The organism is Pseudomonas danubii, from assembly GCF_042980055.1.
In the GTDB taxonomy this organism is placed as follows: Bacteria; Pseudomonadota; Gammaproteobacteria; order Pseudomonadales; family Pseudomonadaceae; genus Aquipseudomonas; species Aquipseudomonas danubii.
Genome location: NZ_CP116502.1, coordinates 5,243,599 through 5,300,483, shown reverse-complemented (window position 1 = coordinate 5,300,483; position 56,885 = coordinate 5,243,599). Strand labels below are relative to the sequence as shown.

The 56,885-nt window shown below is 61.7% G+C and carries 50 protein-coding genes (2 of these 50 only partly in view); 25 read left to right on the top strand and 25 right to left on the bottom strand.

Annotation, left to right across the window (positions count from 1 at the left end; all coding sequences use genetic code 11):
* A protein-coding gene (locus PFZ56_RS23885) for a tyrosinase family protein (protein ID WP_170003505.1) crosses the window boundary here: on the top strand, positions 1–970 show its 3' portion. The gene continues 605 nt to the left of window position 1, outside the view; only the last 970 of its 1,575 coding nucleotides appear in the window; its start codon lies beyond the left edge, outside the window; the stop codon is at positions 968–970.
* A gap of 5 nt (positions 971–975) precedes the next feature.
* Entirely contained in the window at positions 976–1,713 is a 738-nt protein-coding gene (locus PFZ56_RS23880) for a DUF2182 domain-containing protein (protein WP_146232973.1), read from the top strand.
* 74 nt (positions 1,714–1,787) lie between these two features.
* On the opposite strand, the gene PFZ56_RS23875 is transcribed toward PFZ56_RS23880, so the two are convergent.
* From PFZ56_RS23875 to PFZ56_RS23865, 3 genes are all read right to left on the bottom strand, one after another.
* On the bottom strand, positions 1,788–3,812 hold the full coding sequence (locus tag PFZ56_RS23875) for a hypothetical protein (RefSeq protein ID WP_170003503.1): 2,025 nt from the start codon (positions 3,810–3,812) through the stop codon (positions 1,788–1,790).
* A gap of 86 nt (positions 3,813–3,898) precedes the next feature.
* Complete coding sequence (locus PFZ56_RS23870; RefSeq protein ID WP_394304478.1) at positions 3,899–5,641, bottom strand: alpha-keto acid decarboxylase family protein; 1,743 nt, start codon at positions 5,639–5,641, stop codon at positions 3,899–3,901.
* Positions 5,628–7,385, bottom strand: coding sequence for an FAD-dependent oxidoreductase (locus PFZ56_RS23865; protein WP_170003501.1), 1,758 nt, complete (start codon positions 7,383–7,385; stop codon positions 5,628–5,630). Before PFZ56_RS23865 ends, PFZ56_RS23870 begins: the two co-directional genes overlap by 14 nt.
* A gap of 250 nt (positions 7,386–7,635) precedes the next feature.
* Between PFZ56_RS23865 and PFZ56_RS23860 the strand changes: the two genes are divergently transcribed.
* The 6 genes from PFZ56_RS23860 to PFZ56_RS23835 all read left to right on the top strand — a co-directional run bounded on the left by PFZ56_RS23860 (position 7,636) and on the right by PFZ56_RS23835 (position 13,981).
* Complete coding sequence (locus tag PFZ56_RS23860) at positions 7,636–8,538, top strand: LysR family transcriptional regulator (protein ID WP_170003499.1); 903 nt, start codon at positions 7,636–7,638, stop codon at positions 8,536–8,538.
* A 161-nt stretch (positions 8,539–8,699) separates the two neighbouring features.
* A complete protein-coding gene (locus tag PFZ56_RS23855; protein ID WP_170003497.1) occupies positions 8,700–9,812 on the top strand; it encodes a tartrate dehydrogenase in 1,113 nt (370 codons plus the stop codon).
* 5 nt (positions 9,813–9,817) lie between these two features.
* Positions 9,818–11,266: an aldehyde dehydrogenase family protein gene (locus PFZ56_RS23850; RefSeq protein WP_170003537.1), complete on the top strand. Its 1,449-nt coding sequence runs from the start codon at positions 9,818–9,820 to the stop codon at positions 11,264–11,266.
* A gap of 48 nt (positions 11,267–11,314) precedes the next feature.
* On the top strand, positions 11,315–12,073 hold the full coding sequence (locus PFZ56_RS23845) for an SDR family oxidoreductase (RefSeq protein ID WP_102881537.1): 759 nt from the start codon (positions 11,315–11,317) through the stop codon (positions 12,071–12,073).
* A gap of 339 nt (positions 12,074–12,412) precedes the next feature.
* The gene (locus PFZ56_RS23840; RefSeq protein WP_110653276.1) at positions 12,413–13,387 is read left to right on the top strand and encodes a cyclase family protein; all 975 of its coding nucleotides are present in this window, start codon (positions 12,413–12,415) and stop codon (positions 13,385–13,387) included.
* A gap of 81 nt (positions 13,388–13,468) precedes the next feature.
* Positions 13,469–13,981: a hypothetical protein gene (locus tag PFZ56_RS23835; RefSeq protein ID WP_170004075.1), complete on the top strand. Its 513-nt coding sequence runs from the start codon at positions 13,469–13,471 to the stop codon at positions 13,979–13,981.
* Between the two features lie 24 nt (positions 13,982–14,005).
* Here PFZ56_RS23835 and PFZ56_RS23830 read toward each other — a convergent pair whose 3' ends face one another.
* Positions 14,006–14,578: a LuxR C-terminal-related transcriptional regulator gene (locus PFZ56_RS23830; RefSeq protein WP_102881534.1), complete on the bottom strand. Its 573-nt coding sequence runs from the start codon at positions 14,576–14,578 to the stop codon at positions 14,006–14,008.
* A 145-nt stretch (positions 14,579–14,723) separates the two neighbouring features.
* Between PFZ56_RS23830 and PFZ56_RS23825 the strand changes: the two genes are divergently transcribed.
* From PFZ56_RS23825 to PFZ56_RS23815, 3 genes are read left to right on the top strand one after another with little or no spacing between them, the layout of a single operon-like run.
* Positions 14,724–15,902 (top strand): acetyl-CoA acetyltransferase, encoded by a 1,179-nt coding sequence (locus PFZ56_RS23825; protein ID WP_102881533.1) that lies wholly within the window; start codon positions 14,724–14,726, stop codon positions 15,900–15,902.
* A gap of 2 nt (positions 15,903–15,904) precedes the next feature.
* Positions 15,905–17,446 (top strand): class I adenylate-forming enzyme family protein, encoded by a 1,542-nt coding sequence (locus PFZ56_RS23820; protein ID WP_170004077.1) that lies wholly within the window; start codon positions 15,905–15,907, stop codon positions 17,444–17,446.
* A gap of 43 nt (positions 17,447–17,489) precedes the next feature.
* Positions 17,490–18,830, top strand: coding sequence for an MFS transporter (locus tag PFZ56_RS23815; RefSeq protein ID WP_110653279.1), 1,341 nt, complete (start codon positions 17,490–17,492; stop codon positions 18,828–18,830).
* A gap of 44 nt (positions 18,831–18,874) precedes the next feature.
* Here the strand turns inward: PFZ56_RS23815 and PFZ56_RS23810 are convergent, their stop codons facing one another.
* From PFZ56_RS23810 to PFZ56_RS23795, 4 genes are all read right to left on the bottom strand, one after another.
* Positions 18,875–20,044, bottom strand: coding sequence for a hypothetical protein (locus PFZ56_RS23810; protein ID WP_170004079.1), 1,170 nt, complete (start codon positions 20,042–20,044; stop codon positions 18,875–18,877).
* A gap of 130 nt (positions 20,045–20,174) precedes the next feature.
* Positions 20,175–21,590, bottom strand: coding sequence for an amino acid permease (locus PFZ56_RS23805; protein ID WP_110596709.1), 1,416 nt, complete (start codon positions 21,588–21,590; stop codon positions 20,175–20,177).
* A 156-nt stretch (positions 21,591–21,746) separates the two neighbouring features.
* Positions 21,747–22,808 (bottom strand): ornithine cyclodeaminase, encoded by a 1,062-nt coding sequence (locus PFZ56_RS23800; RefSeq protein WP_102881528.1) that lies wholly within the window; start codon positions 22,806–22,808, stop codon positions 21,747–21,749.
* A 57-nt stretch (positions 22,809–22,865) separates the two neighbouring features.
* Entirely contained in the window at positions 22,866–23,894 is a 1,029-nt protein-coding gene (locus tag PFZ56_RS23795; RefSeq protein WP_170004081.1) for a histone deacetylase family protein, read from the bottom strand.
* Between the two features lie 133 nt (positions 23,895–24,027).
* On the opposite strand from PFZ56_RS23795, the gene PFZ56_RS23790 reads away from it, so the two are divergent.
* Complete coding sequence (locus PFZ56_RS23790; RefSeq protein WP_170004083.1) at positions 24,028–24,516, top strand: Lrp/AsnC family transcriptional regulator; 489 nt, start codon at positions 24,028–24,030, stop codon at positions 24,514–24,516.
* A 57-nt stretch (positions 24,517–24,573) separates the two neighbouring features.
* Here the strand turns inward: PFZ56_RS23790 and PFZ56_RS23785 are convergent, their stop codons facing one another.
* From PFZ56_RS23785 to PFZ56_RS23730, 12 genes are all read right to left on the bottom strand, one after another.
* Positions 24,574–24,846, bottom strand: coding sequence for a hypothetical protein (locus PFZ56_RS23785; RefSeq protein WP_262379832.1), 273 nt, complete (start codon positions 24,844–24,846; stop codon positions 24,574–24,576).
* On the bottom strand, positions 24,818–25,117 hold the full coding sequence (locus PFZ56_RS23780) for an ATP-grasp domain-containing protein (protein ID WP_394304476.1): 300 nt from the start codon (positions 25,115–25,117) through the stop codon (positions 24,818–24,820). Before PFZ56_RS23780 ends, PFZ56_RS23785 begins: the two co-directional genes overlap by 29 nt.
* A gap of 5 nt (positions 25,118–25,122) precedes the next feature.
* A complete protein-coding gene (locus PFZ56_RS23775; protein WP_170004087.1) occupies positions 25,123–25,572 on the bottom strand; it encodes a PTS sugar transporter subunit IIA in 450 nt (149 codons plus the stop codon).
* 366 nt (positions 25,573–25,938) lie between these two features.
* The gene (locus tag PFZ56_RS23770) at positions 25,939–26,082 is read right to left on the bottom strand and encodes a hypothetical protein (protein WP_170004089.1); all 144 of its coding nucleotides are present in this window, start codon (positions 26,080–26,082) and stop codon (positions 25,939–25,941) included.
* 335 nt (positions 26,083–26,417) lie between these two features.
* Positions 26,418–26,867: a hypothetical protein gene (locus tag PFZ56_RS23765; RefSeq protein WP_170004091.1), complete on the bottom strand. Its 450-nt coding sequence runs from the start codon at positions 26,865–26,867 to the stop codon at positions 26,418–26,420.
* A 183-nt stretch (positions 26,868–27,050) separates the two neighbouring features.
* Positions 27,051–27,389 carry a hypothetical protein gene (locus PFZ56_RS23760; protein WP_134928953.1) on the bottom strand — a complete coding sequence of 113 codons (339 nt, stop codon included), beginning with the start codon at positions 27,387–27,389 and terminating at the stop codon, positions 27,051–27,053.
* Positions 27,389–32,338, bottom strand: a complete 4,950-nt coding sequence (locus PFZ56_RS23755) for an RHS repeat-associated core domain-containing protein (protein ID WP_170004093.1) — start codon at positions 32,336–32,338, stop codon at positions 27,389–27,391. Before PFZ56_RS23755 ends, PFZ56_RS23760 begins: the two co-directional genes overlap by 1 nt.
* 2 nt (positions 32,339–32,340) lie before the next feature.
* A complete protein-coding gene (locus PFZ56_RS23750) occupies positions 32,341–33,450 on the bottom strand; it encodes a DUF2169 domain-containing protein (protein ID WP_170004095.1) in 1,110 nt (369 codons plus the stop codon).
* A complete protein-coding gene (locus PFZ56_RS23745) occupies positions 33,450–35,645 on the bottom strand; it encodes a type VI secretion system tip protein VgrG (protein WP_170004097.1) in 2,196 nt (731 codons plus the stop codon). Before PFZ56_RS23745 ends, PFZ56_RS23750 begins: the two co-directional genes overlap by 1 nt.
* A gap of 259 nt (positions 35,646–35,904) precedes the next feature.
* A complete protein-coding gene (locus tag PFZ56_RS23740) occupies positions 35,905–36,969 on the bottom strand; it encodes an FAD-dependent oxidoreductase (RefSeq protein WP_346010625.1) in 1,065 nt (354 codons plus the stop codon).
* A 139-nt stretch (positions 36,970–37,108) separates the two neighbouring features.
* Positions 37,109–38,650: an MFS transporter gene (locus PFZ56_RS23735; protein ID WP_170004101.1), complete on the bottom strand. Its 1,542-nt coding sequence runs from the start codon at positions 38,648–38,650 to the stop codon at positions 37,109–37,111.
* Complete coding sequence (locus PFZ56_RS23730) at positions 38,647–38,907, bottom strand: hypothetical protein (protein WP_170004103.1); 261 nt, start codon at positions 38,905–38,907, stop codon at positions 38,647–38,649. The genes PFZ56_RS23735 and PFZ56_RS23730 overlap by 4 nt, the downstream gene beginning before the upstream one ends.
* Before the next feature lie 104 nt (positions 38,908–39,011).
* Between PFZ56_RS23730 and PFZ56_RS23725 the strand changes: the two genes are divergently transcribed.
* The 3 genes from PFZ56_RS23725 to PFZ56_RS23715 all read left to right on the top strand — a co-directional run bounded on the left by PFZ56_RS23725 (position 39,012) and on the right by PFZ56_RS23715 (position 42,255).
* Positions 39,012–39,893 carry a LysR family transcriptional regulator gene (locus tag PFZ56_RS23725; RefSeq protein ID WP_170004105.1) on the top strand — a complete coding sequence of 294 codons (882 nt, stop codon included), beginning with the start codon at positions 39,012–39,014 and terminating at the stop codon, positions 39,891–39,893.
* A gap of 75 nt (positions 39,894–39,968) precedes the next feature.
* The gene (locus tag PFZ56_RS23720; protein WP_110596714.1) at positions 39,969–40,346 is read left to right on the top strand and encodes a VOC family protein; all 378 of its coding nucleotides are present in this window, start codon (positions 39,969–39,971) and stop codon (positions 40,344–40,346) included.
* Positions 40,347–40,692: 346 nt separating this feature from the next.
* On the top strand, positions 40,693–42,255 hold the full coding sequence (locus PFZ56_RS23715) for a TerC family protein (RefSeq protein ID WP_110596715.1): 1,563 nt from the start codon (positions 40,693–40,695) through the stop codon (positions 42,253–42,255).
* A 76-nt stretch (positions 42,256–42,331) separates the two neighbouring features.
* Here PFZ56_RS23715 and wecB read toward each other — a convergent pair whose 3' ends face one another.
* A complete protein-coding gene (wecB, locus tag PFZ56_RS23710) occupies positions 42,332–43,483 on the bottom strand; it encodes a non-hydrolyzing UDP-N-acetylglucosamine 2-epimerase (RefSeq protein ID WP_170004107.1) in 1,152 nt (383 codons plus the stop codon).
* A 293-nt stretch (positions 43,484–43,776) separates the two neighbouring features.
* Here wecB and PFZ56_RS23705 point away from each other — a divergent pair, with 293 nt between their 5' ends.
* Positions 43,777–44,244, top strand: coding sequence for a DUF6368 family protein (locus tag PFZ56_RS23705; RefSeq protein WP_170004109.1), 468 nt, complete (start codon positions 43,777–43,779; stop codon positions 44,242–44,244).
* 118 nt (positions 44,245–44,362) lie between these two features.
* Here the strand turns inward: PFZ56_RS23705 and PFZ56_RS23700 are convergent, their stop codons facing one another.
* Positions 44,363–44,935: a type 1 glutamine amidotransferase family protein gene (locus PFZ56_RS23700; RefSeq protein ID WP_102881515.1), complete on the bottom strand. Its 573-nt coding sequence runs from the start codon at positions 44,933–44,935 to the stop codon at positions 44,363–44,365.
* A gap of 436 nt (positions 44,936–45,371) precedes the next feature.
* Here PFZ56_RS23700 and PFZ56_RS23695 point away from each other — a divergent pair, with 436 nt between their 5' ends.
* From PFZ56_RS23695 to PFZ56_RS23685, 3 genes are all read left to right on the top strand, one after another.
* Entirely contained in the window at positions 45,372–46,805 is a 1,434-nt protein-coding gene (locus PFZ56_RS23695; RefSeq protein ID WP_102881514.1) for an RtcB family protein, read from the top strand.
* A gap of 136 nt (positions 46,806–46,941) precedes the next feature.
* Positions 46,942–47,121 (top strand): hypothetical protein, encoded by a 180-nt coding sequence (locus PFZ56_RS23690; protein WP_134928841.1) that lies wholly within the window; start codon positions 46,942–46,944, stop codon positions 47,119–47,121.
* A gap of 46 nt (positions 47,122–47,167) precedes the next feature.
* A complete protein-coding gene (locus PFZ56_RS23685) occupies positions 47,168–47,713 on the top strand; it encodes a hypothetical protein (protein WP_170004111.1) in 546 nt (181 codons plus the stop codon).
* 527 nt (positions 47,714–48,240) lie between these two features.
* Here the strand turns inward: PFZ56_RS23685 and PFZ56_RS23680 are convergent.
* Positions 48,241–48,510, bottom strand: coding sequence for a hypothetical protein (locus tag PFZ56_RS23680; RefSeq protein WP_170004113.1), 270 nt, complete (start codon positions 48,508–48,510; stop codon positions 48,241–48,243).
* 438 nt (positions 48,511–48,948) lie between these two features.
* Here PFZ56_RS23680 and PFZ56_RS23675 point away from each other — a divergent pair, with 438 nt between their 5' ends.
* From PFZ56_RS23675 to PFZ56_RS23650, 6 genes are all read left to right on the top strand, one after another.
* Positions 48,949–50,151: a hypothetical protein gene (locus PFZ56_RS23675; RefSeq protein ID WP_170004115.1), complete on the top strand. Its 1,203-nt coding sequence runs from the start codon at positions 48,949–48,951 to the stop codon at positions 50,149–50,151.
* Positions 50,090–51,865: a hypothetical protein gene (locus tag PFZ56_RS23670; RefSeq protein ID WP_170004116.1), complete on the top strand. Its 1,776-nt coding sequence runs from the start codon at positions 50,090–50,092 to the stop codon at positions 51,863–51,865. The genes PFZ56_RS23675 and PFZ56_RS23670 overlap by 62 nt, the downstream gene beginning before the upstream one ends.
* Positions 51,866–52,214: 349 nt before the next feature.
* Entirely contained in the window at positions 52,215–52,604 is a 390-nt protein-coding gene (locus tag PFZ56_RS23665; RefSeq protein ID WP_102881511.1) for a RidA family protein, read from the top strand.
* A gap of 164 nt (positions 52,605–52,768) precedes the next feature.
* Positions 52,769–53,533, top strand: coding sequence for an IclR family transcriptional regulator (locus PFZ56_RS23660; protein ID WP_102881510.1), 765 nt, complete (start codon positions 52,769–52,771; stop codon positions 53,531–53,533).
* Positions 53,534–53,580: 47 nt separating this feature from the next.
* Positions 53,581–54,798, top strand: a complete 1,218-nt coding sequence (locus PFZ56_RS23655; RefSeq protein ID WP_170004118.1) for an amino acid deaminase — start codon at positions 53,581–53,583, stop codon at positions 54,796–54,798.
* 117 nt (positions 54,799–54,915) lie between these two features.
* On the top strand, positions 54,916–55,833 hold the full coding sequence (locus PFZ56_RS23650; RefSeq protein WP_123394470.1) for a sugar kinase: 918 nt from the start codon (positions 54,916–54,918) through the stop codon (positions 55,831–55,833).
* A gap of 85 nt (positions 55,834–55,918) precedes the next feature.
* Here the strand turns inward: PFZ56_RS23650 and PFZ56_RS23645 are convergent, their stop codons facing one another.
* Positions 55,919–56,194 carry a peptidylprolyl isomerase gene (locus tag PFZ56_RS23645; protein ID WP_011061856.1) on the bottom strand — a complete coding sequence of 92 codons (276 nt, stop codon included), beginning with the start codon at positions 56,192–56,194 and terminating at the stop codon, positions 55,919–55,921.
* A 51-nt stretch (positions 56,195–56,245) separates the two neighbouring features.
* Positions 56,246–56,885, bottom strand: partial view of a PAS domain-containing sensor histidine kinase gene (locus PFZ56_RS23640; protein WP_170004120.1) — the 3' end only. It continues 1,901 nt past the right edge of the window; only the last 640 of its 2,541 coding nucleotides appear in the window; its start codon lies off the right edge, out of view — the gene reads right to left on this strand; it ends in the stop codon at positions 56,246–56,248.

Sequence of the window (56,885 nt, the reverse complement as noted above, 5' to 3'; positions counted from 1 at the left end):
CACAGGCGGCCTGGAGTCGTGCCCGCACAACGTCGTGCATACCGAAGTCGGTGGCCGCGATCAGGTGCGAACCGCTCCCGACGGCTCTCGGTATACGGTTCGTGGCCTGATGAGCTATCCCAATACCGCCGCGCTGGACCCGATCTTCTGGCTGCACCATGCCAATATCGACCGCTTGTGGCAGGTCTGGCTGGACAGCCCCGGGGAGCACAGCAACCCCGACAAGTCCAACTGGTACAACGGCCCCGACAAACTGAGCCGGCCCTTTATCGTGCCCCAGGTCGATGGCGAACCATGGAAGTTCAAGGTGGCGGAGGTGCTCGATACCCTGGCGCCCAGGCTCAACTATCGATACGACACCACGGCTCCCGCCAAGAGCCAGGGCAACCGTCTGCACCAGCGCTTGCAGCGCCTGGGGCTGGCAACCGATCAATTGCAGAACTTCAGCGCCAGCGGAGCATTGATGGCCAAGGAACCGGAAACAGAAGTGATAGGGGCCAATCGTGCGCCGCTGGAAATCGTCGGGCACTCGGTGCAGACCTCAGTGCAACTGGACAAGCAGGGCGCGCAACAGGTGTTCAGCAGCCTGAAGTCGAACCTGTTCGCGGCCAGCCTTACGCCGCCGGACCGGGTATTTCTCAACCTGGAAAATATTCGCGGCAACAGCGATGCGGTGTTGCTGGAGGTTTATGTCAACCTGCCGGCCGATGCCGATCCGGCTCAGCATCCGGAGCTGCGGGCCGGGGTCTTGTCGTTGTTCGGCGTGAGCGATGCCAGTCGTACCGACCACGAGCACGGCGGGCACGGCATCACCGAGGTGTTCGAGATCACCGATATCATCGATGCCCTGCACCTGGGGGGTATCACCTCGGCGGATCAGTTGAATATCCGTCTGGTGTCCAGGGCGGCGGTGCCTGCCGAGGACCAGATCACGGTAGCGCGGGTCAGCCTTACCCGGCTGGGCGGTTGAGGGGCGTGCTACGTGGCCTGCGACCCTTGGGCCAGAACCCGCGGCCCTGGTTGCTGCTGATCAGCCTGGTGGGGTGGGGGTGGTTGCTGGGGTCGACGGCGATGCTGTCGATTCCGGCGTTCTGCGGCAGCCTGCCGTTGTCCGGTTATGCCTTGGGCTGGCGGGGCATCGAGCAGGCGTTGCTGTTCAATCCACCGCAGCAATTGTTGCAGGGCTGGTGGCTGATGCTGCTTGCCATGCTGCCACTGCTGTTGGTGCAGCCCTTGCTCTATGTCTGGCACCGTAGCTTACGGCGCAAGCGTTGGCAGGGCGTTGCCCTGTTCGTGCTGGGCTTCGGCGCGGTCTGGAGCCTGGCAGGCGTGGTGCTGATGGGGCTGGTGGTGGCGGTCCGGGTGTGGTTCGGCCTGAGTGCGTGGCAGGGTTTTTTCGCCGTGTTGCTGTTGTGCCTGGTCTGGCAGGCCTCGCCGTTCAAGCAACATTGCCTGAACCAGTGCCACCGGCAGCCGCGGATCTGTGCCTTTGGCCTGGGCTATCTGAGGGACTGCCTGGGTTTTGGCCTGTCCGCCGGGGCTTGGTGCGTAGGTTCCTGCTGGCCGCTGATGCTGTTGCCGGTGCTGCTGGAACAGGGGCATGTGGCGCTGATGCTGCTGGGCATGCTGTGGATGCTCTACGAACGCCTGTTGCGGCCTCGGGGCTTGCGCTGGTATTGGCCCTGGCCTCGTCATCCGCGGGGTTTGTCCTAGTCGTTGTCTGAGGTTGCCCAGGGGCAGGATCGCCCGCGGTTGCGATCCCGCCCCTGGTAGCCTTTGCCTCAGGCCTACAACCGCGGCGCCGGGCTCACCGTGGCATTGCGCCAGGCGGTTTGCAGTTGCTCCTCGAGCAACGCCGGGACCTGTTTGCCGGGCTGGTTTTCCAGGCTCAGCTTCAGGCCGTTGAGGGAGCGGCCGCTGAGGCGGTTGCCCGCCAGATCCTCACGAAACACCTGTTCCGCCTCGGCATAGCGTTTCTGCGCCAGCAAGGCGTAACCCAGGGACTCGCGCAGGGTGTAGTACCAGTCCGGCGGCTCGTTGTAGGCCAGGGCGTCTTGCACCTCCACCGCCTTGCGCCAGGCGGCAATCTGCTGCTGGCCGGCATCGCCGGTCAGGGCCTGCAGGTCAGCGTTGAGGCCCTCTTTGGCGTTGTTGAATACCTGGTTGCCCAGGTTTTTGAAGGCTGCGAGATCCAGTGGGCCGGCGGCACGGGTCAGGGCGCGGTCGAGCAGGGTCAGGTTGGCGATGCGCAGCAGCTGCAGCGCGGGATTGTTGCCATATTGCAGGGCGTCCTTGCCGGTCAGGGGCTGGGGCGAGGTGGCGACGGCCTGCCAGAAACCCTTGAGGGCATCACGGGCCTGGTCCTGGTTCAGGTTCTGGGCGCTCAGTTGCCGGTACGCCAGGGCATAGGCCTTCATCAGTTGGGTGTAGGGCTTGGTCAAGTCCTGCCAGGGCTTGTCCGTTCCCTGGTTGGCCTCGCGGCAGGTCTGGTTGAGGGTGGCCAGGCCGGCGTCGATCTTCGGTTCGATCCGTGCCAGGGCGTCCCAGTCCTCGAAGCGTACGGCGAAGTAGTAGGGCACCGCGTAGAAGTAGTCGCTCTTGGTCTTGAGCTCTTCGGGGTACTGCTGGCAAAGGAAGGGCACGGCCGCGTAGCGGGTGGTGTTCTCCACCAGTTCCTCGGCCATGTTCATGGATTCGTTCTGCCGGCCTTCGATGGACAGGGTCCAGGTCAGGAAGTGGATGTTGTGCCCCAGGTAGTGCAAGGCATAGGGGCTTTGCGGCTGGACCTGGTGGGCGTAGGCGCGGTCCACCGAGACCGCGGTGTAGTTGGCCACGCTGGCCAGGTTGTTGTTGCCGGTGCGCTGGTAGATGTGCGAGGCCATGTGCACCAGATGGCCGATGGCCGGGTTCTGGTCGCGGAAGCGATTGGCCATGGGCAGGCCGCTGTCGGGGAAGGGTGATTCCTCGATGGCGTGGATGTAGAAGTGATTGGCCCCGGTGTGCTGCTGGTCCTGGACCAGTACCCGGTTGAGCACTTGCAGGGCCTCGTAGGCGGCGTCGGTCGGCTTGACCTGATTGGATACGGCCTCGGTGCCGTCCCACCATTTCCACGGGTCGCGGCTGAGCAGGGCGTCGGCATACAGGGTCGCGGCATCCAGGTCGTCAAAGTAGTCTTCCGACAGTTTTTTCATGGCGTCGGCGTAGCGCTTGTTGCCCTCATCGCCAAGGCTGACCTGGCCGTCCTTTTCGCTATACAGGCTCAGCAGCGCCTTGGCGTAGTCCACCTCGCGCTGCAACTGACGCTGGCTGAAGGTGGCTTGTGCGGCGCTGTCCTTGAGCCGGGCGCTGGCGTGCTCCAGGGCGATCTGAACCGAGCGGTAGGCCAACTGGTTGCAACCGGTGGTGGCGACACTGTTGATGTTGGAGTTGGCCGACAGCGCGATGCCCCAATAGGGCATGGCCGAGCCCTCGTCGAAGCGGCTGGCCTGGTAGAAGGCGCGGATCGCCGCGGAGAAATTGAAACCGTATTGCAGGGCCATGCCCTGGCTGTAGAAGGCCTGGACCTGCTCCGGCTGCTTGAGGCTGACCAGGGGGTAACGGGTGCCGCCCAGGCCCGAGAGCAGTTGGTCGCCCTCGGTGTCCTGGGGGCTGACGCACTTGTGCAGCACTTGCAGGTAGGGCGTGTCCGGCGGCACCGGGGTGAAGCCGCCACTGTGTTCATCGCTGCCGTGGTTCATGGTGTGGGCCAGGGCGCTGGCGCTGGCCAGCAGCAGGCCGGCGGCCAGGGTCGAGCGCAGGAAGGGGACGTCCATGCTGTGTTGCTCCTTGCAGGAAACGCTGGGTTGGAGCCGGCTTGCCGAGGTGTGGGCTGGCAAGCCGGCTCCTGCAGCGCGAGGGTTCAGTCGTTGTCGTTGTCGTTGTCGTGGCTGTGACGGGCGACGAACGACGGGCCGTCCGGCTTGGCCAGGCGCTTGATCTGCGGTGCCAGGTCCTGCCGGGGAATCACCACCTGGATCAGCGCCGGGCGGTCCTTGATCTGCATCAGCTGGGGCAGCAACTGCTCCAGCCCGGCCCGGGTCGAGACCTTGAAACCCTCGGCGCCAAACCCCTTGGCCAGGGCCAGGTAGTCCCAGGTCGGCAGGGTGTCGAACGGGGCGAACTGGCCGCCGGGTTCGAAGGCATCGATATCGACGAACGCCTGTTCGATGGCGTAGACCTCGTTGCTCATGACGAACACCAGGGCGTTGATCCGGTTGCGTGCCAGGGTCGACAGCGACTGGCAGATCATCATGAAGCCGCCGTCGCCGGCCACCACGATCGGCCGCCGACCGCTGCCCATGGCCACCCCCAGGGCGCAGCCGGTTTCATGGCCCAGGGAACCCCAGATGGCATCGGCGACAAAGCTGTCCCGAGGCAGGCCGTTGATGTTGCTGGCGGCATACAGGGCCGAGCTTTCACCGAGGATCAGGCTGCTGCCCGGCCACAGGTTCTGTTGCCGGGCGAAACCGTCGAGGATCTCCAGGAACAGGTCATAACCCAGTGCATCGTCGGGTGCGCCCTGTTGCAGCAGCGGCGGGCGCGCGGGTTCCGGAACGTGGTTGCGCAGGGGGTAATCGCTGTCCAGGCCCAGGGCCCCCAGCAGCCGTTGCACGTACTCCGGCAGCGGTACGTGGGGGTAGTACTGCAGGCCGGTGCGGGCCAGTTGGCTGTTGACCAGGATGATCCGGCTGAAGTCCTGGTTCAGCAGTTGCAGGTAGTCGTCGGTGAAGATCACCCCCAGGGCGAGGATGCAGTCCACGTCCTGCATGAAGGCCTGGGTCCACAGACGCGAAGCGGTGCCGGCATAGGTGCCGATGAACTGCGGGTGACTTTCGTCGACCACGGTCTTGGCTTCCAGGCTGGTGGTGAAGGGCAGGCCGCTGGCCTCGATCAGGCGCATTACCTGCTCCTGCAGGCCGTAGCGGGCCACCTCGATGCCGAGCATGATCAGCGGCGAGCGGGCGCTGCCCAGGCGCAGCAGGCTGGCCTCGATGGCGGCGCGCATCGAGTCCTCGTCGCAGCGGGCGGGCAGCGGTTGCAGTTCGCCCTGAGGGCGCGGGCAAGGTTCGCCCCAGACGTTCTGCCAGGCTTCCAGGTAGATCGGCCGGCGCTCGCTGATGGCCTTGACCAGCGCCTCGTCGATCAGCGCCGGGGCGCGCAGGCTGTCGTCAAGAATCAGGCTGGCCACGGTCACCGGCTCGAAGACCTTGCGGCCCACGTCCAGATCACCGGTGGAGTGGTGGAACAGCACATCCTGGGACCAGATCAGGTCACGGTTCTGCGCCGACGGGCTGGCGCTGATCAGCACCAGCGGATTGCGTTCGACATAGGCGCCGGCAATGGCATTCAGGGCACTGAAAGTGCCGACGCTGTATTGCAGCGATACCGCGCCGATCCCGGTGTAACGGGCATAGCCGTCGGCCGCGTAGGCGGCGGCCATCTCGTTGACTTCGCCCACCGCGTCGATGCCGTCGAAGTCGTCCAGGGCCGACATGAAGTGCGAGACGTAGTCCCCCGGCACCTGGAACACCTTGGTCAGGCCCAGTTGCTGCAGGCGGGTCAGCAGGTAGTCGGCGACGCTGAAGGGGTCATTGCTGGCCATGGGCGATCCCCTCGTAGGCGAACTGGGTGACGCCGTCCAGGGTCTTGGCGCAGTTCTGGCAGGGCAGCGGCTGGTCGCCGGGCAGGGTGCAGCCGTCCGGGGTCGGCACCGGCAGCAGGGCATAGTCCTTGGGCAGCCAGTTGGGGCGCTTGAGGCCAAAGAAATCCTGCAGGGTCGACTCGGCTACGGTCAGCGCGCCTTCCACCCAGCCCTGGCCCATGGAGTAGGCCTCGCCGACGATATGGATCTGCTGGTCGGCCACCGGTTTGCGCATGCGGCACAGGATCTGGTCGATCCGGTAGTTGGCCTTCCATTCGTGCCAGCCGCCGCCATAGGGATCGGCATCCCAGGCGTGGTAGACCGCCGAATAGGGACGTGGCAGCTCCACCTGGTCATGCAGTTGAGTGACTTGCATCTGCGCCACCCGGACCATTTCGTCGCTGACCTGGAACTCGCTTTTGGGCACCACTGCTGCGGCTTGCAACTGCCCGGCGAGGCTGGCCGGCACATGGCCGACAAAGGGCGCACCGCCTTCGAGGCCTTTCCAGAAGGGCACGGTGCCGATGTCGTTGTAGGAGGCCATCAACAGCGAGTTGAGATTCGGCTGGCCGCCGGGCTGTTCGCACTCGGTGCCCATGTAGTAGACCTGGCGCACCGGCAGGTCGGTGACCGAGCGCCCGGCCACCAGCCCGAGGCTGCGCCACCAGGGCTGTTCGTATGCCAGAAACAGCTTGAACGCCGACTGCATCAGCACCGAGCCGAGGTTCTCCTTGAGCCAGGGATCGTCGAACAGCGGCGCATCGATCAGCTCCAGGGCACGACGGGGCATGGCCAGGATGATCTGCTTCGCCTTGACCACCTGGCTGCCGTCGATGTCCCGGGTGCTGCCCTGTTCGGTGATGGTGCTCTGGAAATGCAGGCGATAGGGGAAGTCGCGGTCCTTGGCGTAGCTGATCTGCACCAGGCGCTGGTTCATCTGCACCCGTTGGGCGCCGGGCAAGATTCCCGGCAGCTTGCGGAACTTGGCCTCCAGGGTCAGGGGCAGGCTCTGGAAACCCTTGGTCAGGGTGAGGAACTCGGTGTCGTCGCTGTATTCGGTGGCGGGCAGCTGGGTGACCGCGCTGGCGTTGGCGACGTTGGCGTCGTAGCCGCCGGCGTCCTTCATGAACTGGTAGCCCTCATTGCTCATGACCCGGTACAGCAGGTCCCAGAAGCCGTAGCGCCAGATTTCCTTGCCGAACACCTTGACCTGCATCTGCTGGCACAGGCTGAGCTGGTCGAAGCCCGGGTAGACGTAGTTCATCACCTTGACTTGCAGGTCCTCGGGGCCGAAGCCGCGTTCGGACCAGGCCAGGTCGTAGGGGATCTTGTGCGGCGCTTCCTTGAAGTCGCGATAACGAAAGCGCTTGCCCCGCAGGTAGAACAGGTTGTTCAGCGAGCCCACCGGGGGCGGCGCGCCCATGGGGAATTTCTGGCTTGGCAGGCGCAACTGCTTGACCAGGCTGTCTACCAGCACATGGCCGGTGGGGCCGGGGATATAGCGCATGCCGCCGACTTCCGCGACCACGTTGGGCAGCCCCGGCAGGTTGATGCTGAACAGCCGGCCGCCGATGCGGTCGCCGTATTCGAACAGGCCGATACGCAGTTTTTCACCTTGTTCATGCTGCAGGCGCCAGGCGCTGTAGGTGCCGGACACACCCCCACCGACCACCGCGACATCGAGTTCGAGTTCTTGAGGTTTCATGCTGAAGTCCTTTTCGCTGGGAGGCGGACAGGGAGGTCCGTCGCGACCAGTATTGTCCAGTTTTGGCGAAATGCCAGTTTGCCATTAGTGCATGTTTCGGCCTGTGTATACGGGGCTTTTACGATTATTGTCGGACAATATACGGGTCTGCTGGCGGGGCGCTCTGCGAGGGGCTTGAAGCGTCGCAGCAGCGTTGGACAGGGCGGCGCCAACTGCGTAGTTTTCACGCACTGCGCACAAGGACTCCGCCATGTCTCCGGACCTGACTTCCATCGAGCTGTTTCTCAAGGCCCTGACCCTGGGCAACCTGTCCCGGGCCGCCGAGCAGTCGCACTTGTCGCTGTCGGCCGCCAGCCGGCGTCTGTCGCTGCTGGAGCAACACTTCAAGGTGGCGCTGCTGACCCGCACCTCCACCGGGGTGCAGCCGACGGCGGCGGGGCAGGCTCTGGCCGAACATGCCCGCAGCCTCCTGCGGGCGGTGGATGTGATGCACGCTGACCTGGCCGACTTTGCCAAGGGTGCCACCGGCCGGGTCAGCCTGTACGCCAACAGCTCGGCGATGAGCCAGGAGCTGCCCCGGCAATTGACCCAGTGGAGCGACCTGCACCCGGGGATTCGCGTGGACATCCGCGAAGAGCGCAGCCGCGAGATTCTCCTGGCGGTGCGCGACGGCATCGCCGATGTGGGCATCGTCACCACCTTGCCCCAGGCCCGGGACCTGTACTTCAAGCCCTATTGCCGCGACCGCCTGTGCCTGATCGTGCCCCAGGCTCATCCGTTCAAGATGAGCCATGCGCGCTTCCAGGACTTGCTGGGCTACGACTTCGTCGGTCTGGAAGACAACGCCGCCATCACCCCGTTGATCACCGAGGCTGCGGCTGCGGTGAGCATGCCCCTGCGCCTGCGGGTGCAGGTGCGCAGCTTCGAGGCGGTGTGCCGGCTGATCGCCGCCGGGCAGGGCGTGGGGGTGTTGCCCCAGGGCGCGGTGCAGATCTTTCGCAAGGAGATGGCCTTGCGTTTTATCGAAATCGACGACCCCTGGGCCGATCGTCAGATGTTCCTGTGCCGACGCCAGGAGCAACCTTCCCTTGCCAGCCGCGAGCTGTTCGACTACCTGGCTGACTGCGATCGCAGCGCGGCGCCGCCGCCCTAGTCGCGTGCCCCTGGCTGCTTGGCGCCGCGAGCCTTCGAATTTTGCGAAGGCGGTTTCCACAATGAGCAATTCCCCTGGGCGCTTCCCCGTGCCCAGAATGGGCTCGCCCGTGCGCTTGACCTGCCTCGATAACAACAACACGTCAGACCAGGAGATACGGCTTGTCCAGGATCAATCCCGCTGTAAAACCTCCCCATCGCATCGCGGTGATCGCCGGTGACGGCATCGGCCGCGAAGTGGTTCCCGAAGGCCTGCGCGTGCTGGAAGCCGTCAGCCGGCGCTTCGGCATCGATCTTCAGTTCGATCATTTCAACTGGTGCAGCGAGCACTACCAGGCCCACGGCAGCATGATGCCCGAGGACTGGGCCGAGCAGATCGGCGACCACGAGGCGATCTTCTTCGGCGCCGTCGGCGCCCCGGACATCGTCCCCGACCATATTGCAGTCTGGGACTCGCTGCTGAAGATCCGCCGCCAGTTCGACCAATACGTGAATATCCGTCCGGTGCGCCTGATGCCCGGGGTGCCGTGCCCGCTGGCCGGACGGGTGCCGGGGGACATCGATTTCATCGTGGTGCGGGAAAACACCGAAGGCGAGTACTCCAGCGTCGGTGGGCGGATGTGGGAGGGCACCCCGCGGGAGATTGCCTTGCAGGAGTCGGTGTTCTCCCGTCACGGCGTGGACCGGGTGGTGAAGTACGCCTTCGAGCTGGCCAGCCGCCGTCCCCGGCGTAACCTGGTGGCGGCCACCAAGTCCAATGGCATCGCCATCACCATGCCGTTCTGGGACGAGCGGGTGGAGGCGCTGGCCAAGGCCTATCCCCAGGTCGAGACGCGCAAGTTCCACATCGACATTCTCTGCGCGCACTTCGTCCAGCACCCGGACTGGTTCGATGTGGTGGTGGCCTCCAATCTGTTCGGCGACATCCTCTCCGACCTGGGACCGGCCTGCACCGGCACCATCGGCATCGCGCCCTCGGCCAACCTCAACCCCGAGCGTCTGTACCCTTCGCTGTTCGAACCGGTGCATGGCTCGGCGCCAGATATCGCCGGGCTGGGGGTGGCCAACCCGATTGGTCAGATCTGGTCGGCGGCGCTGATGATCGAGCACCTGGGGCAGGGGGATGAGCTCTACCAGCGGGCCGCGGCAGCGATTGTCGCCAGCATCGAGACGGTGCTCGCCGAAGGCCCGCGCACCCGGGAAATGGGCGGCAATGCCAGTACCGTGGAAGTCGGGCGGGCCATAGCCGAATGTCTGGCTGGAAACAGGAACTGATGAACATGAGCCTCGAACACTACATCGACAACCAATGGCAAGCCTCGTCCTGGGCCGAGGACATTCCCGTACTCGACCCCAGCACCGGCATCGCCTATGCGCACATCGCCCGGGGCACCGCCGAGGACATCGACCTGGCGGTGCAGGCCGCGCAACGGGCCCTGGGGGACAACTTCGACGGGCCCTGGGGCAGCCTTTGCGCCCTGGAGCGTGGGCGCCTGCTGGCCCGCCTGGGACACGCAGTGCTGGAGCACCATGAAGAGCTGGCGCAGATCGAGGCCCGGGACACCGGCAAGGCGCTGAAGGTGGCCCGAGCCGACGCCACCGCCCTGGCGCGCTACTTCGAGTACTACGCCGGGGCCGCCGACAAACTCCATGGCGACACCTTGCCCTATCAGGCCGGCTACACCGTGCTCACGGTTCGCGAGCCCCACGGCGTCACCGGGCACATCATTCCCTGGAACTACCCGATGCAGATCTTCGGCCGCAGCATCGGCGCCGCCCTGGCGGCGGGCAACGCCTGTGTGGTCAAGCCCGCCGAGGACGCCAGCCTGTCGCTGCTGCGCCTGGCGGAACTGGCGGCCAAGGTCGGCTTCCCGGCAGGCACGATCAACGTGGTGAGCGGCTATGGCCACGAAGCCGGCGCCGCGTTGTGCGCCCATCCTGGCATCGCGCATATCTCCTTTACCGGTTCCACCGGCACCGGCGCACTGGTGGCCAAGGCCGCCGCCGAACGCCATTGCCCGGTAACCCTGGAGCTGGGGGGCAAGTCGCCGCAGATCGTGTTTGCCGACGCCGATGTGGAGCGGGCGCTACCGGTGCTGATCAACGCCATCGTGCAGAACTGCGGCCAGACCTGTTCCGCCGGCAGCCGCCTGCTGGTGCAGCGCAGCCTCTACGAGCCGTTGCTGGAACGCCTGGCCCAGTGCTTTGGCCAACTGCGTGCCGGGCCCTCGGAGCTGGACCTGGACATGGGCCCGCTGATCAACCAGAAGCAGCTGCGCCAGGTGCGCGAATTCGTCCGCGAAGCCGAGGCCGCCGGTATCCCGGTGGCGGCGCGCGGGCAGGTGGTGCCCGAGGCCGGCAACGGCGGCTATTTCCAGGAGGCGGTGCTGTTTCGCGATGTGCCGCCAGACAGCCGTCTGGCCCGGGAGGAAGTGTTCGGCCCGGTGCTGGCGGTGCTGCCCTTCGAGGACGAAGCCGAAGCCATTCGCCTGGCCAACGACAGCGCCTTCGGCCTGGTGGCCGGGGTCTGGACCTGCGACGGCGCGCGGCAGTTGCGCATGGCCCACAAGCTGCGCTGCGGCCAGGTGTTCATCAACAACTACGGCGCCGGTGGCGGTGTCGAACTGCCCTTCGGCGGGGTCAAGGCCAGCGGGTATGGCCGGGAGAAGGGCTTCGAGGCGCTACTGGGTTTCACCACCTTGAAGACCATCGCCATTCGTCACGACTGATGGCCGCCACGACGGCGGCCCATAACAACAAAAACAGGAGTCACTCCCATGCGTCTAGCCAACAAGACTGCCATCGTCACCGGCGCCGGTTCCGGCTTTGGTGAGGGCATCGCCAAGACCTTCGCCCAGCAGGGCGCCCGGGTCATCGTCGCCGACATGAACGCCACGGGCGGCCAGCGGGTGGTGGACGAGATCCGCGCCGCCGGCGGCCAGGCCCACTTCATCGAGGTCAACGTGGCCCAGGACGCCAGCGTGGGCGCCTTGCTGCGCAATACCCTGGAGCACTACGGCGGCCTGGACATCGTGGTCAACAACGCCGGCACCACCCATCGCAACCGGCCGATGCTGGAAGTGGACGAGGCCGAGTTCGACCGGGTGTTTGCGGTCAACGTGAAAAGCATCTATCTGAGCGCCAAGCACTTCGTGCCGCATTTTCGCGGCCAGGGCGGCGGGGTGTTCATCAACATTGCCTCCACCGCGGCGATCCGGCCGCGCCCGGGGCTGGTCTGGTACAACGGCAGCAAGGGCGCGGTGGTAGTGATGAGCAAGACCATGGCCGCCGAGCTCGGGCCGGACAACATCCGTGTCAACTGCGTCAACCCGGTGGTCGGCGCCACGGCCCTGCTCAGTGAGTTCATGGGCGTGCCGGACACCCCGGAGAACCGCCAGAAATTCATGGCGAGCATTCCCCTGGGGCGCTTCTCCACCCCCCAGGACGTGGCCAACGCCTGCCTGTACCTGGCCTCCGACGAAGCCGCGTTCATCACTGGCACCTGCCTGGAAGTGGATGGTGGACGTTGCGTGTGATGATCTGTAAAACCCTCCAGGCCCGCGGGTAATCCGTGCTTTGTGTAGCCGCTGCCGCAGGCTGCGAACGGCCCGCAGGGCCGCAAAGTTCCAGCGGGCGCCGGGGCTTGACGGTTGATCGCCAGGCAAGGCCCTGCGGGCCTTTTCGCAGCCTCGCCGTGGCTCGGCAGCGGCTACAGCCAGTGTCAATCCGGGCTGGTGTAGCCGCTGCCGCAGGCTGCGAACGGCCCGCAGGGCTGCAAAGTTCCAGCGGGCGCCGGGGCTTGACGGTTGATCACCCAAGCAAGGCCCCGCGGGCATTTTCGCCCGTTTCAACCCAATCAATGGAGTGCATTCGACATGTGTGGGATCGATAACAACACCAGCCACCCCAATACCAAGCAGCTGCTTGAAGGCCTGCCAAAGAACTGGGGCAAGTGGGGCCCGGACGACGAGGTCGGCGCCCTCAACTACCTGCAACAGGCCGAGGTGCTGCGCGGTGTTGCTGCGGTGCGCCAGGGCAAGACCTTCACCCTGCAGGTGCAGATCGGCCACCCTGGCGGCGACCCGATGTGGCCGGCGCGCAACCCCTCGATGCGCTTCAACACCCTGGACCGCAGCCACTATCAGGCCGGCAAGCAGCCGTCCATGACCGGTGGCGCCGAGTACTGCGACGACGTGATCTTCATGCAACTCCAGGGCTCGACCCAGTACGACGCCCTGGGCCACGCCTGGTACGACAACCAGCTGTGGAACGGCTACGACGCCAGCAGCACCGTCGGCGGCATGGCCAAGGCCAGCGTGCTGCCGATTGCCGAGCGCGGTGTGGTGGGCCGCGCGGTGCTGATCGACATGGCCCGGCACCGCGGCAAGAAGTACCTGGGCCGCGGCGAAACCTTCAACCACCTGGATCTGCTGGCCGCCGCCAAGGCCCAGGGCGTGGCCATCGAGAAGCGCGACATCCTGATCATCCGCACCGGTTCCATGGGCGCCTTCTACGAGTACGGCAAGACCGAGTTCTTCAAGGACCTGGTGGAGCCGGGGCTGACCTACAGTCGCGAACTGGTGGACTGGTTCAACCAGATGGAAATCCCCAATCTGGTGACCGACACCATCGCCAACGAAGTGATCACCGACCCGGTGTCCGGGGTGCAGATTCCGCTGCACTGCGCGTTGATGCGCAACCTGGGGATCGCCTTCACCGAGATCGTGCTGCTCGAAGACCTGGCCGAGGATTGCGCCGCCGACGGCCAGTGGACCTTCCTCTACACCGCCGCGCCGTTGAAGATCGTCGGCGGCAGCGGGGCACCGGTGAACCCCATCGTCATCAAGTAACCGGCGCTTGCTGGTGGAGAGGCGGGCGCAGGGTTTATCCTGCGCCCCCTCACCAAGACCGATAGGGATCATCGACCGATCATGCATGACGATTCGCACTCGCCGGACTGCAGCTGCTGCCTGGATCACGCCAATGCCCATCAGGGCGTACTCGATACCCTGGGGTTGATGGCCGACCACCCCGAGGCCAGCGAGGACGACATCGTCCAACTGCTGCAGGCGCGTGGCTACTCGGCCATCGCCGCGGAAAAACTCAACGCCTTCGTGCCATCGGCCCTGGCCTGGATCGTGCTCAAGCGCCTGGGGGTGAAACACCTGCCCAACCACTTCATCGCCCTGGATGAGAAGGGTGAGGAGGTCCGGGTTCCGGTGGCCGGCCAGCACTACTTCACCGCCGCGCTGACCCTGGCCTACGACACCTTTGAAAACGGCTGGAGCGAGGTGCTGCCGCGCAAGACCTACGAACTCGTCGCCAACAGAAGCGCCGAAATGGCCGCTGCCAATCAGCTGCTGTTTGCGGGTGAATCCCTGCAGGGCACCACGCTGGGGGCTTCACGTCTGCTGCGCCTGAGCGCCAGCGAGCTGCTGGCTTAGCGGCAGGCGCCCCTGGGTGGCGCTTCAACGGATGTAGATGATCTTCGACACCAGCTCGGCGCTGTTCTTGGCCTGCAGCTTCTTCATCAGCCGGGCGCGATGGACTTCCACCGTGCGATGGGAAATCGCCAGTTTGCGCGCCACTTCCTTGCAGGTCAGGCCGTTGACGATGTGCAGGGAAATTTCCCGCTCGCGAGGGGTCAGGCGCACGGTCGGCGCCAACGGCCGGTCCAGGCGTTCGAAGTGCCAGATCATCAGCCCGAACGGGTCGTCCGGGGTCAGGGAAAAACCGTGGGCCCGGGCCCAGAACACTTCGCCGTTGCGGTGCTGCATAAAGCGTTCGTCCGTGTAGGACGCGCCCTGGCCGTTGCGCAGCCAGTGTTCGCTGCGTTCGCCAATGCTCTGGTAATCGGCCTGGGAGGGATACAGCAACAGGGTCAGGTGATCCAGCAGCTGTTCGCGCTCATAGCCGAACAGGCGCAGGAAGGCCTGGTTGCAATCGAGCATGCGCCGATGCCCGGTGATCAACTGCGGTGCGGGTGAAACCTGAAAGGCCAGGCGCTCGAGGTCCTGGAGCTGCTGGGCATATACGGTCATGGGGCATCCTGCCTCGTGGAAGTCGGTGCGCCGCTCTGGCGAGCGGGGTACTACTTACTGCTGTACGTAGTTGCCCCAACTAGCGTCTGATTTCGGCGCTCGCCATTGTATGGAATGCCCGCTTCAAGCACAGAAGAAAATCACCATGACCCATGCTTCCGTATCCATTGTTGCTGCTGCCCACACGTCTTTCGGCCGTCTGCAGGGTTCGACCCTTGAGGACCTGATTGTCCAGGTCACTCGTGAAGCCCTGGCGGATGCTGCGATTGACGCCGCCGAGATCGACGCCCTGTTCCTCGGACACTTCAACTCAGGCCTGGTGCCGGACGGTTTCCCGGCCTCGCTGATGCTGCAGGCCGACCCGCAATTGCGCTTCAAACCGGCCACCCGCTGCGAGAACGCCTGCGCCTCGGGCTCGGCGGCGATTCAGGCCGGGGTCAACGCGATCCGCAGCGGCGCCGCTGAACTGGTGCTGGTGGTGGGGGCGGAAAAGATGACCGGCAACTCCACCGCCGAGGTCACCCAAGCCCTGGCCGGAGCCGGTTACCAGAATGATCCGCAGGAGGCCGGCCTGAGCTTTGCGCAGCTGTTTGCCCGGGTCGCGCAGCAGTACACCGAGCGCTACCACAGCCCGCTGGCCTCGATGGCGGCGATTGCGGTGAAGAACCACGCCAATGCCATGGCCAACCCGCTGGCGCAGATGCATCGGCCGATGGACTTCGAGCATTGCAACAATGTGTCCCAGAGCAATCCGCTGATCGCGCCGTCGCTGCGCCTCACCGACTGCTCGCTGATCAGTGACGGCGCGGCGGCCATTGTCCTGGCGTCACCGCAGCGCGCCCGCTCGTTCCGGCGCGAGGTGGCGATCCGTTCCCTGAGCCAGGTCAATGACCTGCTGCCGATGGCCAGTCGCGACATCCTCGCCTTCGACGGCCCGCAGCGGGCCATCCACGGCGCCTTGCGCGAGGCCGGGGTGAGCCTGGGGGACATGAACTTCGCCGAGGTCCATGACTGCTTCACCATCGCCGAGCTGTTGATCTACGAGGCCATGGGGCTGGCGCCCAAGGGCGAAGGCCATCGGGCGCTGGACGAGGGCATCGTGCGCCAGGGCGGTCGTTTGCCGGTCAACCTGTCCGGTGGGCTCAAGGCCAAGGGCCACCCGGTGGGCGCCACCGGGGTCTCGATGCATGCCCTGGGCTTTCGCCAATTGATCGGCGAGCCCATTGGCCTGGGCGTGCCCCGTGCCGAGTTCGGCTTGCTGTTCAACATGGGCGGGATGGCGGTGGCCAACTACGCCTCGGTCCTGCAAGCGGTCAGGACCTGAGCATGAACATCGCTCATTGGCTGCTGGATGCGGCTCAACGCTGGCCTCAGCGTCCAGCGCTGTTCGAGGGCTGCCGCCAGGTGGCCGACTATCAGGACTTCGCAACCCGGGTTCGGGCTCGGGCCCTGCAGTTGCGCCACGGCCATGGCATCGCTCCGGGGGAGCGGGTGGCGTTGCTGATGAAGAACAGTTGCGACTACCTGGAACTGCTCTACGCCATCTGGTGGAGCGGGGCGGTGGCGGTGCCGGTCAACAGCAAGCTGCATCCGCGGGAGGCGGCCTGGATTGTCGGCAACGCCGGGGCTCGGGCGATCTATACCGACAGCGGGCGGACTTTCGAGCTTAAGGACTTGCCGGACAACTGCCGCGAGTTGCCCGGTTACGCCAGCCCCGCGCCGACGGTAGCCCCGGACCACGAGCTGCTGGAACCCTGTCCGCGCAGGGACGATGATCTGGCCTGGCTGTTCTACACCTCAGGCACCACCGGCCGTTCCAAGGGGGTGATGCTGTCGCACGGCAACCTGATGGCCATGTCGCTGTGCTACCCGCTGGATGTGGACCCGGTGCAGGCCACTGATGCGGTGGTCTATGCCGCGCCGATGTCTCACGGGGCCGGGCTCTACAACTTCATTCACGTGCGCTGCGGGGCCCGGCATGTGGTGCCGGAGTCACGGGGGTTCGATGCGCAGGAGCTGTTCGGGTTGGCGCAGGAACTGGGGCAGGTCAGCCTGTTTGCCGCCCCGACCATGGTCAAGCGCATGGTCGAGCAGGCCCGGCAGCAAGGCTATGACGGCGCGGGGATCAAGACCCTTGTCTACGGCGGGGCCCCCATGTACCTGGCGGACCTGGGCCAGGCCCTGGATACCTTCGGCCCGCGGTTGGTGCAGATCTACGGCCAGGGCGAGTGCCCGATGACCATCAGCGCCCTGTCCCGGGAGCTGATCGCCGACCGCGAGCATCCCGACTGGCCCGCAATCGCGGCCTCGGTGGGGCGGCCGCAGTCCTGTGTGGAGGTGCGGATAGTCGATGCCGATGGACAGCGCCTGGGCCCCGGCGAACCCGGGGAAATCGCTGTGCGCGGGGCCCCGGTGATGCACGGCTACTGGGACAACCCGTCAGCCACTCAGGAGGCCCTGGTGGATGGCTGGTTGCTCACCGGCGATATCGGCTTTCTCGACAGTCGCGGGTTGCTGACCCTCACGGACCGCTCCAAGGATGTGATTATTTCCGGCGGCAGCAATATCTACCCACGGGAAGTGGAAGAGGTGCTGATGCAGCATCCCGGGGTGTTCGAGGTCTGTGTGGTGGGGCAGGCGGATGCCGAGTGGGGCGAGTCGGTGGTGGCTTTCGTGGTGCTGCGCTGCCCTGGCGGCCTCGATGCTCAGGCACTCAACCAATGGTTCGTGACCCGCATGGCCTCGTTCAAGAAGCCCAGGAAATACCTGTTTTGCCGCGAGCTGCCCAAGAACAGCTACGGCAAGATTCTCAAGACCCGCTTGCGCCAGTGGTTGCAGGACCCCACAGGGTCCATCGCCGACCTCTGAAAGATTTTTTCCATGGACAGCAATACGACAGGAGTCTCCCAACATGGACATGACCTCTTGCAATCCCCAGCGCCAGCGGCGCCGGGCCTTTATCGGCGCGACCTCGGGCCACTTGATCGAGTGGTACGACTACGGCGTCTATGGGTTCCTGGCGCTGTACATCGGCAAGGCGTTCTTCGTCTCCGATGACCCCACCAGCAGCCTCTTGGCGAGCTTTGCGGCCTTTGCCCTGAGCTTTTTCATCCGTCCCCTGGGCGGGCTGTTCTTCGGCCCCCTGGCGGACAAGATCGGTCGGCGCAAGACCCTGATCACCGTACTGATGCTGATGGCCGGTTCCACCTGCCTGCTGGGCCTGCTGCCGACCTACGCCAGCATCGGCATCGCCGCGCCGATCCTCCTGGTGCTGATCCGCTGCGTGCAGGGGTTTTCCGCCGGAGGCGAGATCGGCACCATCACCAGCTTCATTTCCGAGTACGCCGGGCCCGGGCGCCGGGGCTTCGCCACCTGCTGGCTGATGGTCACCGCGGTGCTCGGCCTGTTGCTGGGCGGCGCCGTGGCCAATGGCATGACCTGGGCCCTGGGGGCCGAGTTGATGCAGGACTGGGGCTGGCGAATTCCGTTCCTGATCGCCGGACCCCTGGGGTTCATCTCGCTGTACATCCGCCTGAAGCTCGAAGACAGCCCGGAGTTCCTCGCCCTGGTGCACGCCGGAGAGACCTCCAAGGCACCGCTGCGGGAGGTCTGGCAGTGGAAGCGCTCGATTGCCCTGGTGTTCTTCATCATCACCCTGCACAGCTCGATCTTTTACCTGGTGCTGACCTTCGCTTCGACCTACATGTCCAACACCCTCAAGTTCGACAGCGGCACTACCTTGCTCTATGTGTTCGTCGCCAGCCTCTCGGCGGCGCTGGTCATGCCCCTGGGCGGCGCCTTCACCGACCGCTACGGACGCAAGCCGTTCCTGATGGTGATCGGCACCCTGGCTACCCTGGCCATGTACTGGTTCTTCAAGTCGGCGCCCAACGCCACCCCGGCCACGCTGTTCTGGCCGCTGATGGCGGTGGCGATCCTGTTCGGACTCTACGCCTCCTCGACCTATGCCCTGATGAGCGAACTGCTGCCGACCCGCATCCGCTCCACCGGGATTGCCGTGGCCTACAACATTCCCGTGGCGGTGTTCGGTGGCAGTGCACCGCTGATCTCCACCTGGCTGATCAAGCTCACCGGAGACATCACCTCGCCCTGGTATTTCTACGTGGCCACCGGGGTGGTGTCGTTGATTGCCCTGGTGGTGCTGCGCAAGGAGGACTTTGTCGCCTGCGCTCCTGGCTTGCAGAACCAAGACAGCCTGGCACCCTCGTTGATGGTCAATCCGTCGCCCTGAGCCAGCAGGCCGGCTGCGGTCTGGGGGTTCAGCAGGTGGGGGATTCAGGAGCCTTGGGGTTTCCAGCATGCCGCCGGTGGCGCGGCACCGGCACAGGCGCGGTTTTGGCCATACAGCGGTTTTGCCGGCTTGCGGGTTACCGCGCTGTTGCGGGTCCTGATGCAGGTGCGGGTATAGCGGTGCATCTGGTTCAGCGCCAGGTTGCGCAGCCCCTTGGGGCAGATCAACAGGGCCTCGCCGAAAGAGAAGAGTTGAAAGCCCTGAACTTCCAGGCGCTGCTCCGAGGTCAGGCGGGTGTTCCACATCAGTGGGTCCAGGTCATGCAGTTCGAGGTCATCGTGCAGCACGAATCGTTCGATTCCGTCCTGACGCACATCCAGGCTGCCGGCGGCCTTGTAGGTGATCTGGCTCATGGCTCCGGGCAGCACCAGAAGAAAGGCTGCGGTCAGGAGCAGGGTGCACATCAGGGCATAGAAGACCCGTTTGTAGGGACTACCGGCCTTGCAGTAGAAGAACACGATGGGCAGCAAGGAGAAGAGCAGCCCCAGGAAGTTCAACAAGGCCGGTAAGTGTGGCGAGTCATTGGACGCTTCGTTGCTGTAGGCATTGATGATCAGCAGGCTGGTGAAGATCCCCGAGATCACCGTGCCCAGCAGGCAGAGTGTCAGGGTCACGAACAGGCCACCCCAGGTGCCCCTGCCCGCAGCGGGGTGTTTCTCCAGACTGCTGTGGATCACGCGTTTGAACGCGGGGCGTGACATCACCAGCGCTGTCACCAGTACCACCACCGCCACCAGTATCAGCGACGCCAGTGCCTCACCCAGATGCACGTAGTAGCTGAGCACGATCAGGGTCAGGAAGCCTGCCAGGACCGGCAAGGTCAGCCATACCACCACATCGTTCATGTGTTCTGGAGTGTTGCGAAACACATCGTTTGCCAGCCCGAACAGCAGGGTGGTGACCGTAAGCAGCAGCAAGTAGATCAGCATGAGAAACAGCACCATGACCAGCCAGACCACCAGCGCCGATCTGGCATCGATGGAGGCCATGAACAGGTCGGTGCGGCCGATGGCCCGGGTGTACATGTACAGGCTGAACAGCCCCAGCGCGGCGGCGCTCAGGCCGATGACGGTGCCGATCTGGCTCCAGTAGTTGAGGACGCGTTTGAGGTTTTTCCTGAACACCTCTTCAAAGGTGGGTCCTGCGACTTGCATGTGGGCACTCCCTGGCAACGGCGATGGCGGCGGGAGTAGAACAAGACGAGTGGGGCTCTGTCGATGCTTTTGCACGCAGGACCGGGCTCCGACAGGGCCGCTCCCTGGCCCAGTCTTTCAGGATCGCGCCTCAGCGGTATTGCGCCGCCGCTTGCACTGGTGTCCGCCCCTTGCGCCCGGCCGTCAGGCGATAGGCAATGGCCAGCCAGACGAACCACGCCGGCATCACGCACAGGGCCAGGCGGGTATCCGGGCGCAGGGCCAGCAAGGCCAGGACGAACAGCAGGAACGCCAGGGCGAACCAGGCCATGGGCACGCCGCCCGGCATCTTGTACTGGGAACCGGCGTGCAGTTCAGGGTGCTTTTTGCGGTAGGCGATGTAGGACGCGAGGATGGTCGACCAGGTGAAGATCACCAGGATCGCCGACACCGTCGACACCAGGGTGAAGGCGGTCATCACCTCCGGAACCACGTACAGCAACAGCACCCCCAGCAGCATCAGCAGGCTGGTGAAGGCCAGGCTGATCACCGGCACGCTATGCCCTGACAGGCGTTTGAACACGCGTGGTGCGTTGCCCTGGTCCGCCAGTCCGAAGAGCATGCGACTGGCGGAGAACACGCCGCTGTTGGCCGAGGAAGCCGCGGAGGTCAGCACCACGAAATTGACGATGCCCGCCGCAGCCGGGAAGCCGGCGATCAGGAACAACTCCACGAACGGGCTCTTGCTCGGCGACACCTGCTGCCAGGAGGTCACGGCGATGATGCATGCCAGGGCCAGCACATAGAACAGGATGATGCGCAGCGGAATCGCGTTGATGGCCTTGGGCAGGGTCCGGCGCGGGTCGCGGGTCTCCGCCGCGGCGGTGCCGATCAGCTCGGTGCCGGCAAAGGAAAAGATCGCCATCTGGAAACCGGCGAAGAAGCCCAGCAGGCCGTTGGGAAAGGCGGCCTGGCGGTCCAGCAGGTGGTTCAGGGAGGCGCTCACCCCGGACGGCGAGACAAAGGCGGTGGCGATCAGCACCAGGCTCACCGCGATCAGAGTGACCACGGCGATGATCTTGATGATGGCGAACCAGAACTCCACCTCGCCGAACAGTTTCACCGTCAGCACGTTGAGGGCGAACAGGGTCAGCATCATGGCGATGGCGGGAACCCAGGCCGGTACATCGGGGAACCAGTACTGGAAGAAGCCGCCCACCACCACGGCATCGCCCACCACCGCGACACTCCAGCTCAGCCAGTAGGACCAGCCGAGGAAGAACGCCGCCTGGGGCCCCAGGTAGGCACCGGCGAAATCGGCAAAGCTCTTGAAGTTCAGGTTCGACAGCAGCAGCTCGCCCATGGCGCGCATCACCAGGTACACGAACAGGCCGATGATCATGTAGATCAGGATGATCGAGGTGCCGGACATGGCGATGATCTTGCCCGAGCCCATGAACAGCCCGGTGCCGATGGCGCCGCCCATGGCCATGAGCTGGATATGACGGTTATGCAGGGTGCGTTGCAGCGTCGGGTGCTCGCAGGCCCCGAAGGTATCTGGAATCATCACAAAACCTCTTGATTTTATAGTTGTCGAGTTTTGGCAGTGGAAGGTCGTTGGGGGGCTGCGGTCTGTGATTGTTGTGGTGCAGCCGGGTCAGGTATTGCCCGTGAACAGGGGCACCAGGCCGGTTCCCTGTTCATGGGCCACAGGAGCGATCTTTCAGCCGGCGGTGATCCGTCGTGGTGCCGTCGCCAGGGGGGCAGGGCGCTGTTGCAGCAACTGGTACAGGTCCTTGATATTGGCCGGCGTGGGCACCAGCTGAATCTGCTCGCCGATGCCGTGCTGGCGTGCCAGGTCATGCAGGTAGCGCAGGGACGCGAAGTCTTCCAGGGCGAAACCCACCGAGTCGAACACTGTGACCTGGGCCTCATGCTCGCGGCCCGGCGCCAGGCCCTGGGCAATGCGGAAGTACTCGGTGACCGGGAAGTGCGCCGGCATCTGCTGGATATCGCCTTCGATGCGGGTCTGGGGTTCGAACTCGACGATCACCCGGGCGTTGCGCAGGATGTCCGCGTGCAGCTCGGTCTTGCCCGGGCAATCGCCGCCCACGGCGTTGAGGTGCATGCCAGGCTCGATCAGTTCGGGGGTGAGGATGGTGGCGTAGGCCTTGTCCGCGGTGACCGTGGTCACGATGTCCGCGCCCTTGACCGCATCGGCCACCGAGTCGGCGATGCGCACCTCGAGCCCCGGCCAGGCCTGCAGGTTGTGCTTGAGCTTGTGGGACGCTTCAACGTCGATGTCGAAGATCCGCAGCTCGCTGATGCCGAGCATTTCATGAAAGGCGATGGCCTGGAATTCACTCTGGGCGCCGTTGCCGATGAGCGCCATGCGGCGGGCGTCCTTGCGGGCCAGGGATTGCGCCACCAGCGCTGAAGTGGCGGCGGTGCGCACCGCGGTGGTCAGGGTCAACTCGCTGAGCAGCACCGGGTAGCCGCTGTCGACCTGGGCCAGCACACCGAAAGCCATCACCGTCAGCAGGTGTCGGGCTGGATTGCCGGGGTGGCCATTGACGTACTTGAACGCGTACTGCTGGCCATCGTCGGCGGGCATCAGCTCGATGACGCCAGTGGCGGAGTGATTGGCGGTGCGCGGGGATTTCTCGAAGGCTTGCCAGCGCTGGTAGTCGGCCTGGATGTAGCCGGCCATTTCCCGGATCGCCCGGCCTATGCCCAGGCGCGAATACAGGTCCGCTGCGTGATCCACATCGATGAACAAGGTCATGTCTTTTCCCTCTCGGTCAGAACGTTGAAAACTGCTGGGCAGTGCGACGCTGGTGCATTAGCGATTGGCATGGCCGTGGAGCACATTGACCGCGTTGATGCCGATCTCATCCACCATGTAGCCGCCCTCCATGACGAACAACGTGGGTACGCCCACGCCGGCGATGACTTGGCCCATGCCGAGGAAATCCTCGCTTTCCAGAAGGAAGTGGCTGATGGGATCGTCCTTGAAGGTGTCGACGCCCAGGGACACCACCAGCAGCTCCGGGGAGAACTCGCGAAGCCGGGCGCAGGCCTGGATCAGTGCTTCCCGGTAGCGCTGCCAGGTGGTGCCTCGGGGCAGGGGGAAGTTCAGGTTGCAGCCTTCACCGGCACCGGCCCCACGCTCCGCGGCGAACCCCGAGTAGTAGGGGTAGGAGACCGCCGGATCGCCGTGCAGCGAGACGAACAGGACGTCATCACGCTCGTAGAAAATGTTCTGGGTGCCGTTGCCGTGGTGGAAGTCCACGTCCAGCACCGCCACGCGCTTCGCGCCCCGGGTCACGGCGTGTTGCGCGGCAATGGCGGCGTTGTTCAGGTAGCAGTAGCCCCCCATGTATTCCCGGGCCGCGTGATGGCCCGGCGGACGGCACAGGGCAAAGGCACTGTCCTGGCCTTCGTCGATCAGCGCCAGGCCGGTGAGGGCAATATCGGCGCTGGTGCGCACGGCATCCCAGGTGGTGGCGGTGATGGGCGAGCCGGCATCCATGGCGAAGAAGCCCAGCTTGCCGTCGATGAACTCCGGCACCTGCTGGTTGGCCAGGTCGCGTACCGGCCACACCAAGGGCAGGGCGTCGTGGCTGCGGCCGGTGGCGCGCCATTCGCTCCAGGCGCTTTCCAGGAAGGTCACGTAGCGTTCGCTGTGGGCGGCGACGTAGCAGGAGCGGTCGAAACGGCGGGGGACGATGATGTCGCCAAGCCCCACGTGCCTGACCCGGTCGCGGACCGTATCGGCCCGGCTGGGTTGCTCGAAGGAGGGCTTGAGCACCCCATCCTTCAACTCGGTGCCGTGGTGCAGGCGGTGGGATTCGCTGAAGACGGTAAGCATGCTGAACGCATCCATTGTTGTTGTCCGGTGCAAATAGTTTGTTCCGGCATGGCTGCGACTTCTTTGCTTTTTGTTCTGATGGAATTAGAGTTTTGGGTAATATTTTTCCATTGAGTGGCTACTTGTGAAAAAAATGACTCGAAGGGTGTCCCTGGACGAAACCGACCTGGCAATCCTCGCCCTGTTGCAGCAGGACGCGAGCATTTCCAACGCCGAACTCAGCGAGCGCCTGTCCCTGAGCCTCACCCCCTGCTGGCGCCGGCGCAAACGCATGGAAGAGGAGGGGGTGATCAAGGATTACCAGGCCAACCTCGACCGGCGCCTGCTGGGGCTGGACATCATGGCCTTCGTGCATGTGCGTTTTGCCACCCACTCCGACCAGACTCCGGATGACTTCGAGGCGGTGATCATGCGTTTGCCCGAGGTCCAGGCCTGCCACAAGATCACCGGTGACGCCGACTACCTGTTGCAGGTGCTGGCCCAGGACCTGGACAGCTACAGCGATTTTGTCGAGCAGGTGCTCAGGCGCCAGCCGGGCATCGCCTCGATCCAGTCGAGCCTGGCGCTGCGGGAGATCAAGGCCACCAGTCGCCTGGCGATTGCCCCGGCACCGGCTCGTTGAGTCGAACCCCGGTTACTGGAATTCTCCGCTGATCAGGTGGCCGTCTTCTAGGCGACTTCACGGCTGTCGGGCGTTGTGCGCCGCCTGCAAGGCCCGGCGCACGCCTTCGGCATAGGACGTCTTGGCGATGGGCCCGATCAAGCCTTGCAGGGCCGAGTCATCGAGGATCAGCGGCGAGCTGATCAGGTAGTGCATCTCCACCATCTCCCGCAGCAGCGGATCGAACAGCCCCAGCAGGCGCAGCAGGGGCTTGAGGGCGATTTTGAAGCGGGGCTGCGGGGCTTGCTGCGCTGCGCAGTGCTCAGTCGGCAGCGCCGAGCATGGCGGCAAAGCGCTGCGCCGACCACTCCTTACGGTCCGATACCTGACCGTCCCCCAGTTCCACCAGACGCAGCACGCCGTCGGCCCGCAAGACCACATTCACCGAAAAAAACCGGCTGTCGATCAGCGCAGCGCACTCGTTCACCAGTGCCGGCACCTCGCCTTGTGCAGCATGGGCCTTGCCGTTGAGCACGAAGTAGCGCCGTTCGCTGTCCTCCAGGTAGTCCTCCCGGCGCCGGACACAGATGCCTCCCTCGATCTGGCCGCGATACTGACGCATGCGCTCTACCAGTGGTCAACCAGTTGCTTGACCTGCGACGCATCGTGGCAACGCAGCAGCGCCTGACGAAAGCGTGGATTGGAAAACAGCCGGGCAGTGTCCGCCAGCAGTTCCAGGTGTTGCTGATCGGCGGGCGCGGGCACCAGCAGTACGAGGATATCGCTCACCGGCTGCTGGTCGGGTGCGGCAAAGGCCATGGCGGTCTGCGGCCGCAGGTACAGCGCATGGATGCTGTCGAGCTCGGCGAGCCGCGCATGGGGCACGGCCACACCATCGCCGATGGCGGTACTGGCGGCCAGTTCCCGGCGCCACAGACTGGCCGTGACCCAATCGCCGGGCAGTTGCCGCGTCTCTTGAAGATGCTGGCCAACCTGATCGAACAGGCGCTGTTTGTTCGAGACATTGACGTCGAGGAGGATGTCCTCGACCTGCAGATAGCGGGCAAGCTTGCTCATGGGCTTCTCCGGGCGTTTCAGGCTTGGCTCAAGGAGAATTGAAGCGCATTTGCCTGGCTGGGTCAGTGGCGGCCGGGCAGTCTTTACGAACTCTTTAGGTGGGGGCTGGCGGATGGCAAGGGAGTGGCCGAGGAGGGTGGAGTTCTTGTGGGGGATCTGTTCAAAGACGATGGCGCCGTTGGTGTAGATGGGCGCGGCTTTGCGCGGTTGTTCGCTGCGCCATAGGTACTCTTCGCCGATGATAGGTTTTTCGCTGTGGATTTGGCCTTCGCTGAGCAGGTTGAGGGCGTTGTCGTAGCACCACTGTTGTGGCTGGCCCTGGCCCAGATGGGCGGCGATCAGTTGCTGGTTGGCGTTCTAGCGGTACTAGCTCTGGCCCCAGCGGTTGTTGTCGATCTGGATCGGGTTGAGGGCTTTGTCGTAGCGGTAATGGCGTTCGACAAAGGAGGTTGCGGCTGCGCCGGCCTTTTGCTCGGTCAGCAGGCTGAGGCTTTTGTAGTGCTGGTGCAATTTGAAGCCAGCCGTGCTGCTGCACTGGATGTCTCATACTCTTAAATTGATAATTATAAATTTATTTAGGCTCACAAATAAAAATCCAATAAATCGATTATTGATTTTTCAATAATCCTCCGTCTGCGATTGCATCTTATAGCTTTAAGGTGAGGTGATATTTCTTTGCTTAACTCCAAAACCAGTGATTCCATGTTCTGATTCAGTTCGTCAAGTCTATTGTCTGACATGATTGCTAAATATTTTTTCCATCAGGCAGTACTCTGCATGATTCGGCTCTTTGATCAGGTCTAAGTTTTCGTCAACTGACTCGCAAAGGTAACGGATTGGATTTTTTAACCGATATCCGCAATATTTATTTTCTGAAAAGATAAAGCTAAAGTCTTTTTTATATGTATGTGAGTAACGCTTGAAGAGGGGGTGAAGTTTAGGCAGGTCAATTCTTTTCTTTCTGCGCTAAAATTTCTTAGTTTTGTAGGTTCTAACAAGAAATGTTTTGGGTTTCTAAGTTTTACTTCACCCCAGCAAGATGAGTGCTCACTTGAAGTGTTTTTTGTATTTTTATTGGGGATGGAGAGTTCAGTTCTTACGAGGTCACCATCAATACTAAACAAAAAAAGCTCTGAGTTTTCAGAAAACCAATGCTCAGAGCCAATACCTGACTTTCCATTTGAAAGGGAGATGACTGATGAGTTTCCCCCGAAGGCATACTTTATTTTAAAATTTTTATAAGTGGGTTGAGGTGAGGGGTAAGTTTTAATTTGCATGCATGAAATATTAAACATGTTATATCTTCGTTGCTGGGAGTGGAGAACCACCATTAGGTTTGGGGGGGCTGATGTAATTATTTCAGAAGTTGTTGGTGTTTCAGGAGCAGGAGGAAAACCTCCAATGGACGCTCCGTTTCAACCAAAAACAGTGATTATGCGTCCTGAGTTTTTCCTTTCTCTGCCAATTGTTCAGCTTTGTCAGATTGATGGATATCTATCTAGAAAACCATCGCTTGTAGGATACTTTAAGAAAAAAGAGATGTATTCATTTTCTTTTAATGAAATGTTAAAAATTCTATTTTCTGAAGATTTCAGCATAAGATCATACCAGTAGATTTTCTCTTCTATTTCATCTAATAGAGATAGAGTTATTGTGTTCACAAGTTCATTATATTCGTTGATCAATTCATGTAGCTTTTTTGGAAAGCTGAACTTTAATATTCTTCCTGTGCAGTAATATTCTATCTCGTCTTCTTTTTTATATTCGATAAGTGCATATTTTTCTTTGGTTCTATAAGAAATGATATAGTCTTTCATTAGTCGCCGCACCTCTTAAAGGTATTGAGTAATTCTTCTTTGTTTGTGTTAAAGCCATTGGTGCCGTCAGGATGAATTAGCCTCGCATGATGCTGTCCTAGCGCACCTTTAGAAGGGTCATGTATTACATCATAGCCAATAGCTCTCAAATCGCCGGCACTTACTTCGCCTACGCTGATCGCTGGTCTGTTAGGAAAGGCTTTGTTCCATATGTTGGTAGCATCGTCAGCGCTATCTGCTCTGATCACTGATACCCCAGGAGGATTCAATTTTCCTTTATTAATTGCGTCCATTTCTCGTGAGTTAAAATCAAAACTATAAGGGCCGTCGATACTAACCCTATAAATTTTAGTGTCAGCAGGAAGGGAGGCTCCTTTTTCTAGTCCATTTAACCCCAGCGGATCAACCCAACTATTCGGGTTATGCACATACCCCTGCGGCCGAGTCCCACCACCCAGCCCCAACGGATCCGGACTCAAATACTGCGCCGTCTCCGGATCGTAGTATCGGTGCCGATTGTAGTGCAGCCCACTCTCTTCGTCGTAGTACTGGCCCGGAAAGCGAATCGGGCAGGTGGTCTTGTTGATCGGCACCACGTTGCTGCTGGCGAACTCGTCATTCGCGGCTCGCCATAGCCTTGCCTGGCCCCAGACGTTGGGGCTATTGCTCCAGCCCAGTTGGCCGCTTTCGTCCAGTAACTCTCGGGGCGTGCCGAGGTGGTCGGTGACGATGTACCAGAGTTTTTCGCCTTGTTGTTGCGCCAGTGGGGTGATGCCGCCGGGGGCGTAGCTCCAGCGGGTGGCGTGTTCGAAGGCGACGGTGCCGTCGGCGTAGATGGGCGCGGCTTCGAGCAGTTGTTCACCGCTCCACAGGTATTCCTCGCCGATGATGTGTTGTTCGCTGTGGGCGTAGATCGAGTTGCGTTTGTTGCTGCGGCTGAAGTTGAACTTGCGCGTGCGACGGCCAAAGGCGTCGTACTCGTAGCGCCAGTGTTCGTCGGTGGGGGTGTAGAGGTCGGTGAGGCGGTTGTCGCTGTTCCAGCGGTATTGCCAGCGCTGGGGGCGGAAGCCGTGGCGGTCGACGATTTTTTCGGCCAGGCGGCCGCAGGGGTCGTAGCGGTAGCGGTTGGCTCCGGATTTGACCACGCGCCCGCCTTTTTGCTCAGCCTTGACGCCCATGCCTTTTGCGCTGTGGATCTGCCCTTCGCTGAGCAGGTTGAGGGCGTTGTCGTAGAGCCATTGCTGTGGCTGGCCCTGGCCCAGGTGGGCGGCGATCAGTTGCTGGTTGGCGTTGTAGCGGTAGTGGCTCTGGCCCCAGCGGTTGTCGTCGATCTGGATCGGGTTGAAGGCTTTGTCGTAGCGGTAGTGGCGTTCGACAAAAGAGGTTGTTGCTGCGCCGGCCTTTTGCTCGGTCAGCAAGCTGAGACTGTTGTAGTGCTGGTGCAGGTTGAAGCCGGCGGCGCTGCTGCGCTGGATGTCGCGGCCCAGGGCGTCGCGGCTGATCTGCAGCGGTGCATGGCCGGCGATCAGCAGTTGCGCCAGGCCGCCATTGCGGTCGTGCTGCCACTGCACCTGGGGCAGGGCGGCGAAGGCTTCCTGGGCGTTGGCCTGTTCGGCGATGGCACCGGCTTGCTGGCCGATGGGCAGGCCACTGGCGGGGTCGTACTGGTGTTCGATCAGGCGGCCATTGATGCGTTCGCTGAGCAAGCGGCCTACGGCGTCGCGTTGGTATTCGATACGGGCGCCCGGGCTGTTGACGCCGATCAGGTGTCCGACGTCGTTGTAGTTGAACTCGGTCTGTTCGCTCAGTTCGCCGTTGGCCCGGTAGTGAGCAATGCTCAGCAGGCGCGCACTGGCAATGTCGTAGTGGTAGGCCACGCGGGCGCCGTCGGCGCAGTGTTTTTCGCTGAGCCAACCGACGGCGTTGTAGCAATAGCGGGTGAGGGTGCCGGCGAAGTCGCGTTCGGCGATCAAGCGCCCGGCCTTGTCGTAGGCGTATTGATACACGTCGCCGACGCCATTGGTCAGGCGGGTCAAGCGGGTGAGTCTGTCGTAGCCCAGGGTCAGGCTTTGCCCGCCGGGGTAGGTGAGCTTTTCCAGCAGGTCGAAGGCGCCGTAGGCGTAGCGGGTGCGATGACCTTCGCCATCGATGAAGCTGACCAGTCGGTGTTCGCTGTCGTAAGCCCAGTGCTGTTCGGTGCCATCGGCCAGGGTCACGCCGCTGAGGGAACCTCGGGGATGGGCGTGCTGGCTGTGGTAGGCATAACGGGTGATCTGGCCCAATGCGTCTTGCTGTTGGAGAGGGCGGCCCAGGGTGTCCAGCTGTACGCGGCTGATCTGGCCGTCCGGTTGCTGGATTTCGCTCAGGCGCTGTTTGCGGTCATAGCGGTAAAGGGTCTGGGTGCCCTCCGGCCAGGTCTGGCTCAGCAACTCGCCATGGGCCCCATGTTGGTAAGTGGTGGTACGCCCATCGGGGTCTTTGACGCTGCTGAGGTTGCCCTGGGCGTCGTACTTCATTTGCCAGGTGACACCGTCGGCGGAGACGTAGCGTGTCAGCAGGCCTTGGGTGTTGTAGTCAAAGGTGTGCCGGGTGCCGTCCGGGTTGATCTGAGTCAGCAGCTCGCCGAAGTCGCTGTAGCGGTAGGTGGTGGTGCGACCCAGAGGGTCGGTGGTGGCGACCTTGTTGGTGTATTCGTCCCACTCGGTCAGCCATTCGTGGCCCAGCGCATCGATTTTGCGCACCACCAGGAAGTCGCTGTTGTAGTAGTGCCGGCTGCTACCGCCTTCAGCGTCGTGGTAGTCGGTGCAGCGGTTGGCCTCGTGGTACTCGAAGCGGTCGGTGTAATGCCCGCTGTCGGCATGGGTGCGAATGACTCGCCCTTTGGCGTCGTAGGCAATGTGGAAATGGGTTTTGTCGGTGTCGTGCCACTGGGTCATGTGGCCGGCGTTGTCGTAAGCGTGATACAGGGTGCCGAACTGATGGCTGGCGCAGTCGGTCAGCATGCTGTGTTGCTCATAGCGGCAACTGAGCAAGCGGCGCGGGTGTTGTTCGCCGTCGTGCAGGGTGATGCCTGTCAGATGGCCTGTGCTGCTGAGCTCGATGTGCAACTGATAGCCGTCGCTGTGTTCGACGCGCTGCAACCGCTGCTGTGGACCGTAGATAAAGCGGATGCGGTTGCCGTTGCTGTCTTCGATCGCGGTCAGGGGGCGAGTGTGGTTCGGGCTGTGGGCAAAGCTCAGGGTCTGCTGGGTCGCGCGGTCATACAGGCGCAAGGTGCCCGAACGTTGGCCGCTGAGCAGGTAGCGCCCGTTACGTCGGTTATGGGCCTGGACTTCGTCGTCCGGCGCCTCGTAGTCCAGGGTGCTGCCGTCGACCGTGTGATAGGTAATGCGCTGGTGATCGAGCACCAAGTGCTGGGACCAATCGTCCGCCCATTGCCACCCAAATAGCCCGCGAAAGTCTGCCCGCGAGCGATACAGGCGCGAGAGTTTCAGCGGGAGGCTGCCGGGGATCTCCAGCACTGGCCAGGTTTGCAGGTAGTCACCGGTAGCGACGTCCACCGGCTCGCCTTCAAGACTGCATTTGCTGGTCTCACAGTTCTTGCCGCTGTCGGAGGTCCTCCCGGTTTTCACGTCTTCTGCGCTGCCGTGGGCGGCACCTTGGGGTCTGACGTGAACGCCGTCGCCGGCATGGGCGACGGTTTCAGTGCGGTTGGCGTTTTTCAAGGCATTGGCGGCTTTGGCCGCTTCCGCAGCCTTGCCTGCCTTGAACAGCGTCCAGGGCAAGGTCAGGATCTCCACGCCCGCCCGGGTCACGGCCTCGATGTGATTGCCCTTGGACCAGGCATCGGTGACTGGTTTGACCAAGGCAGAACCCACGGCCTTGGCTCCGTTGCTGATGCTTGTTCCGACAGTCCCCGGGGTGATGTTGCCCAGGCGCATGTTCTCCGCGAGGATCTGCGCATCCAAGGCACGGCCGCGCAGACCATCGGCGGTGTAGTTGCTCTGCAGGCTCTTGGCTTGATGCTTGGCCCCGGTGTAGGCCAGTTCGCCGATTCCCATGACCGTGTCTTTGGCAAACCCGGTCACGCCACGAGTGACTTGCGCATCGGCGTCCGCCACCGCCGGAAAGTAATGGGCAATCAGCGGGCCTGCGGGTGTCAAGCCGAGCACCGCGCCTTGCTTGATGCTGGCGATGCCCTCATCGGCGCTTTTATTCCAGCCATCAAAATCGATGTATTTATCCAGGCCATCGATGTCCAACTGTTGCTGCTTCAGGGCTTCGCGCTCGGCCTCCAACTCCTGCAGACGGGCACTGGTCCGCTCTCCGGGAGGGGCCAGGTCACTCGTCTCGCTGGCAACCGCAGTGGCCGACTGGGCCGTCGTCACAATCTTGCCCAGGGTGCCGCCTACACCGGCGGCGTTGCAGTTGATCAGGCAGGCGCTGTCATGCCGGGCCAGCGGCAGGCCATTGACCTTGACGTTGCCATGTCCCTCCAGCAGCTTGACGTTGCCCGCGCCCAGCGAGGTGCCGGCCACCACATGTGCGCCGGCATCGGCCTGGACCTGATTGAAGAGGTCCCCCAGCCGATAGACCTTGGTGCCACGGGCCTTGACGTCGCTGGAAGCCAGCACCGGTCTGTCCAATGTCGCGAACGAGTCAAAGGCCACCACCACCGGTCCGACCCAGCAGAAGTCCGGCACACTGCACACGGCTTGCCATTCACTGCTGTCATGGGCGACGTGGCGCTTGCTGCCCCCTTTGGCGGTGGCGGCCGCGTCCCTATCCACCGGCGCCGACTCGGCGGCTACCGCTTGAGTGGCGGCGGCTTTTTGCGCGTCCAGCTCAGCTTTCAGCTGCTGCAACTCACTGAGCCTGCGCTCATCCATCAAGCGTTGTTCCGCTGCCGCATCATCGGCGCTGTCGGAGATCGTCAATCTGTCCGTCATGTTCAAGCCTTCCCTGGCAACGCGGCGGTGCCAACCAGCGCCATGGTTATCTGGCTGATACCCGCCGTCACGGGCAGGCGCCAGAGCAGCACGGCCTGGCGCTGGTCCAGGTCAAGGCGCAGGGTGTCGAGCACCGGCACGCTGACGAAGGGCTCAGCGTCCGTGCTTTCACACACCACCAGCGGTGCAACTCCGGGCAAATGCATGAGGTAGTCGCCCTCGCTCAGGCAGCCCTTGAGCCGCACGCTCTCATCACCGGTCAGATAGGGCACGGCCACCTGATCGGCCGGGGCGCTCTGGTAAAAGCGTGGGTCGAAGTCGTCCGGCAGCAGTGGATAGCGTTCAGCGAACCATTGCGCGTCCAGCGTGCCTTGCAAGCCCACGCGCGGCTGCCACCAGCGCGCCAGCGCGGTCAGGCCCACGGGCTGCAAACGCTGCGAGGGGGCTTTGTAGGGATGTGCTGGGTCTTCAATCTGAGGGGCGGGCAGGCTGTCCAACTGCGCGATCTGTGCCTCGATGCGTTGGCGCACCGAAGCCTCCAGGGTGTTCAATTCAGCCGCGCTCGGCAGCCAGCCACAACCGGCGGTGTTGCTGGGGTAGCTGACGCTGGGAATCGGCGTCTGCCCGGGTGATGGCTCGGGGTCGTAGAAGCAGCCGCCAAACGCCAGGCGGTAATCCAGCGTGACCTTTTCCACTTTATCGGGGGCACTCAGCGTCCAGCCCATCAGCCCCTTGTGCATGGTACGCGGACCATGGACCTGCAAGTTCTTGCGCACCGCTCCGACCTGCACCTCGACCGGCCAGTTCGTGCGCCACTGCCCCTCAGCACTGTGCACGCTGCCTTGCAGCAGCACATCGGTGCCGGGCTTGCCCAACAGCAGATCGCCTTCTTCGGCGATCACCGCCTGCAAGGGAAAAGTGGCTATCGGTCCATCGAAGCGATCGCCGAGGACAATCGCGCTCTGATCTACACTCAAGGGCATGGCCAAGCCCTGCGCAAAATCAAAGGTGCCGCGAATCACCAGGATGTCCATGGGCACGCCCGCCGGGGTGGTTTTTTCATACAGCAGGTGTGGCAGCCCGGTGTGGTTCTCGATGTGGATGACGCCCATCACCAGCTACCGTCGATCAAGAGCGGCATGGCATCGGTCACATCCAGGCCTTTGAGCTGGGTGGTTTCGGCGTCCACCGGCAGGTTCGGCGCCGGTTGTGCGGTGCCGCTGTTGAGGTGCACGTCTGCGGGGGCATCGGCGTTGACCGTGTTGCCTGCCACCAGATGAATGTCCGGTCCGTCGAGGTAGATCCCGGCATCGGTGATCACCACTTTCGAGCGTCCGACCTGCAAGGTGATGCTTTCACCGTCCAGCTTGATGCTCGATCCTGGTCCGCTGGCCTCCGGCGCAGGCTCCTCACCCGCAGGCGGTGCGGCACTTTGCACGCTGCCATCGCCGACCTTGAGGCTGTAGGACGTGCCCACCACCGTGCTCTGGCTACGGCCCACCTGGGTGCTCTGGTTGATTCCCACCAGGGTGTTCATGTGCAGGCCGACGTTCTGGCTGTAGACCGTGCCGATGTTCATCATCTTGGCCAGCCCGACGTTTTGCAGAGAGGCCAGGTTGATGGTCTCGGTCTTGAAGCAGTCGACATTGATCGACCAGTTGCGCTTGATGCGATCACGTTCGTGGCGGTCGATGGTCTTGGTGCGATCACGTCCGACCCAGTGGGTTTCGTCGTGTTCGACTTCGATGTTCTGATCCCTCTCCGCGTGGACGTAGATCTCTTCGGCGCCCTTTTTGTCCTCGATGCGCAACTCGTTGGAGCCATTGCCGCCCAGGCTGCTGCGGGTCTTGAACACGCTACGGGTCTTGTTCGCCGGCAACGGATAAGGCACGGGCGTGTGCTGGTTCGGTACGCAGCCGGTCACCAAGGGCTGTTCGGGATCACCGCCGATAAAGCTGACCAGCACTTCCATGCCGATCCGCGGGATGATCACGTGGCCAAAGCCTTCACCGGCCCAACTGGTGGCCACCCGTACCCAGCAGCTGGAGAACTCGTTGCGCTCGCCTTCGCGGTCCCAATGAAATTGAATCTTTATCCGTGAGAATTCGTCACACCAGATTTCCTCACCGGCAGGACCGGTCACCAGCGCGGTCTGGCTGCTCAGGCGGGGCTTGGGGGCGGGCTCTTGCGGCCGAAAGAAGGTGTCCCAGGGGATGGCGCTGAAGCGGTTACGGTAACCCTGGGTAAAGCCGCCGTGGCGGTCGTCGCTGGTGACCGACTCTTCCAGCACCTGCGGTTGTCGACCCTCATGTTCAACGCTGACCAGCAGCCACATCTGGTTGTATTCGCCGCGCGGATGCTCGCTGAGGGTGACCAGATGGCCGCAGCGAAAGCTCGACAGATCGCTCTGCCCCTTGGCCAACTGGTAATCGGCGCGATGGCCTTCAAGGGCGATCTGGCTCAGTTGCTGGCCCACCGCGCCGGTGCTGTAGCGGCCCGGGTAGCGATAGTCCTCAAGGATTGGTAGCGCCTCGCTCTGTGCGCAGCTGTGCAGGGTGCTGGGCACCGGATCGAGCGGGGCGCCGCTGGAGGCGCTGCGCGGGTCGGGCTTTTTCAGGTTGTAGTCGCGGCGCACCACCTGGCTGGTGCGGGTGCTGAAACGCACCGCGAAATGGCTGACCACCGGGTCTTCGGCGGCCAGGCCACTGCCTTGCTGATAGCGCGCGGTGGCGAGGATCGGGTAGTCGGTCTGGTTGTCGGAAAATACCAGCAGGTGCTGGTCGAGGCTGTGTTCGTGGTGCCAGTGAATGCCGTCTTCAAAGCACAGGCGTTGCACAAACTGGAAATCCGTCTCCCCGTATTGCACGCAATACACCCTGGGTACTGAAGGCTTGGGAGCAATGTTGAAGCGGTACTGGTCGGCGAGGATGCCGTGTTCCTTGAGCACCTTGGCAATGATCTGCGGCACCGTCAGGTTCTGATAGACCCGTTGGTTGTGGCGGTGCTGCAACTGATAAAGGTGAGGACGCAGGATCAGGTGATAGCGGGTCATGCGCTTGCCGCTGTCGCCGATTTCGATGTCGTCGATCAGGCCGTGGATGCCTTCACCCTTGAGGCCGAACTGCAGGAACGCCGGCTGGTTGAGCAGGCTTTCCAGATCGACATTGGGGTTGTCCGAAACCAGCTCGATATGGATCGCATACAGCTCGCTGATGGCTTCGCGACCCTTGAAGGCCAGCACCTTGAAGTCGTGGCGAACAGAAGGGATGGACAGCACGAAATGCGCAGTGTCGGCCGGCGCGAACATAGGCTCATCCTTAAGCTTGAGAGAGGCCAGACCCGCGCCGTACCTGGCCCGGGTGCAAAGTGGCGCTCAACCTAGCAAAGGGTGCGCAAAAACTAATATGGGATGAGTCTGGAAAGTCGCTTGAAATTTCCGGACCTGACTTTGCTGTCCGCAACCAGGAGCCAGGGATGGCTGAGCCACTCAGGTCATGACCCGGCTCAAGCTCACGGGTGGCTTGATTCGAAGAACGGACGCCCGATGACGAGCCCGCTGAACCCCGTCAGCCCAGACGTGCCGGGCGGCACGAGGCAAGCTCGGCAGAGCATTGGCCCAGCAGCAACTCCTGGCTGACCAGGCGGCCGACGGTGGGCGCCAGGGTCACCCCGGCATGCATCACCGCCAGGTACAGGCCCAGGTACTGCTGGCTCGGGCCAATGATCGGCAACTGATCACAGGGCATTGGGCGTTGACCGACCTCAACGCTGCGCAGCGCTATCTTCTCGGCGCCGCGGAACAGGCGGCGGATCGTGGCCATGGCTTGCTGCGCTATGGCCTCGGGCCCTTGAGGACCGCTGTCGTCGATGTAGTCTTCCGCCGCCAGCAGGCTGCCGTCCGCCGCTTCGCGAATCTCCAGCAGGCTGTTGGAAACCAGGGTCTTGACTAGGCCGCGCGGGGCATCGAAGCGGATCAGGATCGACGGCGAGGCCTGCACCGGCAGCTGGATTCCCAGGGGCGCCAACAGGGCAGGGGTGGCGCAGCCCGCTGCCAGGACGATGTGCTCGGCTAGGTAAGGCCCGGCCGCAGTGGTGATGCCGAGCACGCGCCGGCCCTCCACCAGCAACCCCTGTACCGGCGTCTGGGTAAGCACCCGGGCGCCGTGGGTCCGGGCCCCTTCGAGCAGCGTCTGGGTGGTGGCTACCGGGTCGAGGCTGCCTTCGCCGGGGGCGTACCGGGCTCGTTGCGGTAGTTCCTGCAGATTGGGTTCAAGTTCACCGATCCGGTCACGGTCGATCCAATGGGCGGACGACATCGGCCCCTGGGTATCGGTGTCTGTCGAGTCCGGGCCGGTTTCGGCATAAGTCAGTGCTCCGGTCCATTGAATCTGCAACTGGGGCAACTCCTGCTGCAGGCGTCGATAGTCCGCCAGCGCCAGGGAGCGCAGCGGCCGAGCGGCTGCCGGGAACTCGCCGTGGGGGTTGATCCAGGCAAAGGAATGGCGAGTGACCCCGGAACCGGGACTGGCTTGCTCGACCACCGTGACCTGCGCGCCCTGTCTGGCCAGGTGGTAGGCGATGGATGCACCGACGATGCCGGCACCGACCACAATCACGTTTGTAGGCTTCACACTGACCTCGTCTACTGAAGGCCGTACCTTAGCCGGCCATTTGTTGTTCAAGCCATTTGTTTATTGTTCTGAAATTGCAAGCAGCGGGCCGCTGCCCACCTTGGCGGCGGCCCAGAGAGCCAATCGGCATCCCCATGCTTCATTGGGTTTTCAGCACCAGGCCTTGGGCCTGGGGCAGGGGGTTGCGCATCAACCGGCCCACCACCAGGGCCCCAAGCAGGGCGAGAATGCCTGCCACCGTCAGTACCAACCCGAAGCCGCCGACAAAGGCTTGCTGGGCCAGGGGTTCAATCAGGGCGCGGGTGCTTTCCGGCAGGCTCGCCAAGGCGCCCTGCATATCCCCGGCCACCACCCGCGAGGCGATGTCCGGCGCCTGGGCCAGCCAAGGCCCGGGCACCTGGCTGAGGCTGCCTTGCAGCCGTTGCAGGGTATGGCTGGCCAACAGCGCACCGAACACGCCTATGGCCAGCATGATGGCGCTGAAGCGCATGGTGGTGCTCATGCCCGAGGCCATGCCGGTGCGTTCCCGGGGCACGCAGGCCATGATGTTTTTCTGCGTGTCGCCGTTGAGCAGGCCGGCCCCGGCACCGGTCACGGCAATCGCCGCCGCGAAGCTCAGGTAGCCCCCGGCATGCACCGCCCAAGCACTGAGCAGGTTGCCGCAGCCCACCAGGGTCAGCCCGGCGGCCATCAGGGCGGCGGGGCTGTAGCGCCCGGCAAGGCGGGCACCGATGCGTGGGCAGATCAGCATGGTCAGGGCAAAGGGCAGCATGCCCAGGCCTGAGGCAATGGCGGAGAAGCCCAGACCGTTCTGCAGGTAGAAGGGCAGCAGGGTCATCATCACCTGGGCACAGCCGGCGTAGGCGAACATGCCCAGCAGGGCGCCGATGAACCGCGGATGGCGAAACAGTTGCAGATCGACCATGGGCCGGCGTTGCAGGCGCTCGATCAGCACGAACAGCCCCAGCAGCGCCACTCCGGCCAACAGGCGGGTGGAGGTGGCTGGGTGGCTCCAGCCGATGCGGTTGGCTTCGATCAGGCCCCAGATCAGGCACAGCAGGCTGGCGCTGAAGGCCAGGCTGCCCCAGGGGTCCAGGCGCGCCGCCTGGGTATCCCGGGATTCCGGCACGTTGCGCAGCACGCTCCACAGCAGCAGGGCGCCTACCGGCAGGTTGAAGTAGAAGATCCAGCGCCAGCCGAAGTATTCGGTGATCAAGCCGCCGACCGTGGGCGCGGCGGTCATGGCCATGCCCATGCAGGCCCCCCAGAAGGCCCAGGCCTTGGCCCGCTCCACTTCGTCATGGAAGGTATGGCCGATGGAGGCCAGGGCCGAGGTTAGAAGCAGCGCCGCGCCCACGCCTTTGAGGGCCCGAGCGAGGTCCAGCAGCAGGGCGTTGGGGGCGGCGCCGCAACCCAGGGAGGCAAGGATGAACAGGCCGAGGCCGCAGAGCAGGGTCCTCTTGCGTCCGAAGCGGTCCGCCAGGCTGCCCGCCGGCAGCAGCAGGGCGGCGAAGGCCAGCATGTAGGCACTGACCACCCATTCGATATCGGCGAAGTTGGCCCCCAGGTCGCGGGCGATGCTCGGCAGGGCCACGGCGACGATGTTGGTGTCCAGGACGATCAGCGAGCAGACCCCGGAAGCAGTCAGCAGGGTCAGGCGGGGATTGATGAGGCGGCTCATGGCGCTGTCCGCCGACTGAGGATGGACAGTGCTGTCAGTTCGATGCTCGCCACCACCGGTACCCCGTCATCGAGGATGATCACTGCACAGGGGCAGCCTTTGGCCTGGGTGGTTTGCTGGCCGGACTTGAGCGGGATTGGGGGGCTGTTCAAAGGCAGGATTGCTTTGTGGGCAACGTTGGCTTGGATCTCTGCGGCCACGGCGCTCTGCAGGCAGCAGCAGGCGATCATTGCCAGAATCAGGGGTTTGACGCGCATGGCAAAGGCTCTCTACTGTGAAGGTCCGCTCAGCTTATCCCGGCCTTTGTGGGTCTTTGTTAGCTGCTGGCGGTCAGTTCGTTACCTTTGAGCTAATACCTTTTATGGAAATTCGTCACTTTCGCTACTTCCTGGCGGTGGCCCGGCAGCGCAATTTTACCCGCGCGGCCGAGCAACTGGGGATTGCCCCGCCGACCTTGAGCCGACAGATCCAGGACATGGAGAAGACCCTGGGCACGCGGCTGTTTTTGCGCCAGCAGCGCGAGGTCAGTCTCACCGAGGCCGGTGCCACTTTGCTCCTGGAAGCCGAAGCCACGGTTCGCCAGTTCGAGTTCGCCCAGCGCAACGCCCAGCGCGCCGGGCGCGGAGAGATCGGCCACATCGAGCTGGGCTATGTGGCCTCGGCGGTGTATTCCGGGTTGTTGCAGAAGCAGGTGCAGAGCTTCAGCCGCGACTGCCCGGACGTCAGCCTGAATGTGCGCGAGTGTCCGATGGCAACCCTGCCGGCGCGGATTGCCGACGGACGCCTGGACGTCGGCTACATTCGTTCGCCCATGACCCTGCCCGACGGCGTGGAGGCCATTCGCCTGGACGCCGAGGGGTTTGTCCTGGCGCTGTCCGCCGAGTCCTGGCTGTGCCGGCTGCCGCAGATCGCCTCCGAGCACCTGCTCAATGAAACCTTCATCCTCCCGGAGCAGATCAGCGGCACCTTGCAAGTGGCGGCCCAGGGGGCCTATGCCCCCAAGCTCGGTGCCCAGCCCGGCGGCCTGGTGGCGGTGCTGGCCCTGGTTTCCCTGGGGCAGGGCGTGGCGGTGGTGCCCGAATCGGTGGTGGGGCATTTGAGCCTGCCCCATGTGGTGTACCGGCCGATCGGCGGCAGTTCGGCGTCGTCCTGGCTGTCGCTGATTTACCGGCGTTTCGAGCAGGCCCCGGCGGTGGTGCGCTACATCGACCAGGTCAAGCGCGAGTACCGGCGTTCGGCCTGATACGGCATGTTCAGCGCTGCGCCCGGCGAGCATAATCCGCCGGGCTATTTTCTTCCTTCAGGAGCTGCGTCCTCGATGATCGACCAACTTGACCACCTGGTACTGACCACCATCGATCCTGTGGCCGCCGAGGACTTTTACGTTCGGGTGCTAGGTATGCAACTGCAAACCTTTGCCGGCGGGCGCAAGGCCTTCAAGTACGGCCAGCAGAAGATCAACCTGCATGTGCGTGGCCAGGAATTCGAACCCAAGGCCCACCTGCCGGTACCGGGGGCGCTGGACCTGTGCTTTATCGCCAGCGTGCCCCTGGAGCAGGTGATTGCCCATCTGCTGCAAGTCAACTGGCCGATCATCGAGGGCCCGGTGGCGCGCACCGGAGCCACGGGACCGATCCGCTCGGTGTACCTGCGGGACCCGGACTTGAACCTCATCGAGATTGCCGAGCGGGTGTAGGCGGTTTGAGGGGGTGTCCCGGATAAACTTTTGTAATGATTTCCCGCTGGGGAAAAGTGCCGCTGCCCCTGTAACCTCCAAGTCCGTTTTTTCACTCAGGACTTGCATGAACACGCTCTCGGAGCCCCCCAGTCGGCGCTCTTTCTTCGCTTTGCCCCATGACTTCTCGCGCCATCCGGCCCCATTGAGACGCAGACGCTCAGGCAATCATTCTCCCGGCCGCACGTCCCCGGCCTTTGCCACTTCCCGCACTGACCAGCCCGTCACCCAGGTTGCACCTGTCCTGCACCTTGGTGCTTCGTCGCGCCTGGCCGTTTGAATTTTCTGGAGAACTTGAGTCGTCGTTATGGAATGGATCGCAGACCCCACGGCCTGGCTTGGCCTTTTGACACTGATTATCCTGGAACTGGTGCTGGGCATCGACAACCTGGTGTTTATCGCCATCCTCGCGGACAAGCTGCCGCCGGAGCAGCGTGACCGCGCCCGTTTGATCGGGCTGTCCCTGGCATTGCTGATGCGCCTGGGCCTGCTGGCCAGCATCTCCTGGATGGTGACCCTGACCCAGCCGCTGTTCGAGGTGTTCGACAAGAGCTTTTCCGGCCGCGACCTGATCATGCTGTTCGGTGGTGTGTTCCTGTTGTTCAAGGCCACCATGGAGTTGCACGAACGCCTGGAGGGGCATGTCAGCCAGCGTGCCGGCAGTGCCACCTACGCCTTGTTCTGGCCGATCGTGGCGCAGATTGTGGTGCTCGATGCGGTGTTCTCCCTGGACGCGGTGATTACCGCCGTGGGCATGGTGGAGCATCTGTCGGTGATGATGATCGCGGTGGTGGTTTCCATCGGTGTGATGATCGTCGCCAGCAAGCCGCTGACCCGTTTCGTCAACGAACACCCGACAGTGATCATGCTGTGCCTGGGCTTTTTGATGATGATCGGCTTCAGCCTAACCGCCGAAGGCCTGGGCTTCCATATTCCCAAGGGCTACCTGTACGCGGCCATCGGCTTCTCGATTCTGATCGAGGTGTTCAACCAGATCGCCCGGGCTCGACGCAAGAAGTCCATGCAGGGCCTGCGCCCGATGCGTGAGCGCACGGCCTATGCAGTGATGCGCCTGCTGGGTGGCCGCAAGCTGGCGGCAGAAGAGGTGGGTGAGGAAATCGCCGATTTGCTGGAAGACGGTGATGCACCGAGCAGCGAGCTGTTCGACCGCCGCGAACGGGTGATGATCAGCGGCGTACTGCAGTTGGCGGAGCGGCCGATCCGTACGCTGATGACGGTGCGCGCCGAGGTCGACTCCATCGACCTCACGGACAGCCCGGAAAGCATCCGGACCAAGTTGATGCACTCGTCCTATTCGCGCCTGCCGCTGATTCGCGATGGTGCGGTGGATGAGCCGCTGGGCTTCGTGCACAAGAAGGAGTTGCTCAAGGAATACCTGGCCGGCAACGAGCCGAACCTTGAGCACCTGGCGCGCAAGACCATCAACCTGCTGGACAGTTTTTCGATCCTCAACGCCCTGGAACAGATGCGCAAGGCGTCGACCCACATCGCCTTCGTGATCAACGAGTTTGGTGACTTCATGGGCATCCTGACCATGACCGACATTCTCGAATCCATTGCCGGCGAGCTGCCGGATGCCAGCGAGGTCGAAGGGCCGGATGTGGTGGAAGACGAGGGTAGGTTCCTGGTCAATGGCGCCCTGAACCTGCCCCAGGTGCGCCAGCGTACCGGCTTTGGCGCCGAGCCTACCGAGGACTACCAGACCCTGGCCGGGCTGGTGATGAGCCTGCTGGACCGTCTGCCGGTCAAGGGCGACCGCTTGGAATGGGAGGGCTGGAACATTCAGGTGATGGCGGTGGAAGAGCGCCGCGTGACTCAGGTCCAGCTGTCTCGGCAGGTGCCTGCCTGACGGGAGAAGTCCTGGAGTTGGCGCTGCAAGGTGCTATGCCGTTGCGTGGCTTGAGCGCAGAGGTTCAGGCCCAGGTTCATGCCCTGTCACGCAGGGCTTTTGCCTCCAGCCAGGTGTACAGGCGGCGAGCGATGCGTTCACTGGCATGGCCGTCGCCATAGGGGCTGTGTACTCGGCTCATGCGGGCATAGAGCTCGGCATCGTCCAGCAGTTCGCTGGCATGGTGCACGATGCGTTCGCGGTCGGTGCCCACCAGCAACACGGTGCCGCCCTCTGGTTCCGGTGGCCGTTCGGTAACGTCCCGCAGTACCAGTAGCGGCTTGCCGATGGCCGGTGCTTCTTCCTGGATGCCGCCGGAGTCGCTGAGGATGAGGTGCGAGCGCCCCATCAGCCAGACGAAATGCTGATAGTCCTGAGGCGCTATCAGGTAGATGTTGGGCGTGTCCGAGAGCACGCCATAGACCGCACTCTGCACCTGCGGATTGAGGTGCACGGGGTACACGAATTGCACGTCCGGGTAGCGCCGGGCCAAGGTCGCCACGGCTTCGCAGATGTTGCGCAAACCGTCGCCGAAATTCTCCCGGCGATGGCCGGTAATCAGCACCATGCGCCGCTGGTGTTCCAGCACCGCCAGGGGCGAATCGGCGGCGGGGCGCCACTGGGTCTGTTGCTGGTGATGCCGCATCCACAGCAGCGCATCGACCCCCGTGTTGCCGGTGACCTCGATGGTGTCGGCGGGCACGTTTTCCCGCAGCAGGTTGGCCTGGGCCTCGGCGGTCGGAGCGAAGTGCAGGTCGGCGATGACTCCGGTCAGGCGCCGGTTGGCTTCCTCGGGCCAGGGCGCCCTGAGGTTGCCGGTACGCAGCCCGGCTTCGACATGGCCGATGGGCAACTGGCGGTGGAAAGCGGCGAGGGCGGCGATAAAGCTGGTGGTGGTATCGCCATGCACCAGGACGATGTCCGGTTGCAGGCGTTCGAAGGTGGTATCCAGATGGATTAGCAGTTGCTGCGAGAGGCCGTTGAGGGACTGGCCCTGGGTCATCACTTCCAGGTCTTTGTCGACTTGCAGCTCGAAGGAGTCCAGTACCTGCTTGAGCATGTCCCGGTGCTGACCGGTGGAGCAAATGTGCAGTTGCAGACCTGGCCAGTGTTTTAGCACCCTGGCCAGTGGCGCCATCTTGATGGCTTCAGGGCGTGTACCGAAAACCATCACGACTTTAAAAGGCATGTTCCCCTCCTTGGGTGCGATGCGATCGGAACGAAGGTTGAATCAAAGCAGCGGGAACTGCTCTTGTCCAGCCAGGGCGTTTGGGACAAATGCCTGGAGCTGGTTGGCGGTCAATGGCTCCAGGCGTTGAGTCGCATCAATGTGGCACAGGTTTTTGTACACGTCTGTTGCTGTCTGTATGCTCTCGGTCCGGTGAATGAAGTGATCTGCTCCGGGGCATCGGAGCGGATGCAATCCACCATGTCTTGCCGCTCCCTATCATGCGGAGGCGGTCCGCTGGAGAAAATCAATCAATGTCCGGGCCAACTGTCAGGGTGCTGTTGCCGCGCAAGATCGATGGCTTGGTCGAAAGCCTGGTGCGCGCCTGCTTGGCCGAGGTTGCGGATCAGCCCTGGGCGGGTAGGGGGGCGTTCTTTATCGAAGGCAGTCCCATGCTTTGCGCGCTGGGGGCCGACTATCCGGAGGAACTGGCGGAATATGCCGGGCTGGCCGGGGAGCTTGGATGGCTCCCTGAAGGCATCCTGAGCCTGGCGGCCATGGATAAAGACCAGTTGGATCACCAACGACTAGGACAGGCGGCGCTGACGTTGGTCCGTCGTCTGGATGGCGTGGTGGCCTTCTGTGCCAGTATCCATACCTACACTCGGGATGCCGAATTTCTGGCGGGGCTGGCGATCATCGAGCATGAGGGTGAGAGCATTTTCAGCGCCGCGGACTTTGCGGCTTGGTTGGGCCACCGGGATTTCCGACTGGTGAAATAGTCCACGGCTACATGCCCGCACTGTCGCCCCACCCACCACCTTCCGTAGGAGCTGGCTTGCCAGCGAAGGCGGCCGTGAGATCGCTTTCGCCGGCAAGCCGGCTCCTACAAGGGAGAGGTCAGATCTTCTGCTGGTGCTCGGCGGCATGCATGCCGAGGTAGGCGCGAAGGTTGTCGTCGTTGATGCCCAGGGTGCTGAGAATCTGCGCCATGAAACTCACCGGCGCGCTGCCTGGAGCGGTGATCACGCGCTGGTCCGCTACCGCGTGGGGCACATCCTGGTAGTGCGCGGCGCCGGCATAACCGACTGCCAGCAGGTTGGCCGCCGAATTGGAGGTGTGCTTCACCGCGTCCAGCACCCCGGCCCGAGCCAATTCGCGGGTGCCGTCGCAAATGCCGGCGATCACAAGGTGGCGTGCCTGGGCGGCGCGCAGCAGGTCGCCGATGTCCGGCGCCTTGTCGCTTTGCCAGACGCTCCCGCCGCAAACCATCAGTAGATCCACTTCGTCCAGACGAATGTCTTCCAACGCCAGGTCCGGGGTCACCCGCAGGCCGCCCATGGAGGTCACGATAGCGCCCTTGGGGGAAGCGTAACGGCAGTCGAAGCCATAGTAGCCACGGCCGGTGGCGTTGATCAGGGCGGTTTCCCAGTCGGCGAAGTTGTCGCAGATGATAGTGATGGCGCGGGTCATGGAGCTTCCTTGCTTGGGGCGATGAGCGGGTGGGGAGCGCCAGGGTAACCCGTTTTTGCCGGGCACCTGGAGAAGCTTTTACAGCTTTGGCGACAATCGCCGGCTTGGAGGAGCGATGGTCATCGCCGGCAATTGTCGTTGGCTTTCAACCAGCGAGCGGCCTTAGGATCCAGGGCAGATACTGGGTTTTGCGCTCGAGCAGGGCAAGGTGCCGCCGATCCATGCCAGCGTGTTTTACACGCCGTGGAAAGGCGGGCCGAAGCCACACTGACGTCACGTCGCCAGGCAGGCGCCTCGTCAAATAATTGCTCCCCGGCTCTTTACATCCACGCCGTCATTCCCCATTATCCGCGCCGTCTAAGTTTCGCTGCTGACCAGACAATTCCAGCCACCAAAAGGGTGGTTGTTTTGTTGCGTCCAAGAAAAGCAGTTGAAAATGACCAAGACTCCTCTGAAAAGAATTCAGCACAAGCTCGCCCGTTCCGGGGTGGCCATCGAACGCCTGAATTCCAATTCCCTCTCTATCTCTTCGATCAATGACGCCGGGCTCAAGGTGGATCTGCTGCTGCCCGATAGCTTTGCCATCGAAGAGAAAGCCATCCTCCAACTGATGGATTTCGCCAAGGTCGCCCACCCCCATGGCGGTGAAGTGAAGTGCGCCTGCGCCACGCCGGACTTTCACACCGGTAGCCCGATCCCGGTGGGCAGTGTGATTGTCACCAGCCACGACATGGTGGTGCCGCAAGCCATCGGCACCGACATCAATTGCGGCATGCGCCTGCACAAGCTGGGGCTGAACTACGAACAGTTCATGGCGCAGAAAGCCAAGTGGACCGCCCTGGTACGTGGTGATCTGCTGGAGGGTACGCGCAACATTCCCACCAGCCCAACGGCCATGACCGCGCTGTTTCAAGCGGGACTGGGGGACTTCTGGGCCCAGGTGCAGCAGCAGGACCCCATCGGGCTGTTCGCCGGGGCGGATTTCGCCCAATTGCAGCGAGAGCTGTCGGGCCTGCATGAGTCGTCGTTCGCCCGCGGCAGCGCCGACTATGCGCCGGAAGCCTTGCAGGACCGCTCGCGGAAAATCCTTCGCGACCCGGGCCTGGGCTCCCTGGGTGGCGGCAACCACTTTGTCGAGATCCAGGTGGTCACCGAGTTGGTGGATCGTCAGGCCTGCTTTGCTCAGGGCCTGTCCGTGGGGCAGGTGGTGATGATGATTCACACCGGCTCCCGGGACGTGGGCTTCTATGTGGGGCGACGCTGGATGGACAAGGCCAAGGCCCTCTGGCCAGAAGGGATCAAGCATCCCGACTCGAAGATCTTCGCCCTGTTCGGCGAGATGGCTGATGAGTACCTGCTGGCCATGCACAGCGCCGCCCATTACGCCGACGCCAACCGCGCGCTGATCGCGGAAATGGTCCGCCAGCGTACCCGGCAAGTGTTTGGCGCGGGCATCGAAGCGCCGCTGATTGTCGATGTGCCGCACAACATCGTGCTGCGCGAAGAGGGCGGCAATGTGCATCGCAAAGGCGCGACACCGGCCTATGCCGGGCAGCCGCTGCTGATTCCGGGAAGCATGGGGCATGACTCCTACCTGCTCACCGGGCTGGGCAATGAGCGCTGGCTGCGTTCGGCCAGTCACGGCGCCGGGCGCTCGATGTCGCGCAGCGAGATCGTGTTCAAGGCCAAGAAGGACAAGGCTTTCCTCGGCTTGCAGGGCGTTGAGTGCATCACCACCAAGGAAGAGCGGATGATCGAAGAGGCGCCAGGGGCCTACAAGGAAATCGGCCAGGTGATTCGTTCCCAGGTGGAAGAAGGGACGGTATCGGTGATGGCGCGGTTTTCGCCGATCTTGACCTTCAAGGCGTAAGCACGAAGGAGCTGTGGGGCGGGGATGGCTTTCGGGTTTGCCGTGCAACAGTGCGGCCGATACATTGTCGTCCCCCCGGCCTGGTCGTTCTGAGTGGTGCCGTTGAAGTTATCTGTGGAAGGGACGTCATCAGATCGTGAAGCGGGTTAAAAAAGCTGTTTGGTTTGTGTTGTGCATGGGGTCGATGCTCTCGATGGGCGCTGGTCTTTATCAATTCATGCTGCCTAAAGGTGATCCCAGCCTGGCGTTGATGCTGGTGCTGATTGCGCTTATTTCTGGTTTTTATCTGCGGCCGCAAAAGCCCAGGGCACGGTAGTTGCTCTGGTGGTTGCCTGTTTGTGGCCAAAGTCGGGTGCTCGATCATGAATCAAGATGAAAGTCTGAAGCGCGATGCTGTAGCGCCATTTACCGGAGCCAGCGAGTTCGTCGTCGACAAGTCCCCCCTTGTCGAACTGCTTGCCGTGCTTGCTCAGTGTGGCGAGGTGGTGTCCAGCTTCTTCAAGCCAGATCCCTCAATCAAGGCGTTGGATGAGAGAGCGCGACTGGCCGAGTTTCTGGAGCGTTTCAGCAACCTCGCCAGGTCGACGGCTATTGGGCGGATTGAGCCTGAGTTCGGGCCCTTTTCCATGCTGAATCGATACGAGTTCGAGGGCTCGTTGCTGGCGGTGGTGCTGCGGGGCGGGTGTCATCACGCGCCCCGTGGGTTGAGCCTGGCCGACGCTCGGAAGTTGGTGGGGGAGGCGCTGGAGGCGGTGTTTCCGGCTCCGTTTTCCGAGCTGGTGGTGTATCGGTTCGATAGTTCCGATTGGTCTGAGTTGACCAGGGATTCGACTATTTCTTCTGCCTATGTCGCCTGCCAGGGGGCGCGGAATCTGTGGTGGGTGTTGTGCGTTGCTGACTTTGATTGATGGCTTGTGGGTGCCAGGCTTTTTATACAGGCGCTGGCTTTTCAGCGAAGGCGGCATCGAGGATGCCGGTGGATGGTGTGGCGCAGGTAGCGGTTGCTAAGGTGGTTCTCGTGCGCTTGTTGTGGTTGCGACCTCTGTGGCAAGGGAGCTTGCTTTCGGTCGATCCTCCGTAAACCTGATTCTCCGATTTACTAGGTGTGCATATCCATTCCTGCGGTCACGGCCGCTGGCGGTTTCGCTCTTACAGCGACTCACTTTTGAAGAGCGCAAAAGGTGAGCAAAACGCTCTGCCCCTCCACTCGGTGCCTCGCCTAGGCTCGGCATGCCCGAACGAAGGCATTGATCCGTGGGCCGCCGCCACCGGCCATCCATGGCCGGGTGGCGGCTAACCCGGCATCCCTGCCGGGTTACCCACGGCTCAATGCCTGCGTTCGGCCATCGTGGTTAACGGGGCTAACAGATCAAGATCAAAAGCCAAAGCAAATCTGAGCCGAGCAAAGCAGGAGCCTTGGCGGTGCTTTGGGTTACTACTCCGGCAGTTGCAGCGCTTGTTGTTCCGCTACCTGCAATACATCGCAGCCGTCCTGCAATAACAGGGTCGCCACGCTGGAGAAGCGCTGCAGGTCGAGGTGATCGGCGTGGCGGCTGGTCATGTCGGTAAGGCTGTCCAGCATGTCCCGGGCAGCGCGGATACGCAGGCCGGCGTAGGTCAGCAGGTCGAGCAGCGGCGCTTGTGGGTTGATGAAGGCGACGGGGTGGTCGGTGGCACTGGAGGAAGTGAACGGTTGGTAATCCATATCAGTGACGCTCCATAACTTAGGTAGCTACCACCAATCGCGGCCAAGCGAAGCAGGGTGGCAACTGTACGCGGGTTGGCCGACCGGGCCTAAGCATCCCGGCACACCCGAAGGTGTCCCACGCACAGTCGCCATAACACGAACGTGCGAGCGCAAAAAAAGCGCTTGCCTTGTTATGGGGAGCGCCTGTGCGCTTAGGATGCTGACGGCCAAGTCAGGTCGCTGAATTGGCAGCGACGGTGGGAACTATAGTGAGACAGAAGATATAGTGCAAGGAGGCTGCTCTGGCAAAATCAGATGGATTTACTTTTAGCTTGAGTGTTTCGATACTTTTGTTATTGTGAGCCGGTTTTCTGTATGTTGCTCTATGTTGGTTTAATATTGTTCCGTGTTTGAATTGGTTTTCTGAACTCGATTGGCTGGGCAAATGGAGGAAGTATGTTTCATAAAATAGCGCAACCTAAAGTAAGGTGTACTTCTATAATGATAGATATGCCTGCAAGAGAATACTTGGCTCTTGTTGATGATGTCTATCGTACAAAGCAAGGCGGTATTGTAGGGCAGCGCGCTGCTTTAAAAACAAAAACTGCAAAGACTATACGTGATCGTATGGTGGTAGATATATTGAAGGGTGTTTCTCTGCCTCCGTTGGTGGTTGGTGTTTTAGTTGACAGTGTTGCATATAAAGCTGCGCTTTTAGATGTTGAAAGTCGTGAAGATTTCAAAAAGTTTCTTGATGAGCTTGGGGATGCTGAATTATCAATAATTGATGGTATGCAGCGTACAACTGCAATACATGAAGCAATTGAGGGGGATGTTGATGCCGGTGTGAGTGATGTTAGGGTTGAGTTTTGGATTTCTGAAGGGGCTAATAGCCTAATATATAGGATGCTTGTGCTAAATACGGGGCAAGTCCCATGGGACATTGCTAGGCAGCTTGAGGCGGTTTATAGGCCTCTTTTAAAGCAAGTTGAGGGGGCGGTCGAAGGGGCTGTAAGTTTTCTTTCTAGAGATGATGGGCGTCGCTCAAATTTGTCAGTCAATATATATGAGACAGAAGATGTTGTAGAGTTGTTGCTTATTTTCTCTTCAAGAAAGAGAGAACTTAATTTGAAGGATCAGATAGCTCAAGATTTTGTCAGGTTGGATATGATTGAATCATCATCGCATGTTGATCTAATTAGGTATTTTAGTGAGGCTTTAATACTGCTAAGTGAGCTGAATTTTGCTATGGCTACATATGAGGCTGGTCCATCACATGTTGGAAGTTTGACCAGGTATGTTGCTGGGAAGGAAGTGTTTCGTGGCTTTCCTGCAAAAGCAGGATTTATTGCGGCACTATCTATTTTTCTTTTTGATAAGCCTGGTTTTGATACTGACTGGGATGCTGTTGAGTCAAAATTTGAAGTGGTGAAAGCTAATGTTAATAAATTGATTGATAAGATAAAGGAAGCCCAGACTCCAGAGGAAAAAGAGCTTATTTTAAAGCTTGAGGATTTAGAGGAAAGAATTGCTAAGCATCGAGTGGGAGCCTCTCAAGTTGGCCGCTTTGAGCGAGAGTTTTTTGAGAAGGCGTTTAGTGTTCTTTTTGAAGACTCTGACAGGATTAAGAATTTCCAAGCGTGCTGGTTGGCATACTGAAATGGCAGTGGACTGGAAGCACTATATCTCAGTTGTTACGGAGAAACTTAAAGTTTTTTTACCTCTTGGTTGTGGGCAAGAGTTGATTACGAGTGCTGTTAGTGAGGAGCGTAAAGTTGCTGCTGGATTAGTTGAGACACTTAGGTTTAAAGAGGGAGGGGATGTTTATTTTGGTGTTGAAGGGTTTTTGGTTTTTCTCTGTGCTGAAGATAAGAAGTATGCAGCTGTGTTTCGTAGGGATATTGAGTCGGCGTCTGATTTATGTGCGGCTGTAGGTGAGTTTTCAAAGAGGCATAATATGCCATGTTTGGAGTTCACTGATGCGCATTTTTTATTTCTTATTGACTCTTTGGATCTTCCACTGCGTACAAGCTTAGATGTTGCGGTTTTAAAAGGATCAGTTGATCTTTCCAATAATAAAAGAGCTGTTCTGGATTTTGATATTGCCAAGAGATGTTATGGTGATATTTTTGTTTGGGAGTTGGTGCCTGGTTTTGATGAAAGGATGCTCTTGGAACTTTTGATTTGCACGCCAGCCGGTGAGTTAAATCTTTCGTGGATGGCGAAGAGTTTTGATTTCGGGTTTAAGAGAGCTGTTGGTGTTTTTTCTAATGTTTTTGATATTGGAAAGTTGTGTAAGTCGCTTGTGCGTCCTGTGGAGGCTGCTACAGATTTGATTGTTGAGTCGGCTTCAATTGGGTTGTCGAGAGTAGAGTATCTTGTCAGCGCTTTGAAAAATTATAATATGCCAGAGCAGGATGTGGTTTTTGGGGTGGGGGGGGGAGTATGTTTTGCCTTTGAAGGCGGAGGTCGTAAATTTATTGCACTTTCTCTGCGCAATTTTCATGATGATGAAATTCATAAAATATGCTCGCAGATGGCTGAGCTTAAAGCTTATGAAGAAAATTTGACAATTGAGTGTGTGCTTTCATTTTTTTATAATTTTGATGGGCTTTTTGATCTTTCTCCTGGTTATTTGAATCAGCCTAAAAGGATTGTAGATGAGTTGGACTTAAGCGAGATGTTTAAGGTTGATTTTAAAGATTTGTTTAGGTTGTATGAGGATCTTCGTATTTTCGATATTAGTAATGCGGTTGATCTCTCTCCCTGGAAGGTTCTTTGCCATTTGGCTGTAAGGTTTCGTCGCGCAAGATCTGCCTTTATACCTGATTCTATTGCGAGCTTAGCGCACAGATTGAGTGATCTTAGTTATGTGCCGCATGAAAATATTTATCTTTCACTATCTGCGAGTCACTGGAAGCATAGCTTTCTGGAAGTCTATAGGGTCGTGGAAGGGTTGTATTATTTTGGCTGGATGCATAGTTTAAAAAAAGCATTGAAAAGCACTTTGACAGAGCATGAGCTTTCCCAGCAGTGTAAAGAGTCTGCGGCTTGGGCTCACAAGGAAAAGGCATCAATTTCGAAGCTCTTTGAACTTGTTCCTGTTGTGGCGATGGAAGCCTGTAATCCTTCGGAGATCTCTTGTGTCAAGGAGAAACTGAAGGGTAAGCAGGGCGATGAGTTTATGCGTGCACTTTCAGGAGTTATTTACTCGATTCGCAATTCAAATGTTCATCAGGGTGCACATGCTACCGATGAGTTTATTGAGATTACTGCTGGATGTTGGCCAAAATTAACTGGTTGTTTATTTTTGGTGGCTGAATATTTTTATTGTAATTACAGTTCGGGTATGCCAAGCAGAGATGATGTTTAATAAAGTAGGTTTGTAGGTGTTAGCCGATTCAGTTCGGCTTTTTAGGCTGGATGTTTTGAAAATTTATTGCTGTTTATTAGTGTATTTCGGTTTGATAGGGTGTCGGCGTCGCTAATGCGTATTTATTTTTAGTTGAATTTAATCTTGCTTAGGTTGTGTGCTAAAGATTTTTAATCTTTATGTCTTTTATGTCGCTAATCCTTCGGTTCTTAAAATCCTGTGCCCTTCAGGAGTTTCCTGTGGCACACTTTTGGTGTTTTTTCCGTTATCTAGAAATAAAATCCGCTATAGCGGATTTTTTACTTTCTTTTTCTATACATCGCTGCTCTTTCAAGTAGGAGAATTCCCCATGAGCATCACCCGTTACGGCACCGGCAGCACCGCAGGCGGTGGCCAGCCGCGTCCTTTCGCTCGCGCCGTCGAAGCCGATGGCTGGCTGCATGTATCCGGCCAGGTGCCGGCGCTGGATGGCGAGATCATTCACGGTGGGATCGTCGAGCAGACGCATCAGACGATGCGCAATCTGCTGGCCATTCTCGAAGAGGCCGGGTACGGCCTGGAGGATGTGGTGCGGGTTGGCGTGTGGCTGGAAGACCCGCGGGATTTCTGGAGTTTCAACAAGGTGTTCGGCGAGTACTTCAAGCCCGAACACGCGCCGGCCCGGGCCTGTGTGCAGGCCAGCATGATGGTGGACTGCAAGGTCGAGATCGATTGTGTGGCCTACAAGAAGAAGCCTTGAGTGCGCTTCTGTAGCCGCTGCCGAGCCTGGGCGAGGCTGCGATCGACCGCAACGCGGGCGCAGGGTGATGAGATCGCTGCGGCCCCTGCGACGGCGTGTCGCTCAGGGCGTTCGCAGCCTGCGGCAGCGGCTACAGGGATTGTGTTTTGCATAGGGGTGGGTAGATGACTGAAGACAGCATCAAGCGCCGGGCCAAGGGCCTGGATCGGGCGTTCGATATTCTCGATTTCCTCAAGGAGATCGGTCAGCCGCTGCGGCCCAACGATATCGCCAAGGGCATTGGCAGTCCCAAGTCCACGGTTTATGAGTTGGTGGCGTCCTTGCTGGAGCGGCGGGTTCTGGAGCCGGTGGGCAAGGACGGTCATGTGTATCTGGGCCGCCAGCTGTATTTTCTCGGGCAGGCTCATTTGCGCCATTTCGATCTGAGCCGCGAGGCTGATCAGGCGTTGCAGGAAATTGTCAGTCAGACCCGGGAAACCGCGCAGATGTGCCTGCTCAACGGGCGCAAATACACCGTGGCGCTGATGAAGGAGGGCGAGCGGAATTTCCGCATTACCTCGGACATTGGCGAGAATGCGCCGATCCCCTGGACCGCTTCCGGGCGGTTGCTGTTGGGGCATATGAGCGATGAGCAGATCGTCGAGATGATCGATGACCAGGACTTCATGCTGCCTAATGGTGAGCGGCTGCCGCTGGAGACCTTCCTCAAGGAAATCCGTCAGGCCACCGAGGAGGGGTTCTTTTCCTTCGACAGCGTCGCCGACACCTTCACCCATTGTTTTGCCGCGCCGGTACGCGATGAGCACGGGGTGTGCATCTGCACCCTGTGCATCGTCGCGCCCAGGGCCGATGCGCAGAGCCATTACCAGGACTATCGCCGGGTGCTGATCGACAGCGCCAACCGCCTGGCCCGGCGTATCAACGATTGATGACTTTGTCGCGGCTGTGCGCAGCCGCCTTGATAAGGAGTGCCAACATGTCTTCTGCTTTGAATCTGCCCCTGGTGGAAAAGGGCGCCGCTGCTATCGGCGCGAGTCTGCTGAGCGACGTCAGCCTGCCGGCCCTGGTGCTGCACCGCGAGGCGCTGGAACACAACATTCGCTGGATGCAGAAGTTTGTCAGTGACAGCGGCGCCGAGCTGGCGCCCCACGGCAAGACCAGCATGATGCCCGCGCTGTTTCAGCGGCAGTTGGACGCCGGCGCCTGGGGTATCACCCTGGCCACGGCAGTACAGACTCGCGCCGCCTACGCCCATGGCGCGCGCCGGGTGTTGATGGCCAACCAACTGGTGGGGGCGCCGAACATGGCGCTGATCGCCGAGCTGTTGGCGGACGCGGATTTCGATTTCTATTGCATGGTGGATCACCCGGACAACGTGGCCGATCTGGGGGCGTTTTTCGCCCAGCGTGGCGTCACCCTCAAGGTGATGATCGAGTACGGAGTGGTGGGCGGTCGTTGCGGTTGCCGCAGCGAGCAGGAAGTACTGGCCCTGGCCAAGGCGATCCAGGCGCAGCCAGCTTTGGCGTTGTGCGGTATCGAAGGTTACGAAGGGGTGATCCACGGCGACCAGGCCATCAGTGGCATTCGCCAGTTTGCCGATTCCCTGGTGCGTCTGGCGGTGGATCTGCACAACGATGGTTTGTTTGCCATCGAGCGGCCGATCATCACGGCTTCGGGTTCGGCCTGGTACGACCTGATCGCCGAGTCCTTCGAGACCCATAACGCCAAGGGGCGTTTCCTCAGCGTGCTGCGTCCGGGCAGTTATGTCGCCCATGACCACGGTATCTACAAAGAGGCTCAGTGCTGTGTGTTGGATCGACGCAGTGATCTGCGCGAAGGCCTGCGTCCGGCGATGGAGGTCTGGGCCCATGTGCAGTCGCTGCCGGAGCCGGGCTTTGCGGTGGTGGCCCTGGGCAAGCGCGATGTCGCCTATGACGCTGGCTTGCCGGTGCCGCTGCGGCGTTACCGCGCGGGAGCCGAGGCTGGTGCCGGTGATGATGTCGCGGCGTGCAAGGTGACGGCGGTGATGGATCAGCACGCGTTTCTCACCGTGGCGCCGGGAGTGGAGCTGCGTATTGGCGACATCATTTCCTTTGGTACATCGCACCCGTGCCTGACCTTCGACAAGTGGCGCACCGGTTTGCTGGTGGATGAGCGCCTGCAGGTGATCGAGAGTCTGGAAACCTGCTTCTGAACGTAGCAGCCGGCCCGCCGACGAACAGACCCTGGGTTAGGGCGCAACTCTGAGGACGCTTTCGTTGGCAAGCCAGGTTCTACAAGGTGGTGTGTGCTTTGAGGAGAGGTCAAGAATATGAACGGGAAGCAGCGCATTGCCGCCATTGGCGAATGCATGATCGAGCTGCAACAGCGTCACGACGGCAGTCTGCAACAGAGCTTTGGTGGCGATACCTTGAACACTGCGGTGTATCTGTGCCGGGAGCTCGGGCAGCAGGCGCAGGTGGATTACGTGACTGCCTTGGGCTACGACAGCTTCAGCGATGCCATGTGCCAGAGCTGGGCGCAGGAGGGTATCGGCCTGGGAAAGGTTCAGCGCCTGCCAGGGCGTTTGCCGGGGTTGTATTGCATTCAGACCGATGCCCGGGGGGAGCGGCGTTTTCTGTATTGGCGCAATGAGGCGGCGGTACGGGACTGCTTCAACACCGCGGCGGCGGGGCCGATCCTGGCGGACTTGTGCGATTACGATGTGTTGTATTTCAGCGGCATCACCCTGGCGGTGCTCGGGGAGGTGGGACGCAAAAAGCTGATTGACCTGCTGGTGGAAGCGCGCATCCGTCGGGCGCAGATCGTGTTTGACAACAATTATCGGCCAAGGCTCTGGGCCTCGGTGGAGCAGGCGCGAGCGGCCTATCTGCAGGTACTGGAGCATGTGGACCTGGCGCTGTTGACCCTGGAGGACGAGCAGGCACTGTTTGGCCATGACTATGCCCATGGCGTGTTTGCGGCTTACCCGAACATTGCCGAGGTGGTGGTCAAGCGCGGGGCGGATTCGTGCCTGGTGCGTTGCGGCGGCGAGAGTCATGAGATACCGGCGCTGCCAGTGGCGCAGGTGGTGGACACCACGGCGGCGGGAGACTCCTTCAGCGCGGCTTATCTGGCCTGTCGTTTGCGCGGCGGCAGCCCGGTGCAGGCCGCAGAGGCCGGGCATCGATTGGCGAGTCGGGTGATTCAGCATCCCGGGGCGTTGCTTCCCCGGGAGCCCGCGTTGTAGGAGCCGGCTGGCCGACGAACAGGCCTTTGCCGGTTGCGGGCGCTTTGGCTGGCACGCCAGCTCCCACAGAGCGGGGCTTGAGTGGTCAGTCGCGGAAGAACACCTGCACCAGGTGATAGCCGAATTTGCTCTTGATCGGGCCGTGCACGGTGCGCAGGGGCTTCTTGAAAATCACCTGATCAATGGCGCCGACCATCTGCCCCGGACGCACTTCCCCCAGGTCGCCGCCGCGCTTGCCCGACGGGCAGGTGGAGTATTTCTTGGCCAGCACGTCGAAGGCTTCGCCCTTGGCGATGCGCTGCTTGAGCTGCTCGGCTTCTTCGGCGGTTTTCACCAGGATGTGGCGGGCTTGGGCTTTCATGATGGCGTGACCTTGTAGCGGGAAATCGGCGGCCGCGGATTATGCCTGAATTCAGGACTCGCGGCCGATCATCTGGCGAATCTTCTGCGCCAGTTCTTCGATGGAAAACGGCTTGGCCATCAGGTCCATGCCCGGCTCCAGAAAGCCCTGGCGCTCGGCGGCCTTTTCCGCGTAGCCGGTCATGAACAGTACCTTGAGCCCCGGGCGCTGTTGGCGGGCGATTTCCGCCAGTTGTCGGCCGTTCATGCCCGGCAGGCCGACGTCGGTCACCAGCAGGTCGACGCGCAGTGGCGACTCCAGCAACGGCAGGGCGCTGCGTGCATCCTCGGCCTCAATGGCGCGGTAGCCCAGTTCGCTGAGGACGTTGAGCACCAGCATGCGCACCGCCGGGTCGTCCTCCACCACCATCACGCTTTCCCCGGCCATGGCCTGGGGCGCCTCGCTGCTGCCCGTGGGTTGCAGCGGTTCCAGGGGCGCGCTGTGCAGGCGCGGCAGGTACAGGCGCACACAGGTGCCCTGGCCCGGCTCGCTGCTGATGGTCACGTGGCCGCCGGACTGCTGGGCAAAACCATAGATCATCGACAGCCCGAGGCCCGTGCCCTGGCCGATGGGCTTGGTGGTGAAGAAGGGGTCGAAGGCCTTGGCCAGAATCCGTGGGCTCATGCCGGCGCCGTTGTCGCTGACCCCCAGC

Coding starts and splice junctions, on each gene's coding strand:
- PFZ56_RS23800 (WP_102881528.1), bottom strand. CDS start 22,808: ATGACCTTGTTCATCGATGTGGATCACGCAGCGGACCTGTATTCGCGC.
- PFZ56_RS23780 (WP_394304476.1), bottom strand. CDS start 25,117: ATGCGTCAGTATCGCGGCCAGATCGAGGGAGGCATCTGTGTCCGGCGC.
- PFZ56_RS23735 (WP_170004101.1), bottom strand. CDS start 38,650: ATGAGCCGCCTCATCAATCCCCGCCTGACCCTGCTGACTGCTTCCGGG.
- PFZ56_RS23795 (WP_170004081.1), bottom strand. CDS start 23,894: ATGCTTACCGTCTTCAGCGAATCCCACCGCCTGCACCACGGCACCGAG.
- PFZ56_RS23850 (WP_170003537.1), top strand. CDS start 9,818: ATGAGCCTCGAACACTACATCGACAACCAATGGCAAGCCTCGTCCTGG.
- PFZ56_RS23665 (WP_102881511.1), top strand. CDS start 52,215: ATGAGCATCACCCGTTACGGCACCGGCAGCACCGCAGGCGGTGGCCAG.
- PFZ56_RS23870 (WP_394304478.1), bottom strand. CDS start 5,641: ATGGCCAGCAATGACCCCTTCAGCGTCGCCGACTACCTGCTGACCCGC.
- wecB (WP_170004107.1), bottom strand. CDS start 43,483: ATGCCTTTTAAAGTCGTGATGGTTTTCGGTACACGCCCTGAAGCCATC.
- PFZ56_RS23865 (WP_170003501.1), bottom strand. CDS start 7,385: ATGAAACCTCAAGAACTCGAACTCGATGTCGCGGTGGTCGGTGGGGGT.
- PFZ56_RS23655 (WP_170004118.1), top strand. CDS start 53,581: ATGTCTTCTGCTTTGAATCTGCCCCTGGTGGAAAAGGGCGCCGCTGCT.
- PFZ56_RS23645 (WP_011061856.1), bottom strand. CDS start 56,194: ATGAAAGCCCAAGCCCGCCACATCCTGGTGAAAACCGCCGAAGAAGCC.
- PFZ56_RS23650 (WP_123394470.1), top strand. CDS start 54,916: ATGAACGGGAAGCAGCGCATTGCCGCCATTGGCGAATGCATGATCGAG.
- PFZ56_RS23680 (WP_170004113.1), bottom strand. CDS start 48,510: ATGGATTACCAACCGTTCACTTCCTCCAGTGCCACCGACCACCCCGTC.
- PFZ56_RS23695 (WP_102881514.1), top strand. CDS start 45,372: ATGACCAAGACTCCTCTGAAAAGAATTCAGCACAAGCTCGCCCGTTCC.
- PFZ56_RS23835 (WP_170004075.1), top strand. CDS start 13,469: ATGCATGACGATTCGCACTCGCCGGACTGCAGCTGCTGCCTGGATCAC.
- PFZ56_RS23790 (WP_170004083.1), top strand. CDS start 24,028: ATGACTCGAAGGGTGTCCCTGGACGAAACCGACCTGGCAATCCTCGCC.
- PFZ56_RS23705 (WP_170004109.1), top strand. CDS start 43,777: ATGTCCGGGCCAACTGTCAGGGTGCTGTTGCCGCGCAAGATCGATGGC.
- PFZ56_RS23660 (WP_102881510.1), top strand. CDS start 52,769: ATGACTGAAGACAGCATCAAGCGCCGGGCCAAGGGCCTGGATCGGGCG.
- PFZ56_RS23755 (WP_170004093.1), bottom strand. CDS start 32,338: ATGACGGACAGATTGACGATCTCCGACAGCGCCGATGATGCGGCAGCG.
- PFZ56_RS23825 (WP_102881533.1), top strand. CDS start 14,724: ATGACCCATGCTTCCGTATCCATTGTTGCTGCTGCCCACACGTCTTTC.
- PFZ56_RS23775 (WP_170004087.1), bottom strand. CDS start 25,572: ATGAGCAAGCTTGCCCGCTATCTGCAGGTCGAGGACATCCTCCTCGAC.
- PFZ56_RS23720 (WP_110596714.1), top strand. CDS start 39,969: ATGATCGACCAACTTGACCACCTGGTACTGACCACCATCGATCCTGTG.
- PFZ56_RS23860 (WP_170003499.1), top strand. CDS start 7,636: ATGTCTCCGGACCTGACTTCCATCGAGCTGTTTCTCAAGGCCCTGACC.
- PFZ56_RS23675 (WP_170004115.1), top strand. CDS start 48,949: ATGTTTCATAAAATAGCGCAACCTAAAGTAAGGTGTACTTCTATAATG.
- PFZ56_RS23685 (WP_170004111.1), top strand. CDS start 47,168: ATGAATCAAGATGAAAGTCTGAAGCGCGATGCTGTAGCGCCATTTACC.
- PFZ56_RS23765 (WP_170004091.1), bottom strand. CDS start 26,867: ATGTTTAATATTTCATGCATGCAAATTAAAACTTACCCCTCACCTCAA.
- PFZ56_RS23810 (WP_170004079.1), bottom strand. CDS start 20,044: ATGCAAGTCGCAGGACCCACCTTTGAAGAGGTGTTCAGGAAAAACCTC.
- PFZ56_RS23875 (WP_170003503.1), bottom strand. CDS start 3,812: ATGGACGTCCCCTTCCTGCGCTCGACCCTGGCCGCCGGCCTGCTGCTG.
- PFZ56_RS23820 (WP_170004077.1), top strand. CDS start 15,905: ATGAACATCGCTCATTGGCTGCTGGATGCGGCTCAACGCTGGCCTCAG.
- PFZ56_RS23845 (WP_102881537.1), top strand. CDS start 11,315: ATGCGTCTAGCCAACAAGACTGCCATCGTCACCGGCGCCGGTTCCGGC.
- PFZ56_RS23750 (WP_170004095.1), bottom strand. CDS start 33,450: ATGGGCGTCATCCACATCGAGAACCACACCGGGCTGCCACACCTGCTG.
- PFZ56_RS23730 (WP_170004103.1), bottom strand. CDS start 38,907: ATGCGCGTCAAACCCCTGATTCTGGCAATGATCGCCTGCTGCTGCCTG.
- PFZ56_RS23830 (WP_102881534.1), bottom strand. CDS start 14,578: ATGACCGTATATGCCCAGCAGCTCCAGGACCTCGAGCGCCTGGCCTTT.
- PFZ56_RS23805 (WP_110596709.1), bottom strand. CDS start 21,590: ATGATTCCAGATACCTTCGGGGCCTGCGAGCACCCGACGCTGCAACGC.
- PFZ56_RS23715 (WP_110596715.1), top strand. CDS start 40,693: ATGGAATGGATCGCAGACCCCACGGCCTGGCTTGGCCTTTTGACACTG.
- PFZ56_RS23760 (WP_134928953.1), bottom strand. CDS start 27,389: ATGAAAGACTATATCATTTCTTATAGAACCAAAGAAAAATATGCACTT.
- PFZ56_RS23725 (WP_170004105.1), top strand. CDS start 39,012: ATGGAAATTCGTCACTTTCGCTACTTCCTGGCGGTGGCCCGGCAGCGC.
- PFZ56_RS23745 (WP_170004097.1), bottom strand. CDS start 35,645: ATGTTCGCGCCGGCCGACACTGCGCATTTCGTGCTGTCCATCCCTTCT.
- PFZ56_RS23700 (WP_102881515.1), bottom strand. CDS start 44,935: ATGACCCGCGCCATCACTATCATCTGCGACAACTTCGCCGACTGGGAA.
- PFZ56_RS23840 (WP_110653276.1), top strand. CDS start 12,413: ATGTGTGGGATCGATAACAACACCAGCCACCCCAATACCAAGCAGCTG.
- PFZ56_RS23815 (WP_110653279.1), top strand. CDS start 17,490: ATGGACATGACCTCTTGCAATCCCCAGCGCCAGCGGCGCCGGGCCTTT.